Annotated in this window: 51 protein-coding genes and 3 pseudogenes (1 of these 54 running past the window's edge); 20 read left to right on the top strand and 34 right to left on the bottom strand. The window is 64.7% G+C overall.

Going from position 1 to position 57671, the window contains the following annotated elements; all coding sequences use genetic code 11:
* The 3 genes and pseudogenes from metE to D000_RS13525 all read left to right on the top strand — a co-directional run.
* Positions 1-917, top strand: partial view of a 5-methyltetrahydropteroyltriglutamate--homocysteine S-methyltransferase gene (metE, locus tag D000_RS0111945; RefSeq protein WP_018873761.1) — the 3' end only. Its footprint begins 1402 nt before the window's first position; 917 of the gene's 2319 nt are visible here — the last part of the coding sequence; its start codon lies beyond the left edge, outside the window; it ends in the stop codon at positions 915-917.
* A 603-nt stretch (positions 918-1520) separates the two neighbouring features.
* A pseudogene (locus D000_RS0111940) lies at positions 1521-1805 on the top strand (IS30 family transposase); the annotation flags it as partial.
* Between the two features lie 36 nt (positions 1806-1841).
* On the top strand, positions 1842-2723 hold the full coding sequence (locus D000_RS13525) for an IS3 family transposase (RefSeq protein WP_018873759.1): 882 nt from the start codon (positions 1842-1844) through the stop codon (positions 2721-2723).
* A gap of 123 nt (positions 2724-2846) precedes the next feature.
* Here the strand turns inward: D000_RS13525 and D000_RS0111930 are convergent, their stop codons facing one another.
* The 5 genes and pseudogenes from D000_RS0111930 to D000_RS0111905 form a co-directional block, all read right to left on the bottom strand.
* Positions 2847-3296 (bottom strand): DsrE family protein, encoded by a 450-nt coding sequence (locus D000_RS0111930; RefSeq protein WP_018873758.1) that lies wholly within the window; start codon positions 3294-3296, stop codon positions 2847-2849.
* A gap of 407 nt (positions 3297-3703) precedes the next feature.
* Positions 3704-4760: pseudogene (locus D000_RS13520) on the bottom strand (IS3 family transposase); the annotation flags it as partial.
* A 74-nt stretch (positions 4761-4834) separates the two neighbouring features.
* The gene (locus tag D000_RS0111915) at positions 4835-6148 is read right to left on the bottom strand and encodes a serine hydrolase (protein WP_018875090.1); all 1314 of its coding nucleotides are present in this window, start codon (positions 6146-6148) and stop codon (positions 4835-4837) included.
* A gap of 147 nt (positions 6149-6295) precedes the next feature.
* A complete protein-coding gene (gene hdhA, locus D000_RS0111910) occupies positions 6296-7063 on the bottom strand; it encodes a 7-alpha-hydroxysteroid dehydrogenase (RefSeq protein ID WP_018174400.1) in 768 nt (255 codons plus the stop codon).
* Between the two features lie 800 nt (positions 7064-7863).
* Entirely contained in the window at positions 7864-8763 is a 900-nt protein-coding gene (locus D000_RS0111905) for a cation diffusion facilitator family transporter (RefSeq protein ID WP_018873756.1), read from the bottom strand.
* A 91-nt stretch (positions 8764-8854) separates the two neighbouring features.
* On the opposite strand from D000_RS0111905, the gene D000_RS0111900 reads away from it, so the two are divergent.
* Positions 8855-9736, top strand: a complete 882-nt coding sequence (locus D000_RS0111900; RefSeq protein ID WP_018873755.1) for a LysR family transcriptional regulator — start codon at positions 8855-8857, stop codon at positions 9734-9736.
* A 766-nt stretch (positions 9737-10502) separates the two neighbouring features.
* Here D000_RS0111900 and D000_RS0111895 read toward each other — a convergent pair.
* From D000_RS0111895 to D000_RS0111870, 6 genes are all read right to left on the bottom strand, one after another.
* Positions 10503-11042 carry an META domain-containing protein gene (locus tag D000_RS0111895; RefSeq protein WP_018873754.1) on the bottom strand — a complete coding sequence of 180 codons (540 nt, stop codon included), beginning with the start codon at positions 11040-11042 and terminating at the stop codon, positions 10503-10505.
* A gap of 1220 nt (positions 11043-12262) precedes the next feature.
* Complete coding sequence (locus tag D000_RS0111890) at positions 12263-13627, bottom strand: hypothetical protein (protein WP_231371017.1); 1365 nt, start codon at positions 13625-13627, stop codon at positions 12263-12265.
* Positions 13628-13947: 320 nt separating this feature from the next.
* The gene (locus D000_RS0111885) at positions 13948-15399 is read right to left on the bottom strand and encodes an efflux transporter outer membrane subunit (RefSeq protein WP_018873752.1); all 1452 of its coding nucleotides are present in this window, start codon (positions 15397-15399) and stop codon (positions 13948-13950) included.
* On the bottom strand, positions 15392-18526 hold the full coding sequence (locus D000_RS0111880; RefSeq protein ID WP_018873751.1) for an efflux RND transporter permease subunit: 3135 nt from the start codon (positions 18524-18526) through the stop codon (positions 15392-15394). The genes D000_RS0111885 and D000_RS0111880 overlap by 8 nt, the downstream gene beginning before the upstream one ends.
* The gene (locus D000_RS0111875) at positions 18526-19551 is read right to left on the bottom strand and encodes an efflux RND transporter periplasmic adaptor subunit (RefSeq protein ID WP_231364676.1); all 1026 of its coding nucleotides are present in this window, start codon (positions 19549-19551) and stop codon (positions 18526-18528) included. The genes D000_RS0111880 and D000_RS0111875 overlap by 1 nt, the downstream gene beginning before the upstream one ends.
* A 194-nt stretch (positions 19552-19745) precedes the next feature.
* Positions 19746-20387, bottom strand: a complete 642-nt coding sequence (locus tag D000_RS0111870) for a TetR/AcrR family transcriptional regulator (RefSeq protein WP_018873749.1) — start codon at positions 20385-20387, stop codon at positions 19746-19748.
* 1593 nt (positions 20388-21980) lie between these two features.
* On the opposite strand from D000_RS0111870, the gene D000_RS0111865 reads away from it, so the two are divergent.
* From D000_RS0111865 to D000_RS0111840, 6 genes are all read left to right on the top strand, one after another.
* Positions 21981-23297, top strand: coding sequence for a sensor domain-containing diguanylate cyclase (locus D000_RS0111865; RefSeq protein WP_018873748.1), 1317 nt, complete (start codon positions 21981-21983; stop codon positions 23295-23297).
* A gap of 131 nt (positions 23298-23428) precedes the next feature.
* Positions 23429-23749, top strand: coding sequence for a rhodanese-like domain-containing protein (locus D000_RS0111860; protein ID WP_018873747.1), 321 nt, complete (start codon positions 23429-23431; stop codon positions 23747-23749).
* Positions 23750-23762: 13 nt separating this feature from the next.
* Complete coding sequence (locus D000_RS0111855; protein ID WP_018873746.1) at positions 23763-24503, top strand: glycosyltransferase; 741 nt, start codon at positions 23763-23765, stop codon at positions 24501-24503.
* A gap of 112 nt (positions 24504-24615) precedes the next feature.
* Positions 24616-25821 (top strand): succinyldiaminopimelate transaminase, encoded by a 1206-nt coding sequence (dapC, locus tag D000_RS0111850; RefSeq protein WP_018873745.1) that lies wholly within the window; start codon positions 24616-24618, stop codon positions 25819-25821.
* Positions 25822-25841: 20 nt separating this feature from the next.
* Positions 25842-26663 (top strand): 2,3,4,5-tetrahydropyridine-2,6-dicarboxylate N-succinyltransferase, encoded by an 822-nt coding sequence (dapD, locus tag D000_RS0111845; protein WP_018873744.1) that lies wholly within the window; start codon positions 25842-25844, stop codon positions 26661-26663.
* Positions 26656-27018 carry an arsenate reductase gene (locus D000_RS0111840; protein WP_018873743.1) on the top strand — a complete coding sequence of 121 codons (363 nt, stop codon included), beginning with the start codon at positions 26656-26658 and terminating at the stop codon, positions 27016-27018. Before dapD ends, D000_RS0111840 begins: the two co-directional genes overlap by 8 nt.
* 61 nt (positions 27019-27079) lie before the next feature.
* On the opposite strand, the gene D000_RS0111835 is transcribed toward D000_RS0111840, so the two are convergent.
* The 3 genes and pseudogenes from D000_RS0111835 to D000_RS0111825 form a co-directional block, all read right to left on the bottom strand.
* A complete protein-coding gene (locus tag D000_RS0111835) occupies positions 27080-27304 on the bottom strand; it encodes a hypothetical protein (RefSeq protein ID WP_018873742.1) in 225 nt (74 codons plus the stop codon).
* Positions 27271-28075 (bottom strand): annotated as a pseudogene (locus D000_RS0111830) (type III pantothenate kinase). Before D000_RS0111830 ends, D000_RS0111835 begins: the two are co-directional and overlap by 34 nt.
* A complete protein-coding gene (locus tag D000_RS0111825) occupies positions 28068-28874 on the bottom strand; it encodes a biotin--[acetyl-CoA-carboxylase] ligase (protein ID WP_018873740.1) in 807 nt (268 codons plus the stop codon). The pseudogene D000_RS0111830 and the gene D000_RS0111825 overlap by 8 nt, the downstream one beginning before the upstream one ends.
* 111 nt (positions 28875-28985) lie before the next feature.
* Here D000_RS0111825 and D000_RS0111820 point away from each other — a divergent pair, with 111 nt between their 5' ends.
* Positions 28986-29735: a lytic transglycosylase domain-containing protein gene (locus D000_RS0111820; protein ID WP_018873739.1), complete on the top strand. Its 750-nt coding sequence runs from the start codon at positions 28986-28988 to the stop codon at positions 29733-29735.
* 63 nt (positions 29736-29798) lie between these two features.
* On the opposite strand, the gene D000_RS0111815 is transcribed toward D000_RS0111820, so the two are convergent.
* Together D000_RS0111815 and D000_RS0111810 are read right to left on the bottom strand one after the other, a co-directional pair.
* Positions 29799-30122 (bottom strand): DUF2007 domain-containing protein, encoded by a 324-nt coding sequence (locus tag D000_RS0111815; RefSeq protein WP_018873738.1) that lies wholly within the window; start codon positions 30120-30122, stop codon positions 29799-29801.
* A 49-nt stretch (positions 30123-30171) separates the two neighbouring features.
* Entirely contained in the window at positions 30172-30789 is a 618-nt protein-coding gene (locus D000_RS0111810) for a hypothetical protein (RefSeq protein WP_018873737.1), read from the bottom strand.
* 190 nt (positions 30790-30979) lie between these two features.
* On the opposite strand from D000_RS0111810, the gene ppk1 reads away from it, so the two are divergent.
* Entirely contained in the window at positions 30980-33064 is a 2085-nt protein-coding gene (gene ppk1, locus D000_RS0111805) for a polyphosphate kinase 1 (RefSeq protein WP_018873736.1), read from the top strand.
* A gap of 113 nt (positions 33065-33177) precedes the next feature.
* Positions 33178-34386 (top strand): response regulator, encoded by a 1209-nt coding sequence (locus D000_RS0111800; RefSeq protein ID WP_018873735.1) that lies wholly within the window; start codon positions 33178-33180, stop codon positions 34384-34386.
* Positions 34387-34922: 536 nt separating this feature from the next.
* Here the strand turns inward: D000_RS0111800 and ppx are convergent.
* The 3 genes from ppx to egtD are packed head-to-tail and all read right to left on the bottom strand — an operon-like array spanning position 34923 to position 37964.
* On the bottom strand, positions 34923-36422 hold the full coding sequence (gene ppx, locus D000_RS0111795; RefSeq protein ID WP_018873734.1) for an exopolyphosphatase: 1500 nt from the start codon (positions 36420-36422) through the stop codon (positions 34923-34925).
* A gap of 2 nt (positions 36423-36424) precedes the next feature.
* Entirely contained in the window at positions 36425-36937 is a 513-nt protein-coding gene (locus D000_RS0111790; RefSeq protein WP_018873733.1) for a histidine phosphatase family protein, read from the bottom strand.
* 4 nt (positions 36938-36941) lie between these two features.
* Entirely contained in the window at positions 36942-37964 is a 1023-nt protein-coding gene (gene egtD / locus D000_RS0111785) for an L-histidine N(alpha)-methyltransferase (protein ID WP_018873732.1), read from the bottom strand.
* 83 nt (positions 37965-38047) lie between these two features.
* Between egtD and egtC the strand changes: the two genes are divergently transcribed.
* The 3 genes from egtC (at position 38048) to D000_RS0111770 (ending at position 40872) form a co-directional block, all read left to right on the top strand.
* The gene (egtC, locus tag D000_RS0111780; RefSeq protein ID WP_018873731.1) at positions 38048-38830 is read left to right on the top strand and encodes an ergothioneine biosynthesis protein EgtC; all 783 of its coding nucleotides are present in this window, start codon (positions 38048-38050) and stop codon (positions 38828-38830) included.
* 15 nt (positions 38831-38845) lie between these two features.
* The gene (locus D000_RS0111775) at positions 38846-40030 is read left to right on the top strand and encodes an SUMF1/EgtB/PvdO family nonheme iron enzyme (RefSeq protein WP_018873730.1); all 1185 of its coding nucleotides are present in this window, start codon (positions 38846-38848) and stop codon (positions 40028-40030) included.
* Positions 40031-40122: 92 nt separating this feature from the next.
* Positions 40123-40872: an SIMPL domain-containing protein gene (locus D000_RS0111770; protein ID WP_018873729.1), complete on the top strand. Its 750-nt coding sequence runs from the start codon at positions 40123-40125 to the stop codon at positions 40870-40872.
* Between the two features lie 76 nt (positions 40873-40948).
* Here D000_RS0111770 and D000_RS0111765 read toward each other — a convergent pair whose 3' ends face one another.
* The 14 genes from D000_RS0111765 to D000_RS0111700 form a co-directional block, all read right to left on the bottom strand.
* Positions 40949-41638: a hypothetical protein gene (locus D000_RS0111765; protein ID WP_018873728.1), complete on the bottom strand. Its 690-nt coding sequence runs from the start codon at positions 41636-41638 to the stop codon at positions 40949-40951.
* Between the two features lie 75 nt (positions 41639-41713).
* Complete coding sequence (gene flgL / locus D000_RS0111760; RefSeq protein WP_018873727.1) at positions 41714-42934, bottom strand: flagellar hook-associated protein FlgL; 1221 nt, start codon at positions 42932-42934, stop codon at positions 41714-41716.
* Positions 42935-42949: 15 nt separating this feature from the next.
* Positions 42950-44836, bottom strand: a complete 1887-nt coding sequence (gene flgK / locus D000_RS0111755) for a flagellar hook-associated protein FlgK (protein ID WP_018873726.1) — start codon at positions 44834-44836, stop codon at positions 42950-42952.
* A 62-nt stretch (positions 44837-44898) separates the two neighbouring features.
* On the bottom strand, positions 44899-45939 hold the full coding sequence (flgJ, locus tag D000_RS0111750) for a flagellar assembly peptidoglycan hydrolase FlgJ (protein ID WP_018873725.1): 1041 nt from the start codon (positions 45937-45939) through the stop codon (positions 44899-44901).
* Complete coding sequence (locus D000_RS0111745) at positions 45939-47144, bottom strand: flagellar basal body P-ring protein FlgI (protein ID WP_026279964.1); 1206 nt, start codon at positions 47142-47144, stop codon at positions 45939-45941. The genes flgJ and D000_RS0111745 overlap by 1 nt, the downstream gene beginning before the upstream one ends.
* A gap of 24 nt (positions 47145-47168) precedes the next feature.
* A complete protein-coding gene (gene flgH, locus D000_RS0111740) occupies positions 47169-47867 on the bottom strand; it encodes a flagellar basal body L-ring protein FlgH (protein WP_018873723.1) in 699 nt (232 codons plus the stop codon).
* Between the two features lie 4 nt (positions 47868-47871).
* A complete protein-coding gene (flgG, locus tag D000_RS0111735; protein WP_018873722.1) occupies positions 47872-48660 on the bottom strand; it encodes a flagellar basal-body rod protein FlgG in 789 nt (262 codons plus the stop codon).
* A gap of 45 nt (positions 48661-48705) precedes the next feature.
* Positions 48706-49446: a flagellar basal-body rod protein FlgF gene (gene flgF, locus D000_RS0111730; RefSeq protein ID WP_018873721.1), complete on the bottom strand. Its 741-nt coding sequence runs from the start codon at positions 49444-49446 to the stop codon at positions 48706-48708.
* 32 nt (positions 49447-49478) lie between these two features.
* Positions 49479-50711: a flagellar hook protein FlgE gene (gene flgE / locus D000_RS0111725; protein WP_018873720.1), complete on the bottom strand. Its 1233-nt coding sequence runs from the start codon at positions 50709-50711 to the stop codon at positions 49479-49481.
* 39 nt (positions 50712-50750) lie between these two features.
* Positions 50751-51425 (bottom strand): flagellar hook assembly protein FlgD, encoded by a 675-nt coding sequence (locus tag D000_RS0111720; protein WP_018873719.1) that lies wholly within the window; start codon positions 51423-51425, stop codon positions 50751-50753.
* 163 nt (positions 51426-51588) lie between these two features.
* A complete protein-coding gene (gene flgC / locus D000_RS0111715; protein WP_018873718.1) occupies positions 51589-52008 on the bottom strand; it encodes a flagellar basal body rod protein FlgC in 420 nt (139 codons plus the stop codon).
* A gap of 27 nt (positions 52009-52035) precedes the next feature.
* On the bottom strand, positions 52036-52443 hold the full coding sequence (gene flgB / locus D000_RS0111710; RefSeq protein WP_038047897.1) for a flagellar basal body rod protein FlgB: 408 nt from the start codon (positions 52441-52443) through the stop codon (positions 52036-52038).
* Positions 52444-52659: 216 nt separating this feature from the next.
* Positions 52660-53475: a protein-glutamate O-methyltransferase CheR gene (locus D000_RS0111705; protein WP_018873716.1), complete on the bottom strand. Its 816-nt coding sequence runs from the start codon at positions 53473-53475 to the stop codon at positions 52660-52662.
* A gap of 209 nt (positions 53476-53684) precedes the next feature.
* Positions 53685-54623, bottom strand: a complete 939-nt coding sequence (locus tag D000_RS0111700; protein WP_018873715.1) for a chemotaxis protein CheV — start codon at positions 54621-54623, stop codon at positions 53685-53687.
* 290 nt (positions 54624-54913) lie between these two features.
* Between D000_RS0111700 and flgA the strand changes: the two genes are divergently transcribed.
* The 4 genes from flgA to D000_RS0111680 all read left to right on the top strand — a co-directional run bounded on the left by flgA (position 54914) and on the right by D000_RS0111680 (position 57351).
* On the top strand, positions 54914-55642 hold the full coding sequence (flgA, locus tag D000_RS0111695) for a flagellar basal body P-ring formation chaperone FlgA (protein WP_018873714.1): 729 nt from the start codon (positions 54914-54916) through the stop codon (positions 55640-55642).
* A 107-nt stretch (positions 55643-55749) separates the two neighbouring features.
* Entirely contained in the window at positions 55750-56061 is a 312-nt protein-coding gene (gene flgM / locus D000_RS0111690) for a flagellar biosynthesis anti-sigma factor FlgM (RefSeq protein ID WP_018873713.1), read from the top strand.
* Between the two features lie 4 nt (positions 56062-56065).
* Positions 56066-56551 (top strand): flagella synthesis protein FlgN, encoded by a 486-nt coding sequence (locus D000_RS0111685; protein ID WP_018873712.1) that lies wholly within the window; start codon positions 56066-56068, stop codon positions 56549-56551.
* Between the two features lie 83 nt (positions 56552-56634).
* Positions 56635-57351 (top strand): flagellar brake protein, encoded by a 717-nt coding sequence (locus D000_RS0111680; protein WP_018873711.1) that lies wholly within the window; start codon positions 56635-56637, stop codon positions 57349-57351.
* A 44-nt stretch (positions 57352-57395) separates the two neighbouring features.
* Here D000_RS0111680 and D000_RS0111675 read toward each other — a convergent pair.
* On the bottom strand, positions 57396-57671 hold a 276-nt coding region (locus tag D000_RS0111675; RefSeq protein WP_018873710.1), incomplete at its 5' end, for a transposase.

The raw sequence follows: 57671 nt of genomic DNA, 5'->3' as shown, positions 1-57671 counted from the left end.
TGCGCCAGGAGATCGCTCGCGTAATCCGCTTCCAGGAAGACATCGGCATGGACGTGCTGGTGCACGGTGAGCCCGAACGCAACGACATGGTGGAGTATTTCGGCGAGCAACTCGACGGGTATGCCTTTACCCGGCACGGCTGGGTTCAGAGCTACGGATCGCGCTGCGTGAAACCCCCCATCATCTACGGCGATGTGCAGCGTCCCAGTCCGATGACCGTCGACTGGACACGTTACGCCCAGTCCCTCACAAGCAAACCGGTCAAGGCCATGCTCACGGGTCCGGTGACCATGCTGCAATGGGCCTTCGAGCGCGATGACCAGTCACGCGAGGCCACTGCCCTGCAGATCGCCCTGGCGCTGCGCGACGAGATCGCCGACCTCGAGGCCGCTGGCATTGGCGTGATCCAGGTCGACGAGCCGGCGCTTCGGGAAGGGCTTCCCCTTCGACGAGGCGAATGGAATCGCTACCTGGATTGGGCTGCGCGCGCCTTTCGCATTGCCACCTCCGGTGTGGCCGACGTGACCCAGATCCATACCCACATGTGCTACTCGGAGTTCAACGACATCATCGAGGCCATCGCATCCCTGGATGCCGATGTCATCACCATCGAGACTGCCCGCTCGGACATGGAACTGCTGGATGCCTTCGAGCGATCCACCTACCCCAACGAGATCGGGCCGGGTGTCTATGACATCCACTCTCCACGCCTCCCCAGGGTACAGGAGATGGTGACCCTTCTGGAAAAGGCGGCACGCGGGATCCCGGTCGAGCGGCTGTGGGTCAATCCCGACTGCGGACTCAAGACCCGCAGCTGGGACGAGGTCCGTCCAGCGCTGGAGGCAATGGTTGAGGCCGCGCGCGCCATGCGTGACCAGCACCCCGCAACCGAGAAGAAGTCACAGGCCAAAGCTTGACATGCAAATGCCCTTGCGTATGGTTCGCATTTAGCTACACAGCCCGGACAGCTGTGTGTCGCCAAGACGAAAGGTGGGCTTTCAGCCTTTGGTGTCTCCAACCTCCGTTAAGCATTACCGCCGGATGGGTCATCCGGCGGTTTTTTTATGCCACTCTGGCACGAATGCATCCCAAATTCGCTCGACGATCATCCCGACTATGCGCCGCACGGGGTGCATTCCCTAGTGGTGTTTTCTTAACAGGTTGTCGCGCACGGTGTTGGTCCACTGGAACTCGGGCATTTGCCGGGGCTTTCGGCCACCGACGACCGTGGCTACGTGGTGGCACCGAAGCAACCCAAGCCGTCGAATTGCACAGTGCTGCCTGGCGTCCGCTAGGTGCGGTCCCACTTGCCCATGACCTCCGCGCTGAAGGTGACTACCGGGGTAACAGCTTGACCCGTAGTGGATGCCCAGCGACCTTTAGCAATACCGCCGCTACGAGTGCACCTTCTTCTCAGAACCCGCGTGCCGCCCTGCCAGCGCTGCGTTCACCACACAGATAGCCATCATCCACCTGTGCGATCCGGTCGAACATATGGCGTCCCCCCTCGCGACATGTGACGCACCCTGACCTGGGATCGCAGCAGCGAGATGGCCAGCCATAAAGTCTTCATCGCCGAAACGGATGTGAAGGTGTACTTCTATGACCCGCAGAGTCCTTGGCAACGCGGTACCAACGAGAATTCCAACCGCCTGCAGCGCGAGTACTTCCCCAAGGAGACGGAACTGGCCGGCTTCTCACAGACCGGCCTGGATGAACTCGCCCTCCGTCTGAATCGGCGACCGCGGAAAACCTTGGTCTCCCCGGCGGATAAACTCACGGTCACTGTTGCGTCGGCCGGCTGAGCGCACCTCCGCCTTGTTGGCCCGGGAACTGAAGTGATGCATCGCTGCATCACGACCCTGACGGAGAAGGCTTCGGTGCAGCGGGTCTGCGATCTGCTGGAGGAAAACCGGGCCGGCTATTACGCGGCGCGGGCGCGGGCCGAACGCCCAAGCGTGCCCTGCGCCGCTGGCGCTCACCTCGAGCGGGTGTTCGCGGCTTCCGGGCGAACCTACGGCAGCCGGCGTCTGGCAAAAGCCTTACAGGCGGATGGCACAGCCGTGGGCCGTTACCGGGTGCGGACGCTGATGCGCGAGCGCGGCCTGCGGCCCGTCTGGCGGCGGCGCTTCGTGGCCACTACGCAACGCGACGACCGGGTCCCGGTCGCCGAGAACCATCTCAACCGCAAGTTCACCCCGGCCGGACCGAACCAGGCGTGGGCGTCCGACATTACCTATATCCCGACCGCCACCGGCTGGAGCTACCTGGCGGTCATCCTCGACCTGTACTCGCGCAAGGTCATCGGTTGGGCCCTCGATCGGCAGATGCCGGCGAGCCAGACCTGCGAGGCCCTGCGCATGGCGCTGGAGCAGCGCCAACCGGAGCCGGGACTGCTGCTGCACTCCGACCAGGGCTGCCAATACACCAGCGCCGCCTGGCGGCGGCTACTGGCCAGGCACCGGATCCAGGCGAGCATGAGCCGCCGGGGTAACTGCTGGGACAATGCCGTCGTCGAGTGCTTCTTCCTGAGCCTCAAGACGGAACGCGTCTGGCAGCGCCGATACGCGAACCACGGCGAGGCGCGGCGGGATTTCGCGGACTACATCGCGCGGTTCTACAACACCGTTCGCATCCACTCGACGCTTGGCTACCTGCCTTCCAGCGACTATGAGCATCCAACGGCAGCCAATCCACCTAACGCGGTATCCGGAATGACTTAACCACCAAATCCAACACCGGGGCTGCCCCTGATGCGACTGGCAACGCTCATCGAGATCCTACCTACGTCCCCCCGATTGTTTCCCAAGGTCGCCTCTTCTTCCATGATTTCTTCCGATACACGCCTATGGTTTCAAGAAAGTGTACCCTTGTCGTTGCAGATACGAAATATGAGCATTACCGCTGACTACGACGTCCTCTTCCGACGCGTCGTACAGGTCGTCATGCAGGCTAATTTGTCTACCTTCCAAGGTATTATTGCAAACCAAGAACCGGACATTCTGCATCTTTAGATTGTCGATGTTCGCTCGAAGATCATCGTCATCTTTCGCCTTGTTAAGGAGGCTTAGTCCGTCTCCACTCAAAACGACTTTTACCTGAATATTGTCGACACCTAATGCATTGACGTGGTTCTGTATGTTCCGCAGGACCATCGTATGCCGGTCACTGTCATCATAGTTCACGTCGTAGACCGCCTTATCTTCTCCATAGTCGTAAGTAACGGCAGACGCATTCCCCGAAAATATCAACGCCGTAGTAATCAACAGCAATGGAATAAAGAATATTGTTCTCATGCCTGTCTCCTAACTTATTTAGGTGTAAACGGAACTGGAGGTTCCCATTGTCGCCACTAAAGGGCCACTCCTCACTAGCTGGAGGACCGTTAGAAGAATAGACTGGAACTGAAGGATGTTTATTCCGGCTTATGAGTACCGACATCATTCGATAAGCGTAGGCTTTGTGGCCGCACCCCTGCTCCCGCATCAGGCGCCAGACCCGGTAGCGGCCCACGGTCACGCCTTCCGAGCGCAGCGAAAGACCCCATGCCAACGCCGGGGCAACCCTGATGCGATTCGCTGCGCTCACCCGCATCCTACGATGGGAGCTGGCGCTCGCTGGCGGGCGCGGCACGCCAGGGCCGAGGCCGCGCGCGCCAAGTGTAGTGGTCAAGTGATTTCTGACACCTCGATGGGTGTTTCGGCTGTCCCTTTTTTCGCTCGTAGGCGTTGGGCGACAGGTATCCCAAAGTCGAGTACCTTCGGCGCTCGTTGTACCGGTCTCCGGTCGGCGTTCGGAAGACGTAGAGGTCCAGCACGCCGCGGCGGTAGCCGCCGTTGAACCGTTCGATGAAGCCGTTCTGCATGGGCTGGCCTGGCTGGATGAAGCTCAGTTCCACGCTCCTCTGCTCGGCCCAGTCGGCGATCGCGGCCGAAACGAACTCGGGACCATTGTCGAGCCGGAGTTACTGCGGATAGCCCCACCAGGCCGCAATACGCTCCAGCACCCGGATCACACGGGGTGCGGGCAGATTCAGATCGGTCTCCACCGCCAGCGCTTCCCGGTTGAAGTCATCTACGACGTTGAAGGTGCGAAAGCGCTGTCCGTCCCACAGCGCATCCGACATAAAGTCCGCTGACCAGCACGCGTTCGGAGCTTCGGTCGATGCCAGAGGTCGTGGCTCCCGTGGTGGCAAGCGGCGCTTGCCCTTACGCCGCAGGTTCAGCTTCAGGGCGCAGTACACGCGCCAGACCCGCTTGTGGTTCCAGGGCATGCCCCGACGTCGGATCAGCTTGAACAGCTTGCCAAAGCCCCGCTCCGGATCGCGTTCCACCCGCTCCTGCAGTAGCGCGACCACCGCATCGTCCCGGTCCGGTTGCTTGCGATACCACACCACCGACCGCGCAACCCCGGCCACCTGACAGGCCCGGCGCTGACTCTGCCCATGCTCCCGCGTCAACGCAGTGACCACACAGCGCTTCTCGTCCGGGCTCGGAGCTTTTTTGGGCAATCACGTCCTTCAGGGCCGTGTTCTCCAGGGCCAGCTCGGCGTACATCCGCTTGAGCCGGTTGTTCTCGTCCTCCAGCTCCTTCAGCCGTCGAACGTCGGCCGCTTCCATGCCCCCGTATTTCGACTTCCACTGGTAGTAGCTCGCTTCCGAGACCCCGATCTCCCGACAGACGTCCTTCACCTTCCGGCCGCCTTCGACCTGCTTCAGCGTCTGGACAATATGGCTTTCCGTAAACCGACTCTCGTGCATCTCGGCCTCCTTGGGCTCTAGTGTGCCCGGAGATCCCCAGTTTTCAATGGGCCAAATTTACGGGAGGGCGACAATCAGCGGGCCGTGTCCTGCCCCATCAGATACTCGGCCAAGACCCGGTAGGCCGGCAGCGAGGTTGCATCGTTAGCCGCGTTGGTCGCCAACGGGTGGGAGGCCAAGCGCACAATTACCATCTCTGCGGACGGGTCGATCCAGATCGTCTGGCCGTGTACGCCGCGAGCGGCAAAGACGCCATGGTCGTCGTGACTTATCCACCACATGCTACGATAACTCCAACCATCAAGGCCTCCGAAGCCGGCCTTAGAGAAGGCTGCCTTGTCACCGCCCTCGCGGATGCGTTTTATGGCCTCCTCGGGCAGCACCTGCTCGTCTCCGAGGCGCCCCCCATCGAGAATCAGCTGGCCCAAACGGCCCAAGTCTCGCAGGGTGGCGTTGAAGCCACCGCCTGCGAACGGCGTACCGATCGAATCTACGGTGAAAAAGGCCTCTCGCTCCGCCCCTATCCGCGACCAAACCCGCTCAGCCAGCCAATCGGCGACACTCTTTCCGGTGGCCCGAGAGATGATCCATCCCAAAGCATCGGAGTTGATGGTGCGATAGCCGAAGGCCTCTCCGTGCTCACCAGCCTTCTCTACAGTCTCAAGGAACGCGAAGTAACCGCGAGGCCCATCGTAATCTGCTGGCGGCGGCAGCGGGCTGCCAGCTTGAGCATAAGCCCATACGTCGGCCTCGGGGTCAGAGTAATCCTCTGAAAAGTCGAGCGCGGTGGTCATATCAAGCACCTGGCGCAGAGTGGCGTCGCCAAAGGCGCTGTCAGCGAGCTCCGGCACCAGTTCACCAACGCGAGCCTGTTCATCCAGTGTGCCCTCAGCCACTAGCGTCTCGCCAATCAACCCTGTGAGCGACTTGGTAACCGACATCACCCCATGCAGGGTGTGTTCATCCAGACAGCCGGCGTAGCGCTCGTACACCACCCGACCTTGGTGAAGCACTAGCAGACCGTCGGCGTGATTCACGTCGAAGGCTTCACTCCACGTCATCAACTCTGAACCGTCGGAGGGCTGGAATGTCAGGTCATCAATCGCGGGGTCGGATGCATAGGGCAAGGCCCGAGCACCCTCGGGCCCAGACCGCACACCGACGGTGGGCATCAACTCACGGAAGTGGCAGACCGTCCACTTGAGCTTATCGCCGACGAAGTAATCGTCATCGGTGAAACGGATAGTGCGATCCTCCGGTGGCGGGAAGCCCTGCATCCAATCCATTGGTGCTACCGTTTCGACACCGGCGGCTGAAGTCGGTGGCGCCAAGGCTGCCCCGATCACGAGCAGGGTCGGGATAAGTGCTGCGTTCGTGGTTCTGATCATGATGTGCTCCGATTGGCGTTGGATGGCCACGGCGCACCGGCAATCGCCCGTCCGATCAGTTGCCAGGTAGGCGCGCGGAAGGGACACCGTGCAGTATGATGGCTTCGCAACGCAGATTGTGACGGATACCACGCCAATTTCATCGGGTTAATCCAGTTCCTGTACCCCTCCACCCGAAACGGTAAGGATCTGACCGCTGATCCAGCTGGAAGCCCGAGAGCACAGGAATAGTGCCGCATTGGCAATATCCTCAGGCTCGCCGAGTCGTTTTAGGGGAGTACGGGCAAGCATGCGCTGCTCAATCTCGTCGTTGAGCACCGACATCAGCGCCCTGGTGCGAGTGGCTCCCGGCGCGATGCCGTTGATGCGGATGTTTTTTGGGCCAAGATCAAAGGCGATGTTACGCACCAAGTGGCTGGCGGCGGCCTTCGAGGAGCCATACGCTGCCATGTGTTGGTTCCTATTCTCGGCCGACATCGAGGTAATGGCGAGAATCGCGCCACCGCCGACCCTCTCCATCTCAGGCGCGGCCAGCTGGGCAAGGCGAAACAGCGGAAACACGTTCAGGTCATAGGCGCGACGAAAGTCCTCCATAGGCATGTCGAAGGGCTTGGGTCCACCGCCGCCGGCGTTGCTGACCAAGAGCGTTAGCTTGCCGAAGGCCTCTACCGGTTTGGCCACCGCTGCGGCAAGATCCTCTTCTCTGGTAACGTCACATGCCATGCTGGTCGCACGACCACCTTCGGCCTCGATACCTTCGGCTACCGCAGCGGCCGCAGCGGCATCCAGATCGCTGACGACTACTGCAGCTCCGGCCCGGGCGAAACTTTCGGCTATGGCTCGGCCGATTCCGGCGCCGGCCCCTGTAACAAGGGCGGCTTGACCGCTCAACGCGAAAAGCTGGGGATCGTACATAAAAACCTCCGATATAGCGATGAGGGGGAAGTTACCAAGTCAAGCTTGCTTGGCTCTGGCTCATCATCTACCCCTCTCTACGAGTCGAATCTGAGAGCAGATTAACTTCTTGTAGTGGTCGGGTGATTTCCTGCTCTCAAGAATTGTTGGGGCTGCCCACTTACGCTCGCATGCGTTGAGCGACAGTTAGCTCAGGTTCGCGCGCCTTCGGCGCTCGTTGTAGTAGCCAACGATGTAAACCGTGATGCTTCGGTGAGGCTCTCCCTGGTTAGCCTGATACTTCCTTCAAGCCCGCGCGGGTCCGTATGTAGGTGATGTCCGCCACACAGGCCGCGTTCGGGCACGCGGCTGGAACTGCTTGTCCAGGTATTTCGCCACCACATCCTCCGGCTCGTCCCGCTGCGCCGTGACCCCGAACCCCCGCTTTCAGACCCGGCACAGCCCATCCTCCCCCATCAGATGGCGGACCCGATAGCAGCCGACCTCAACATCGTCCATCCGCAGCTCCGACTGCACACGGCTTCTGCCAACGGGCCACCCACACTGTTCGCACGTCTTTTTGCCCCAGTGCAAGGCCGGCGCGGTCGCCGGCCGCACGTCTGCAATGCCCAGTAGCCCGACCGGTTCATCTCCAGCAAACCGCAGAACCGCTGCTCCGAGGCCTTTTTTGGAATGACCTTGCCCTCACAGCCGGCGGTTCTCTTCCTCCAACTCCCAGATCCGGCGCTGCACCGGCGTCAGGGGCCGGCCATCGCCGGCCTCCGCGGGCCTTCCAAGTCCGATGGTAGGACTCAACTGCCCTAGGGCCCAGCCTCAACGACCCGTTCCGCCTTACGACCCTCCGTGTGGATGACGACCACCGGACGGACAGGCAAGTCGGCTAATAAACGGTAAAGCCGGATACGCAACCGCTCGGCTCTCCGCATGTCCCTTGCGGGCAACCGAATCTCCAGAAGGAGGTACGGCCCAACCTTCGTATAGCGTGCCTGCCGGGCCGGCACTGCCGCCTCATTCAGAGCCGTGATCACCCGGGCTCTCAGCTCAGCCGGCGGGGCAGCCAGAACCAGCTCGCGTACAGCTTCCAAGGTCATCTTCAGCGGTACACCAATGAAGTATCCAGCCACCAGGAGCACCATGACCGGATCCGCATAGACGGCATACTCCGAAAATGCGGTGCGCTCCAGCAACACCGCCAGGCCGAAGCCCGCAAGGACGGCCGCACTCAAAAGCGTATCCATCAGCCACTGGCGGCGCTCGGCAGAGACCAACCCGCCGGGGGTACGAACCTGCACCCAGCGCAGATAACCCCACACGACCACACAGGCCACTGCGCTAATGGCCGCGAATAACATGGCCATGCCCGTCTCCACTACGCGACCGCCGGTCAACAGCCCGTGCAAGGCCAATGCAATCGACAACAGGGAAACCAGCGCAATAGTCAGCCCCTTCACGGTAATAACCAGTGGTTCAATCGCGGCACGACCGAAGGGGAAACGCTGGTTTGCTGGCCGCCGCACAACCCGTGCGGCGTACACCGAGAGCAGCGACAGCACCAGACTTACAAGGGAGTACGCCCCGTCGAACAGGATCACCAGGGAGTTAACCCACAAGCCCCAAACGATACCCCCAAGGGCAAACATGCCGGCCATGGTGGCAGACAGATACAGCGCCGTTTTTTCCCGCGCCCAGAACGAACTCATGATGACCTCCCATTGAATTGCTGGCTATTCTAGGGAGCCCAATTCAATAATGTGAGTCGCTGAGCGACGGGTTTTCCGTCACCATGAGGCTATGAAAGACAGCCAGATCGAAACGTTTCTCGCCGTGGTAGAACAGGGCAGCGTCGCGGCCGCCGCACGCACCCTCGGCCGCAGCCGCACCACGGTGAGCACCGCCTTGAGCGCGTTAGAAGACGAACTGGGGGTGGTGCTGTTCGAGCGCAGCGGCAATCAACTCCACCTCACCCCGGTGGGCGGCAGCATCGTGACCGACTGCCAGCGCCTGCAGCAAGTGGCCGGGCAGATCCACGCCCGTTGCCGGCACCACATGAGCGGTGCCGAATCGGCGCTGCGCATCGCCCGCGACGACGCCATCCCTGAGGCTACGTGGCGGGACCTGCTGCGTCGCCTGAAGAACGCATTTCCGCATACCAGCGTATCCGTTTATCTGGCTCCACCCCGGGAGCTGCCGGAGCTTGTGGAACGCCAGGCCGTGGATGTGGCCTACGGCTTGATGCCCCAGTTGCTCACCGTGGGCTACCAGTGGTTTCGAGAGCTCGCAGACGTGCGCATGCTTACGGTCACCGCCACCGACCATCCACTGGCAGCCCTCCCCCGGGTCACGCAGGACGACCTCGTCGGACATACGGAGATTGTCATGGCCTATTTGGACAGGGACGGCCTGATCCCAGAGTCTCCCGACACTGACAACTACCTCGCCTTCACGCAGTACGAACTGATCCGCGACGCAGTGATCGAGGGTTCCGGCTGGGCCGATTTACCCTTTCCGCTCATCAGCAGCGCCCTGCGCCAGGAACAACTTCGCACAATCCCTCATCCGGCCGCTAAGTGGTGGAAGACCTTCTGCGTACTGGAATCCGAACAGGCCCACGGAGGTCCCGTGGTGACCTGGCTGGCCAATGAGCTGGAAACCTACCTGACCCGAATCAACTGAGAGCACGAATTCAACGGTGTCGTATTGCCCTGATCTTCTCCTGCGCCCCTGTGGCTCCGGTACCTGTTCGATCAACTCCGTTCTCACGTTGAAGAAGAGGCGGTCGGCCACCGCATAGCCCCAGCACTAAATTCGCCGGCTCGAAATGCAGCGGACGCCATACTGCGACAGAAGATGCCGCCAGACGTCGCTGGTACACTGACCGGGTCGGTCGGCTTGAACCAGAGCCCCGGCTCGTGTTCCTGACTGTGCAGCCCCATCCCACAACAGCGCCGCCTGGACGCGGCGGCTGCCGTACGACTACCCCCGACTGATCGAGCGCCACCATGACCCGCTGTGCTAGCACACAAGGCCGGCGCGGCCGCCAACCGCACGTCGGTGCCACGTCGCAGCCCGACCGGCTCACCTCCGGTAGATCGCAGACGCACTTCAGTTAAGTCTTCTCCCTCAGAGCACTGATGCAGCGCTGCATTACTTCAGTTCCCTGGAGTGGAAGGGGATTGCGCGTCTTCTAGGGTCTACCTGCCCCCCTAGCCGGCGGTTCTCTGACTCCAGCCCCGGGGCCACCGCTGATCCGGCGTCAGGGGCCGACCATCGACGGCGCCCCGGATGGATCTACCTTGGGTTGCTCGACCCAGCGACGAGCCGTCGTTTCGCCGACCCCGGGCCCCCTGACGTCTCCCCGATCAGTTCCACGTCATTCCACCGCTCGAGGTGCCCACGACAGTTGATCAACACACCCGGAAGCGTCAGAAGTCCCTTCCACTCACTGGAGGTGCACCGCCTCGAAGCGAGCACGTGCCTCACCATCACCGTCGATGAGCGTCAACATTTCGCCGTCGATTTGCCAGCTGGCGACGTCGCCAAGAGCATCGAGAAATTTTCTCTCGAACTCCATGATGGCGGCGGGGCAGGCCATCATGGTGGTGGCCACCTGGCCAAAGCTTAGCTGGTCACGGTCAAGTTCATACCCACCCATCATGCGGTTGCAACCGGTGGCGCCTGCCAGGCGAGCATCTTCAGCGTGCAGCACCAAGTGTGCCTCGCGTGCCTCTTCTGTAGCCACCGCCTCATCCTCTCCCAGGGTCACCAGCTTCCAGTAAGTATTCTCCAGGTGCTCCGTGTCGCCGCTCCCATCTGTCGGTGCATCAAGCCCAGCACACCCACCCAAGAGCAAGATGCCAGCCAAAAGACCTACGAGACTCCAGTTCTGTTTCACCGCAACCAGTCCATTACCATTCACGAGCTCTATGAGACCACACAGAGGCACAAGGTTCCACATGGGCGATGGCATCAGCGTAAGCATGCGCAGTGCCCCTCCCAGAATAAAAGCCGTGGCGCGCGCCCCTAACGTTCAGAGTCACACTATTGGCCGGGGACTCGTCATACGACTCGGGAAGGCCTGCCCTTGGCCCTGCGCGAACCATCTACCCGCGAGTGGCCAATAAACGGCAAGGATTCTAAGTGACCCACCCGGGGAACGTGACACTTACCAAATCCGCCGCACGTATTTAGTTCGGGCCGTTCTCGCAAGGACCTCGCTTATAGCATCGACCTCGAGAGGGCCCTGCAGAAAAGCGCCATTTGCTTTTTCGGAACCCCGGGCCTATGGTTGGCCTTAAGGTTCCACCTACCGCGAAATATGTCGCTCTACTAACCGATCATTCAGGCTTGGTAGCACCGATGGAAACGTACCTTATCGTCCAGTTCCGTCCTTCCCTGACCTTTCCGGTCTAAGCCGGACGCGGCATCGCGTCCGGCTATCCGATCTCCCAACCGAAGCTGTCGTCTGACTTTTCATATAAAAGTCGGGCCGGGCTCGTTATGTCTGCACAATCTTCGGAAATGGAGCACGAAGTGTATCAAGCATCTTCCCAATGGTATCCGCACAACCCGCTCGGATCCGGTCGCGCAACACAGGAACAGCGTTCACTGCGGGCGGAACTCAGAAATCTCGGAGAATCCCACGCCAATCTCGTCACGGCTTCGCACGGACAACGTGCGAATCGCGCCAGCGTAAGGATGCTCAATCTCACAGACATAAGGACGGCGCACCCTGGGCCTTTGCATCCTGCGCGTATCGCCCGAACGAGTAGCCGAATCTCTAAGTTCCAGCTTCTTTGGGGCACGCCCCAAACGCCCGAGGAGGCGGATCTCGATCCAGTCCGCCTCGTACAAGGCTACTTTACTAACCGCGTTTTCGGTCCTAGCTCCGGGCACACACCGGAACGATCAAGCGACCGAAACACTCTCGTCGTGCCGTCCTAGCAATGGCCCCGAGGCGCACCCGAACACTGACAATATCACTCTACAGGAAAGAATCATGAGCAAAGAAAAACCGAAGAAGAAGGCCCAAAAGAGTCTCAAGGAACGACGGCAGGAAAAACGGGAACGGAAAGATGAGCCATCCAAATCCTGACTGACCCGGACAATGGGAACCGCGCCGGGTCGCGCTTGCACTATGAACTCCACCGGTGAGGCGCAAGGACGCGCCATATCACCCGCCTGCAAGGGGCCATACCGGCCTCACCCACCTGCCGCAGGCCAGTCCGCTTCCCTAGATTCGCACTGTGTGATTCCAGACCCTGACAGGGTAACGCGCCACCGTTGCGCCCTTGTCTCAGGATCACCCGGACCCGCGCACACCACGAGCAAGGTGTAGATATGCTGCCGCTCGATGTCATGGGCCTGAACTCCGTCCTGCATCGCTTCACCAATCTTTCCGGAGTACAACCGCTTCTGTCCACCTTCGACTAGCTCGCACAGGGGTCCTAGGTCCAGCCCCACCACCTCCTGGACGTGGCCCTGGTCCAATGCCTTCGGTTCCAACATCAGACGTGCCCTGTAGAGGACCGTTTGCATCTCCTCACCAATCTGCCCCCTGCCCGCATTGCGCCTGACCTTGCTTGGTAGGCCCGCCTGAGGCAAGTAATCAAACCAAGTCAACTGTGCACCCATCCTCTCGTCGGTCAGCGGCTTCAGAATTTGCGTCCTCGCCAGAGGTCTTCCTTTGAGAAGCCACCCCGTGATCCTGTTGACCATTTCGTCATGAAGATAATCTCGAAGCGCGTGAATCAGCGCAATCATGATCAGCAGCGTAATTGTCAGCCTGTGCACTGCCCTTATCGTGTGGAATATAAGCACAGTAAATAAAGTCATTATCACCATCGTGTAGAGCGCCTTCACTGCCCTGTATGTGGCGCGCCACAAATCGGTGGTTCGGGTCTTCGTGACGACAGAGTGCTCCAGCAATTTGTGGTACAGCGCCATCCGGTGCCACACTTGCGTCGGTGAGCCCCGGAAATCCGCCAAATATCCCTGCCGCTCTCTGTATTGACGCTCCGCAGCCAGATAGGCTCGGACGCGTCCGCTGTATGGTTCTCCCAAATTGGAAAACTGGGGCTTGCTCGCGCATTCCAAGAAAAACTGTTCCGAGTACCATGAGAAATATATGTCCATTCGTCTGAAGTATGACAGCTGCGCTTTACTCTCAGGGGGAAACTGTCGCAATCTGCGCGCTAAGTTCTCGCTCAGCTTAAGTGCGCGTTTCACAATCTCCTCGGAATTATCGCTGTCTTCGAATCGCTGACGAAGGTGATCTATGGAAGCTTGGTAACGGGACAGCCAAGTGCCACATAAAACTTCGTAGTGCGGCGACAGCAGAGAAATTGATGTATCCGCTAGGCTTGCCTTATCTTCAGCAGGCAGGCCTAGCATCCGAAATCCATGACGCCAGCGGTCCGGTACCGCCTTCGTTCCGCCAAGAGCGCGTTCGAGAGTCCCGCGATCATGAGGCGTAAACAGGTAAAGGGTAACCTCGTGTGCGCCCCCCTTCTGCAGGACTCTCTCGAGCTGCAGCCCATGCTTTCCTTTTCGTCTCAGCGTGAACAACTAAAAACCCCTCGCGATGACGGTGCGCCTCCGCAGAAGCGCGGCATACACTCCTGAATAATCCGTACAGCTCCCCAATCTGGGGCTCGGGTGTCCGATTTGGCGAAGCGGCGCCCTCGCGCCGACCCGACATCTCGAAGCATGAGAAACCTCATCCTCCGTCCGATGCACCTAATCTTCACCTATTCCTAGGCTCCCATACCCGCAAGAAGGCCTCTTAAGCTCCCGGACGAATAGTCGAATGTCTATTGTGTCGACAGATTGAACTCACCATTCGCGTGTCCACGCGCAAGTTAAGGCCAAAATCTCGCGGTCAGCGGTCAGCGGGCATCGGCACCCTCAGCATCAAAGACGTGCGCTGTGTGTCCTTCCCAGCCAGCCCCTCCCATGGCCTTGAACAGAGTGGCCGTTGCGGTCAGGCGGTCCCGAGCGGCCTCAACTGCCGTCAGCTCCGCCTCAAGCAGAGCCCGTTCGGCGTCGAGCAGCTCGAACCGCCCGGTCAGCCCCTCGTCATACTGTAGCTGGGACATGTCACGGGTATCCTCGATGGCCTCGAGCTGGCGCCCCACGGCTTCTATGCGGTCACTGCTCATGTCGTAGGCGATCAGGGCGTCGCGGACCTCGCGAAACGCGGTGGTTACGGTAATGTTGTACTGGGTCTCCGCCTGCGCCCGTAGAGATTCCGCCGTCTCCACCTGCGCTCGACTGCGCCCAAAGTCGAACAACGGCCCACCGACCGATGCGCCCAGCCCCCAAGTCTCGGAGGGTCCGGTGAATAGGTCGCCGGTGGCCGTGGCGGCGGTGCCGAGAACGGCCGAGAGCCTGACCTGCGGAAGCCGGTTCGCCTCGGCGATGCCGATTTCGGCGGTGGATGCCATCAACCCCGCTTCGGCGGCGCGGATGTCCGGTCGACGGCGGAGGATGTCGGCGGGCGTGTCTTCGGGCATGGCATCCGGTAGGCCCAACTCGCGCAGACGGCCTTCGCCGAAGTCCAGCTCGCCGAGCAGCTCGCCCGGCTGCGCACCCACCAGCACGGCGAGCGCGCTCTCCAGGGTCATGACCTGTTCACGCATCGGCGGCAGGCTGGCGCGGGTGGCCTCCAGATCCGATCGGGCCTGGCGCACAGCCAGCGCATCGGCACTGCCCTCCTCGTAGCGCGCCTCCTCAATGTCCAGAGACCGCTGCCGTGAGCGGACCGTCTCCTGGGTCAGGACGAGCTGTTCCTCCGCGGCACGCAGGCTGATGTAGGTGGTCACTACGTCGGTAGCGACGTTCAGACGCACGGCATCGCGGCTGAAAGCGGACTCCAGCAGCATGGCCTCGGCGGCCTCCCGCTGGCTGGCGAGCCGGCCCCAGAGGTCCAACTCGTAACCGAGCATGCCCGAGACCGAAAACAGGTTGCCGGTGCCTGCAGTGCCCGGGAGCGGTGAGGTCGCCTCGGGCTGGCGTTCCCGCGCGGCTTCTGCCTGGGCATCCACCGTCGGCATGCGTTCGGCATCCGCCAAGCCAAGGCGGGCGTGGGCCTCCATCACCCGCTCGGCCTGCAACCGCACATCCAGGTTCTCTCCCAGGGCACGCTCCACCAGGTCGTCCAGTTCCGGATCGTCAAAGTGCGTCCACCACTCCTGCCAGTCGGCATCTTCGGCGGTGTCGAACAATTCGTGCTCCGGCCACTCATCGGGCAGGTCGGTTTCCGGCCGCTCGTACTCGGGTCCCACGGCGCAGCCCGTGATCAGGATCGTGGTGGCAGCCAGACTCAGTAGCTTACGCATGGGCTGCCTCCTTGCGTCGCCCGCGCCGCCCCTTCTGCCATGTGGCCAGGTCCTCCAGCAGTTTGTAGAACAGCGGCACGAACAGCAGCGCCAGGGTGCTGGCGGCGATCATGCCGCCCACCACCACGGTGCCAATCTCTTGGCGGCTGACTGCCCCGGCACCGGTGGCAAACACCAGCGGCAGGGTGCCGATGATGAACGTCAGCGCGGTCATCATGATGGCGCGGAAGCGCTGGCGGGCGGCCGCGAGTGCGGCGTCCAGAGACGACATGCCCTGGCTTCGGTTCTGGGCCGCGAACTCCACGATGAGAATGGCGTTCTTTGCCGCCAGACCGATTAGCACCAGCAGCCCGATCTGGAAGTAGATGTCGTTGGGGAACCCCCGCAGCGCCGAGGCAAGCGCCGCCCCGAACACAGCGAACGGAACTGCGGATGCGACGGCAATAGGCAGAGTCAGACGCTCATACTGGGCCACCAAAATGAGGAAGACCATGATCAGCCCCAAGGCGAAGGCAATGCCGCCGGCAGCCTCCGCCGCCTGGAGCTGGTAAGCCTCTCCGGTCCAACCGAGCAACTCATTGTCCGACAGCACCTCCGCTTCCACCGCCTGCATGGCGGCCAGGGCATCGCCGGTCGTATAACCCGGCGCCGGATCCGCCATGATCTTCGCCGCCGGATAGACGTTGAAGCGATCAATAATGTCGGGCCCGGTAGTGCGCTCCAGCGTCACCAGCGAGCTCACCGGCAGCATGTCACCATCGTCATTACGTACGAAGACCCGCCGGAGGTCGTCCGGGTGACTGCGGTAGGCGCTCTGGGCCTGCATGTTCACCTGCCAGTTACGCCCCTCAAAGGTGAAATCGTTGACGTAGTCGGCCCCAAACGTGCTCTGCAGGGCGCCGAACACCTGGTCGATGGGCACGCCCGCGGCGCGCGCCTTCTCCCGGTCAACCTCGGCGTGGTACCGCGGAATACTCGTATCCAAGGTAACGTTCACGTTGGCCAACTCCGGGCGTTCGTTGGCGGCGGCGACGAAGCGCTCGCCAATTGCTTGGATTTCTTCCGGTGACTCGTCACCACGCACTTGCAGAAATCCTTCTACGCCACCCGTCAGTGACAGACCCTGGATGGGAGGCGGTACAAAGGCGAGGATATTGCCCTCCTGCATCTGCGCCCCCATGCCCATGAACCGGTTTGCGAGGCCCTGAGCATCTTGTCCCTCGCCGGTGCGCTCGCTCCAATCCGCTAGCGTGAGAAATCCGACACCCGCATTGGGGCGCAAAGCGCCGGCGATCATGTCGAAGCCGGCAAAACTCACCACCTCGTCCACCTCATCCATGCCGACCAGCCGGTCGGTCACGGCGTCCCGGAAGGCCTCGGTACGCCCCAGTGACGCGCCGGCGGGCAGCATGGGAGCCACCAGCACGAAACCCTGATCCTCCTGTGGCACGAGGCCATCAGCCATGCGCGAGAGGGTGAAAAGAGCCACCCCGATCACGGCAACGAAAGCCAGTACGCCCACAACGGCATGACGCAGGAAGAAGTGCACGACACGGACGAACCCATTGGTTAAACGGTCGAACCCGGTATTGAACCAACGCAGCGGCGCCACCGGCTCCTTGAGCGGTTTGTCCAGCAAAATGGCGCACATGGCGGGGGTTAGGGTAAGGGCAACGACGGCAGAGATCACCACCGAGACCGCAATGGTGATAGCGAACTGCTGGTACAGCTCACCGGTCAAGCCACCGAGAAAAGCCACGGGAGCGAACACCGCCACCAGCACCAGGGTGGAAGCCACCACTGCCCCGGAGACCTGCTTCATGGTCTCCACGGACGCGTGGTAGGCCGACAAGGCCTTCTCCTTGATGAGCCGCTCGACGTTCTCCATGACGATTATGGCGTTATCCACCACCACGCCAATGGCCAGGATGAGCCCAAACAGCGTCAGCAGGTTGACCGAAAACCCAAGTGCCTGCATGCCTGCGAACGTGCCGATCAGGGAGACGGGTATCGCCGCCAGCGGGATAAGCGTGCTACGCAGGTGCTGCAGGAATAGAAACGTCACCGCCATCACTAGCAGCAGCGCGATGACCAGGGTTATCAACACCTCCTGGATGGAGGCCTCAATGAAATCGGTGGTGTCGTAGGGGACCTCGTACTCAAGGCCCTCGGGGAACCGCGGTTCCATCTCCTCCAGCACGTCACGGACCCGCGCCGCCGTATCCACCGCGTTGGCTCCCGGTTGCAGATACACGCCAATGGGAACAGTGGGCTGGCTGTTGTAGGTGGCGGAGAAATCGTAGCTCTGAGCGCCAAGCTGAACATTGGCCACCTGCCCCAAGCGCAGAGACTGCCCGTCGGCGTCGCTGCGAATGATGACGTCCTCGAAATCTTCAGGGTCGGTCAGCCTGCCTGGCGTGCTGACGCTGAAGGTAAAGGCTTGATCGCCCTCAGCGGGCTGAGCGCCAATGCGACCCGCAGCGAACTGCGCGTTTTGCTCCCGCAGGGCCGAGGCAATGTCCGACGAGGTAAGCTGGTACTGCGCCATGCGCTCCGGATCAAGCCACACGCGCATGGAGTAGTCTTGGGCACCGAACAGCGACGCGTTCCCCACACCCGGGAGACGGACCAGTTCGTCGATAACGTTGAGCAGCGCATAGTTGCTGATGTCCACGTCATCCATGCTGCCGTCCTTGGAGAATAGTGCTAGGACCTGCAGGATATCCGTGGAGCGGGCTTCAACTCGCACGCCCTGTTGCTGCACTTCTTCTGGCAGACGTGCCAGCGCGCGCTGGACCCGGTTGTTGACGTTGATCGCCGCCTGGTCTGGGTCGGTACCCATGTCAAAGGTCACTACCAGCTGGATCGTGCCGGCGTCGGTGCTACTCGATTCCATGTAGATCATGTCGTCGACGCCGTTGATCTCCTGCTCCAGAGGCGCAGCCACGGACTCGGCGATCACTTCGGCACTAGCGCCCGGGTAACTGGCCTCGACCACGATTTCCGGCGGCACCACGTCCGGGTACTGTTCCACGGGCAGCGTGGCCAATGCCGCGCCACCCATGATGAGTATGATGATGGAGACCACCGAGGCGAACAGCGGCCGGTCGATGAAGAAGCGGAACATCAGGTGCCCTCCTCATCGGTTATATCCACCGGTGCGCCGTCGCCGACAGAGGCGTGGCCGTTGATGATGACCCGGTCACCGTCGTCGAGACCGCTCAGCACGACCTGGTCACCGTCGACTACTCGCCCGAGCTCCACGGCGCGGGCACTGGCGTTGCCGTCGTCGTCCACCACATAGAGCAGGGGTCCGTCGGAACCTTCGCTGATGACCGTCTCCGGTACGCGGAACACGTCGTCCAGGGTCTCCAGAACCACGCGGATCCGCACGAACTGGCCGGGGATTATGGCGCCGTCCGGGTTGTCGAACACCGCTCGGGCGGTCACCGAACCGGTCCCGTGGTCGATGGTGCTGGCGGTGAAGTCCACTACTCCGTTCTGATCGTACTCACCCCCCTCGGGCAGCAGCAGCGCCACCTCACGGCGGTAGTCCTGGTCGTCACCGTCGGCGGCGCGGGCGCGCCGCGCGGTGCGCTGGATAGCGGCATCGTCCTCTGGGAGGGCAAAGCGCACATGCACCGGGTCGTGTTGCACAATTGTAGTAAGCTGCGTGCCTGGATCCAGCAAGCTGCCTTCCGGCACCGCTTCCAGGCTTGTGACACCGGAGACCGGTGCCTCCACCGTTGCGTAATCCAGTTGCAGGCGCGCTTGGGTGACATGCGCCTCCGCCAACGATACGCCAGCTCGTGCGAGTGTCACGGCGGATCGAGCTGAGTCGCGCTCCCGCTCGCTGATGGCATCACGTTCATACAGCCGCTCAATCCGGCGCCACTCACGCTCGGCTTCTTCCAGGTCGGCCCGGGCAGATTCCCGCTGAGCTGCTGCCTCCTCTAGCCGCGCTTCGAACGGCTCCGGGTCTATGCGGAATAGAGCGTCGCCCCGTTCAACCAACTGTCCCTCCTGGTACAGCCGCTGTTCGAGAATGCCCTCGACCCGGGCGCGAACCTCCACCTCTCGTGCCCCGTGGACGCGACCGGCGTAGTCCTGATGCACATCCACCGTCACTGGAGACACGGCGACGACGGTCACAGGCTGACGTGGCTGATCCGATTCGTCGGGACCCAGTTCGTCCCCAGAACAACCGCCCAGCAACAAAGCAGCAAACATTGGTACGCCAACGGCCACGATACGCCGGCCGTGGTTCTTTATTCGGAAGGTGGCCATCGCTGGCTTCTCCAGTTGTGTTCAGTCTTAGATGTGATGTGACCGCCGACCTGTCAGGGTCAGAGAGTGTCCGGCTCAGAATCGGGTATAAGCATGCCGTGGAGCATGATGTCGACGATTAAGTCCGTCCGCCCAACTAAGGAAGACGTTTCGCCCGTGAGCCTGTGGGCGATAACCGTTCCGTACATGGCGTACGAGAAGAATCGGCCAGCTTCGGCGGAGTCTATTTGTCGGAAGCGGCCTTGCTCCCTGAGCTGATCCATCAACACACTCCAGTCAGGCCGGTTACGCTCCCAGTGGACGAAGTACACCGGCTTTCCTCGATCCCTGAACTCGGCACGCTCCTGGATGAATAACTCGATGACTTCCGGGTGTTCATCGAAAAACTCCAGGTAAGACCGCACTGCAAGCCGCATCTTCACTACCGGATCCCGACCCCTCTGTGCCGCAACCGACGCACGGGTGTTGATCCTTTCAACCGCGCGTTCCACGCAAGCGACGAAAAGATCTTCCTTCGTCGGGAAGTAGCGGTAGATGGTCCCTTTGCCAACGCCGATGGCATCCGCGATATGCTGAATATCCGAGCATCGATACCCGTGCTCGGCAAAGTGCGGCCCGGCAGCGCCTAGGATCTGCTCCCGCCGCTCCTCCGCCGAGAGCCGCGTGCGCTTCGTCGTAACCTGCTGGTCATGCTGTGTCATTAACTAACGGCCTACCCTGTTTCTCCACTGTACGTAAGCGGAATACGATCACTGTGACTTCGCTTGGGGTCGAGCCGTGGAGGACCGATCCCAAGCGATGCTGACGGACTCGTCAGTCCGTACGATGGCAACAAACAGGACCCGAGTCAACTCCACGGGGCCGCCGATAAGCATATATTGCGGGACTGCGTCTCTCCAGGATCGGGGCTGCGGCGCCCCAGCTCCGACAAAACCCCAAGGGCACGGATGCAACCAGCTCAGAGGAACTTCGTGCCCAGTGCCGGTCCACCGGCCCACAGCGACTCGCCCAGCGGCTTTTAAAGATTCACGGGCAAAGCTACGCGTTGTGCCGAACATCCTTCGCACCTTAACGCAGAAACCCCGACGCAAAATGCATCCGACCATAGGAGCCCATGCCACACCAACAACGACTTCCGCTCCCGCTCCGAAGTCATCCACAACTTCGGCAACACCACAAGTTCTTTGCAACGTGCTCGAAACGTGTGCGACGCCCGCCTTGCTTCCATGCGCCATTTCGATAGCCCCAGAAAGGGTGGCGCTTCCTCTTGCAAGCTAGGCCTCCTCTTCTGCGTTACAGCCATGGAGACCTGGGAGGCATCGATATAGCAGGAATATGACTTCTGCGAGCCCGGCACAGCACCCAGCCATTGAAAGCGCCAGGAGGTCGAAAGGGCCCGTAAGGCCTGTGCCACACGCCGTGACAGGCGGCAGGCTTTAGAGGCCCTTTGTGACATCTCTAACCGGGCGCAATAGGGTTAATCCGTCAGATACGCACGGGCTTTTAGCGTTTAGTTTTCAGAGCGTTATGTTTTTTCCGTGTTCATTAATGCCGATCTATGCAGGCTTTGGCCTACCAGTGACGTGTAGGCTAATTCTGTCTACGAACCAGGTGGTCGGAGGTTCGAATCCTTCCGGGCGCGCCATATTCCTGAGAGAGGGCACCCACATTCGGGTGCCCTTTTTCGTTTCCAGTCCCCCAAAGGATTCGAACCTCCGTAGACAATCCGGTTCGATCCCGAGCGTAGCGAGGAACGTGTCGGCCCACGGCCGACACCCGGAAGGGCAAGACGCGCAGCGTCGTAGCCATCCTTCCGGGCGCGCCATATTCCTGAGAGAGGGCACCCACATTCGGGTGCCCTTTTTCGTTGATCCAAACCCCAGAAGATTCGAACCTCCATAGGCACTCCGATTCGAGCCCGAGCGCGGCCACGTAGGTTGCGGCTACCGGCCGCCATCCGAAAGGGCAAGACGCGCAGCGTCGCCGCCTTCCTTCCAGGGTCGCCATTATTCACCCGCTTGGACGGCCCGTTCACCGGATGCTGTCCCAAAGGTGGGCATCTGGCCCATTCAGACGGGACAACCGTACTCGCAAGCGCCCTCGGTCCTGACGGATCGGGGACGTTTTCGTTCGTAGGCAATCGGCCCGATTTCCGGCATGCGATCGTTGCACCTGCCCCCTCACGCCTGGTCCATATGGGAAACCGCATGTTTCCCTGCTACAGGGCCATAATTTAGACTCTTTCCAGGCCGGATCAGCCTCGCCCCTGATCCCGAATACAAGGATCCCTGCCGGTGCCAGACCAGAACCCGCCCCCCGCTGAAGACCGCCGTTTCTGGCTTCAGGCCATCATCGACAGCAGCAATCTCGGCACCTGGGAATGGAACGTGCAGACCGGCGAGGTCCGCGTGAACGAGCGCTGGGCCGGCATGCTGGGGTATCGGCTGGATGAGCTGCAGCCAGTCTCGATCGAGGCCTGGAGGGCGCTCGCGCACCCGGAGGATCTTCTCCACTGCGAGACCGCGCTCGAGGCGCACTTCCAGGGCGATACGGAGTTCTACCACTGCGATGCGCGCATGCGACACCGCGATGACTCCTGGATCTGGATCCGCGGACATGGCCGCGTGGTCACACGCAGCGACGACGGCCAGCCGGAATGGATGGCGGGCTCGCACGTCGAGATCACCGATATCCGCAAGACCAAAGCGGATCTCAGAGCGGCACTCGCCGAGTCGCAGGCACTCGCGCGGCAACTGGATCTGGTGCAGAGCATTGGCCGGCTCGGGTACTGGCGAGGGAGCCTGGTCACCGGCGAGCTGTACTGGTCGGATGTGGTCTACGAGATCTTCGGGGTCGACAAGGCCACCTTTACCCCTAGCGTGGAGGCCTTCAAGGCCGCGGTCCACCCGGATGATCTGCCGGCCGTGGAGGCCAGCGAACGCCGCGCCGACGAGACCGGCCTGCACGATGTCGTGCATCGCATTATCCGGCCGGGCGGCGAGATTCGCTGGGTGCACGAACTGGCGGACATGCACCCGCGGGGCGATCAGCGCATCCTGCTGGGGACGGTCCGCGATGTCACCGAGCAGAAGGAGCTGGAACAGCGCCTGCGCCGACTCTCCAACACCGATGCGCTGACCGGCCTGTACAGTCGCCGCTATTTCATCGAACAGCTGGAGGAGGCCTTTACCGACTTCCGCGCCACGGGAACGCCGGCCAGCGTGATCATGCTCGACTTCGACCACTTCAAGTCCATTAACGACCGCTACGGCCACGCCGCCGGAGACCTGGTGCTCCAGTTCGGTACGCGCTGTATCACCGAACACATCCGCACCAGTGACATACCGGCGAGGCTGGGCGGGGAGGAGTTCGCCGTACTCCTCCCCGAAGCCGATCAGGTCGTCACTGTCCGCCTGGCCCGGGACATCACCGCCGCCATCGCCGGCCTCGATCTGAGCGCAACCGGGACCGACCTGAGCACCAGCATCACCTGCGGGATCGCCACCTTTCGGCCGGATGACGAAGGCATCAACGACGTAATGAAACGGGCGGATCGCGCCCTGTATCAGGGGAAAGCCGCCGGCCGCAATCAGGTCATCAGCGCCGACTGAGCGCGCGGCGGCCATTCGTCGCCCGAGCCGCTTACCCCTGGGGCGCTCACCCCACGCCGGACAGCGGCTCTTGCCTGCACGTGAGTCGCGGCCTAGCGTCTTGTCTTCATCCTGTGATCCCGGAACCCCCTATGCGCCAGCTCTCCCCCGTCGAACTTCGCGACTACCTGCAGCAGACCGATACCCCGCCGCTGCTGCTGGATGTGCGTGAGCCATGGGAGTTCCAGCACTGCCACATCGAGGGCTCCCGGCTGCTCCCCATGGGACAGATCCCGAGCGCCAGCGGCGAACTCGACCCCGCGGCCGAGACCGTCGTGATCTGCCATCATGGTGTGCGCAGCCAGCAGGTCGCGTGGTTCCTGGAACGCAGCGGCTTTTCCAATGTGATCAACCTGACCGGCGGCATCGATGCCTGGGCGCGGGACGTCGACCCCGCCATGCCCACCTACTGATCACCGCCTTCCCGTGCGCCGTTCCGACCGCCCCCGGCTGTCGATCATCGTCCCCGCCTGGAACGAGGAGCGCCTGCTGCCGCGAACGCTGGACAACCTGCACGCGGTCGCCCAGGCCACCGCCAACGGGTACGAACTGATCGTCGTCGACAACGCCTCGACCGATGCCACCGCGCGCATTGCCGGCGAGCATGGCGCCCGCGTGGTAACGGAGCCGGAACGCCAGATCAGTCGCGCCCGCAATGCCGGCGCCCGTGCGGCAGGCGGCGAATGGCTGCTGTTCGTGGATGCCGATACCTGGCCGGACCGCGAGCTGCTGCAGGCCACCGTGGCGGCGCTGGCGGGCGGGCAGGTCTGTGGCGGTGGCACCGTGGTCGCCTTCGACGATCTGCCCCATCCGCTCTATCGCGCAGGGGCCAGGGCCTGGAACGCCCTGGCGCGGCGGTTACGGCTCGGCGCCGGCTGCTACCTGTTCTGCACCCGCCGGGCCTTCGCGGCGACCGGCGGCTTCAGCGAGCGCGTGTACGCCGGCGAGGAGGTCTGGCTGTCGCGCGCCCTGCGCCGCTGGGGGCGGCGCCACAACCAGCGCTTCGTGATCCTGGATGTGCCGGTAGCCACCTCCGGGCGCAAGGCCGAATGGTTCGGTCTGCTGCGCCAGGCGGGGCTGCTCGCCCAGGTTCTGCTGCTGCCCTGGACCCTGCGCTCGCGATGCGGTGCCTGGTTCTGGTACACCCGCCCCGACAAGTCGGAGTAGAGAGCACGGATCCCGCACACATACGCCGGCCGGACGGCGTGCCGCCGGCCGCCCGGCTTCGGTATACTGCGCGGTCTTTCGTTACGCGCCCCGTACAGGACCCGCCACCGCCATGAACCCCCGCCTCGACCGGCTGCAGCCTTATCCGTTCGAACGCCTGCGCGCACTGTTCGCGGATCTCGATCAGCCGCAGGGGCTGGAACCCATCGCCCTGTCGATCGGTGAGCCGCGCCACGCCCTTCCGGGGTTTGTGGAGCCGGTGCTGCGTGCATCCATCCAGGGCTACAACCACTACCCCAGCACCCGCGGGGAACCCGCGCTGCGCGAGGCCATCGCGACCTGGCTGCAGCGCCGCTTTCGCCTGGATGCGCTGGATGCGGGGCGTCAGGTTCTGCCCGTCAGCGGCACCCGCGAGGGCCTGTTTGCCATTGCCCAGGCGGTGGTCGCCGACACCCCCGGCGCGCGCGTGCTGATGCCCAATCCGTTCTACCAGATCTACGAGGGGGCGGCCCTGCTCGCCGGAGCCGAACCCGTGTTTTACGATCTCGCGCCGGAAAACGGCTACCTGCCGGATTTCTCGAACATCGACGCCACCACCTGGGATGCCGTGCAGCTGGTCTACATCTGCAACCCCGGCAATCCGGCGGGGGCCTGCATGTCCGAGACAGCCATGCAGGAACTGATTCGCCTCGCCGACCGGCACGACTTCGTGATCGCGGCCGACGAGTGCTACTCCGAGATCTATCACCCCAACGCCACGCCGCCGGCCGGGCTTCTGGGGGCCGCGGCGCGCATGGGCAACACCGCCTTCGAGCGCTGCATCGTGTTTCACAGCCTGTCCAAGCGCTCCAACCTGCCCGGCCTGCGCTCCGGGTTCGTCGCCGGCGATGGTGACCTGCTGGACCGCTTTGCACTCTATCGCACCTATCACGGCTGCACCCTGCCCCCGCCCACCCAGGCCGTCAGCCAGGCGGCCTGGGCCGACGAGAGCCACGTCGAGCACAACCGGGCACTGTACGCGGAAAAGTTCGCGGCGGTCGTGCCCCGGCTCGAAGGCGTGGTCGACGTCAGCATGCCCGCCGCCGGCTTCTACCTCTGGCCCCGGGTGCCGGACGGCGACGACGAGGCCTTCGCCCGCCGCCTGTATGCCGAGGCCGGCGTGACCGTGCTGCCCGGGCGCTATCTTTCGCGGACCGATCCGGCCACCGGGCACAATCCCGGCGCCGGCCACGTGCGCATGGCCCTGGTGGCCGAGCCCGCCGCCTGTATCGAGGCCGCCGAGCGCATCGCCGGCCTGTATGAATCCACAAACAATTAACGCCTTACAAGGAACTTCTCATGTCTGACATCCAAAGCACGATCGAAACCGCCTTTGAACGCCGCGCCGAGATCAACCCGCGCAATGTGGAAACCGGCGTGCGCGACGCCGTGAACCAGGCCATGGAGATGCTGGACAGCGGCCAGGCCCGCGTCGCCGAGAAAAAGGACGGCGACTGGGTCGTCAACGAGTGGCTGAAGAAGGCCGTGCTGCTGTCGTTCCGCATTGCCGAGAACGAGTTCATCAAGGGCGGTTTCACCAACTACTACGACAAGGTCCCGTCCAAGTACGCCGACACCTCCAGCCGCGACTTCCGCGAGGGCGGCGTGCGCGTGGTACCGCCGGCCACCGCCCGCCGCGGCAGCTACATCGCCCCCAACGTGGTGCTGATGCCCTCCTACGTGAACATCGGTGCCTACGTCGACGAGGGCACCATGGTCGACACCTGGGCCACCGTCGGCTCCTGCGCCCAGATCGGCAAGAACGTGCATCTGTCCGGCGGCGTCGGCATTGGCGGCGTTCTGGAGCCGCTGCAGGCCTCCCCGACCATCATCGAGGACAACTGCTTTATCGGCGCGCGCTCCGAGGTGGTCGAGGGCGTGATCGTCGAGGAAGGCGCGGTAATCTCCATGGGCGTGTACCTCGGCCAGTCCACCCGCATCTACGACCGCGAGAACGACGAGATCCTGTACGGCCGCGTACCGGCCGGCGCGGTGGTGGTGCCGGGCAACCTGCCGTCGAAGGACGGCAAGTACTCGCTGTACTGCGCGGTGATCGTGAAGCGCGTGGACGAAAAGACCAAGGCCAAGGTCGGCCTGAACGCCCTGCTGCGGGATGTCTGAGGTCACGCTCTACGGGATCGCCAACTGCGACACCGTGCGCAAGGCACGCCGGGCGCTGGATGCGGCCGGCGTGAGCGTGCGCTTCGTGGATCTGCGCAAGGACGGGCTGGAGCCGGCGCGCCTGCAGCGCTGGGTAGAGGTCGCTGGATGGGAGGCGCTGGTGAACCGTCGCGGCACCACCTGGCGTCAGCTCCCGGAAGACGAACGCTCGGACATGAACGCAGATCGCGCGCTCGCACTGATGCAGGCGCACCCGACACTGATCAAGCGCCCGGTCATCGAGCACGGCGCCAACGGAGAGGCCCTCGAGGTCGGCTGGAACACGGCGGTGGCAACCCGCCTCGGGGCGGCCTGAGCCCTCATCCTGCCGTCAGACGACGGCTGTACCCCGCTCCGCCCCAAACCGGGCGCGACTGTCAGGGATGCGCGCGCCCGGGGCCGGCCGACTCGCGGGATGCCCCATCCAGCGTGGTAGCCGCACCCGGGTCCTGCAACCAGGCCTCGCGCAGTTCGATCTCGCGCCCGCCCGGCTCCAGTGCCGGCACATCCGCATAGGGGTCCGGGTCCAGGCGTCCGTCATACCAGGCCCAGGTGAGATACCCGGCGTTCAGCAGCACCAGGGCCAGCACCACCCAGCGCATTCAGCCTCCCTCCCAGTGCGCCAGCTCCCACAGGCCGTCCAGCACCAGGTTCGGAAAGATCACCGACTCCGACCGCATCAGCGGCGCCAGCCAGTAGGCATCCCCCCCGGTCAGCCAGCATGCCGGGCTCGGCTGGATGCCGGCAGCCGCATGCGCAATCAGGCCGTCCAGCGCGGCGGCCAGCCCCAGCCCCCAGCCCCGTTCCAGGGCCTCGGTGCTGTTCAAGCCGGGCGCGGCGCCCAGGTCTTCCGGCCACTGGGTGGCGTCGCGCGGAGCAATACGGTCCGACAGGCGCCCCTGCAGGGCCTCCCAGCCCAGCTGCCGCCCGGGCAGCAGATAGCCCCCGGCATGACGTCCGTCCGCCTGCAGCATGTCGACGGTAACCGCCGTGCCCGCATCCACGACCACCACCGGCCCGGTGGCGTGGGCGCGGGCGGCCACCAGCGCACAGTAGCGATCCACCCCCAGCTGGTCCGCGGCATAACTACTGTGCAGGCCATGCGGCCCCTCCGCCGCGACGCGCACGACGTGAACCGATGCCGCCAACCCGCTGGCCGCAAGCTCCGAGCAGAATGCCCGCTCGCGCGACTCCGGCCCCACGCGCGATACCCATACCGCCCCGATCGTCACCTCCTGCGCCATGGAGCCGAGGGCCCGCGCGCAACCCTCCGGCTGCCGGTTCGCCCCGGAGCCCACGACTTCCCCGTCAGCGGCACGCACCTGCCACTTCACACGACTGCTGCCGATATCCACCAGCGCCACGTCAGGCATGTTCATCGCTCCGTACCGACACTTCTCCGGAATGCAGGTGGCGCACACCCTCACCCTCGAACTCGACCCGCAGGCAGCCACTGTCCGGGTCGATCCCGAGGGCGTGCCCCTGGCGACCGTCGTCCAGCACCTGGACGGCGCGGCCGCGGAGACTGTCCAGACGCTGCAGCTCGGATGCCAGCGGCCGGATCCCCCGCCGCAGCAGGCCCGGGTGGATCAGGCACTGGCGTGCGATGATCTGCGCGGCGATCGCCTCCTGCGCCGGGACCGGGTCCGCCATCTGTGCGGCAAGATCGGTGACCACCCGCCCAAGGCGCAGCGCCCCGGCCCCTTCATGGTTCAGACCGATCCCGACCACCAGCCACCCGGGGCGGCCGCTCTGTGCCTGCCGCTGTTCCACCAGGATACCCCCCAGCTTCGCAGGCCCGACGACCAGATCATTGGGCCACTTCAGCCGCACGCGGTCCACACCCAGTGCCTCCAGGGCCTGGATCACGCCCACCCCGACCCCCACCGGATAGCCTGACGAGACTGGCCCGGGCGGCAGCGGCCAGGCCAGCGACAGCGCAAGCCCCGCCCCGGGCAGTGACTGCCATACGCGGCCGCGCCGGCCACGCCCGGCGGTCTGCTCCAGTGCCATGCAGGCCCGAGCCGGGGCATCCAGGTCACCGCAGGTATCCAGCAGATAGCGATTGGTCGAGTCCACCGATGCCAGCACCTCGATGCTTGGCGCAATCACGCCGGTGCCGGCCAGCAGGCACCCCACGCGCTCTTCCAGCCGCGCGCTTTCCGGCGCCATAATGCACACTGTGGACGGGGTCTCGCTCATCGGGATCGGTACTCGGCTCGCGCACGAGCCTGGGAGACGGGGTTGAACGCAAGGCATCATGGTAAGCATTCCGCCGGCCGCATGCTGCGGCTAGCCGCCGCACTGGCAGGGCTGCTGCTCATCACCCCTGCCAGCGCAGAACTCTACACCTACCGGGATGCGTCGGGTGCACGGGTACTGACCGACGAACGCCCGCAGGGACATCCCTACGAAACCATCCGCTCCTCCGGTGCGGGTGCTGCTTCCCCAGGGTCCGGCCAGGCGGCGGGCGACTGGTCCCCCAGCCAGATCTTCGTGTTCCAGGGCCCCGGTGGCGAACGCCTGGTCACCAACCAGCGACGGCAGGATACGGGCATGGAGCTGATCGCGACCTTCGGCCGGCCCACCGCGCGCGCGCAGTGCGGCGAGCGCGCACGCCGGGCGCTGGCCAGCGGGGGCGGCGAATTTGCCGATCTCATCCATAACGCCGCCGCCCGGCAGGGCATGGACCCGACCCTGGTGCAGGCTGTCATCCATGTCGAATCCTGCTTTGATCCGCAGGCGGTTTCCCGCGTGGGCGCCCACGGGCTTATGCAGTTGATGCCGGCCACGGCCGCGGAGCTGGGGGTGTCCGACCGCTTTGATCCGGCGCAGAACATCGATGGCGGGACGCGCTATCTCGCGGCCATGCTGGAGCGCTTCGAAGGTGACCTGGATCTGGCCCTGGCAGCCTACAACGCGGGGCCAGGGGCAGTAGAACGCCACGGGGGCATCCCGCCATTTCGCGAGACACAGACCTATATCCAGCGGGTTCGTGCGCAATACGGCGGGGGCAACGGGCGCCCCGATTGAGCCTCCCCCGGCAGCGGGAGAGCCGAATGGCCCGGCCTGCGAAACGCCCGGGGACTCCCCTCGTCAGCGGCCCTGCGGCTTCTCGCGGCCACAGTTCCAGCACTGGGTAAACTGGGGTTCGATCACCTCGCCGCAGCGCGGGCACTTCCAGTCGCGGCCGTCATGTTCCGGCTCGCCCTCCAGGTACTCCAGTATGAGGGCCCGTGCCTCCTCGGCCTGCTCCTCGTGTACCACCATGATGCGCGCCCATATCTCGGTCGGCGGGACCTCCCCGGCGGCGCCCATGAGCCCGGCCTGGTTCACGTACGCCGGTATCCCGGCCTCTTTCAGCAGGTCCTCGATGAACCCGGCCATCACGGGGTCGGCGGCGGAATAGACGGTTCTCATGGCCGCGACCGTAGCACGGGGTCCGGATCCAGCGCAGGGAGAACGCGAGCTATTGCACAGTGCCCTGATTGGCCGCCTGGAAGTATTCCATCGCCTTCTGGATGGCGAAGAACGGGGCTTCGTCCAGGGCCTCCCGCGTGTGCGGCAGGTTGATGTCCGCGTGGTACTTGCGCATCGCCAGCACATGGATGGGCAGTTCGCGGGCGAACATCGGGTTCTCGAAATTGAAGTATTGCCCGAGCCCGAGCACCAGGGCCTTGCGCTCGCCGGCCTCCAGGTCGTCCGGCGCCACGCGCACGTCCGGGAGCTGCCCGGCCTGCCCGTCCACGCTCACCACTACCTGGCGGTCCGCGGCGCTGGCGGCGGGCACGGCATCACCCTTCACCAGCTCGAGGTCCTCGGACAGATCGAGGTAGCCCTTTGCGAGGATGTGGCCATGCGGCTGAAAGACCTTGCTGGACATGTTCACCGCCCACAGCTCCAGGGCCTCTTTCAGCTCCTGCGCCGCCTGGATCTCGCCAAGCGCGAACAACTGCTGGGCGTAGAGGATGTCCCACACCCAGACCTGCCCGTATTCAGGCAGCTCGCCTGCGGCCTCCACCGAGACCTTGCGCAGGTCCGGCTGCGAGGGGTCCGGGGCGTGCAGTGTCAGGGTAAACTCGGCCAAGCGACTTCTCCGAAAGGCAGCGAAAGGCGCTGCGTGAACAATACCTGCAAGTATAGCGTCAGGCTCCCCCGGCCCGCAGTTCAGCCACCCGGGCCGGGGCCTTCGGACGGCGGCGGCCTGCCAGCCACGTTCACGGAACTGACATAATGGCGCCATACACTCGCGGACCCACTTCTGCCGCGAGTCGTGCATGACGGATGCCGACGTGACCCAACCCGAGCTATTCCTGAATCGCGAACTGTCCCTGCTGGAATTCAACCGCCGGGTACTCGCCCTCGCCCAGGATCCCGCCTTTCCGCTGCTCGAGCGCCTGCGCTACCTCAGCATCTCCTCCACCAACCTGGACGAATTCTTCGAAGTCCGGGTGGGCTCCCTGCGCCAGCAGGTGGAGCTGAACGTCCAGGCCCCGGGCCCGGACGGCCTGTCGGCGACGGAACAGCTGCGCCAGATTGCCCCGCGCGCGCACGAGCTGGTGGCGGCGCAGTACCGCACGCTCAACGACGAACTGATCCCGGCGCTCGCCGCCGAGGGCATCCATTTCGTGCGCCGCTCGCACTGGGATGCCACCCAGCGCGACTGGGTGCGCCAGTACTTCCGCGAACAGCTGCAGCCAGTGCTCAGCCCGATCGGGCTCGACCCCGCGCATCCGTTCCCACGCATCCTGAACAAGAGCCTGAACTTCATCGTCACCCTGAAGGGCAAGGACGCCTTTGGGCGCGAATCGGGCCGCGCCGTGGTTCAGGCACCACGCTCCCTGCCGCGGCTGGTCCGCCTGCCGCGCGAGGTCGCCGGCGGCGATAACGACTTCGTGCTGCTGTCCTCGATCCTGCATGCGCATGTGGACGAACTGTTCAAGGGCATGAAGGTCACCGGCTGCTATCAGTTCCGGCTGACGCGCAACTCGGACCTGTTCGTACAGGAGGAGGAAATCGACGACCTCCTGAATGCCCTCGAGGGCGAGCTGCCGCAGCGCAACTATGGGGCCGGCGTACGCCTCGAGGTCGCAGACAACTGCCCGCAGGAGGCCGCCGAGTTCCTGCTGCGGCAGTTCAACCTGTCTCCCGAAGACCTGTATCAGGTCACCGGCCTGGTGAACCTGAACCGGCTGATGGCCGTGCACGAGCTGGTGGATCGGCCGGATCTCAAGTTCCCGCCGCTGCTGCCCGCACTCCCCCGGAGCGACGCCACCGGCTCCGGCATCTTCGCCTGCATTCGTGAGCAGGAACTGCTGCTTCACCACCCGTACCAGTCGTTCATGCCGGTGGTGGAGTTCCTGCGCCAGGCCGCGGCCGACCCGCGGGTGCTGGCCATCAAGCAGACGCTGTACCGCACCGGAACCCGGTCGCCATTGGTGGAAACCCTGATCGCGGCCGCCCAGGCCGGCAAGGAAGTCACCGTGGTGATCGAACTGCGCGCCCGCTTCGACGAGGCCGACAACATCGAACTGGCCAACCGCATGCAGGATGCCGGCGTCCACGTGACCTACGGCGTGGTGGGCTACAAAACGCATGCCAAGCTGGCCCTGGTCGTGCGCCGCGACGGCGACCGCATCACCCGCTATGCCCACCTGGGCACGGGCAATTACCATTCCGGCACCGCCAAGGCCTACACGGATTTCGGCCTGCTGACCGCGGATCCGGTACTCACCGAGGACGTCCACCGCGTGTTCCAGCAACTCACCGGCCTGGGCAAGGTCTCCCGGCTGCGCCAGCTGCTGCAGGCACCGTTCCACCTGCACGACGCGCTGCTGGAGAAGATCGACCGCGAGATCGAAAACGCCCGCGCCGGGCGACCCGCCCGCATCGTCGCACGCATGAATTCGCTTAACGAGACACGCGTCATTCAGGCCCTGTATCGCGCCTCCCAGGCCGGAGTGCCGATCCAGCTGATCGTACGCGGCATCTGCAGCCTGCGCCCCGGGGTCCCCGGCATATCGGAAACCATCGAAGTACGCTCGGTGCTGGGCCGCTTCCTCGAACACTCCCGGGTGTTCTACTTCGAGAACGCCGGCAACCCCGAGGTGTTCCTTTCCAGTGCCGACTGGATGCCGCGCAACTTCTTCCGCCGCGTCGAGGTGGCCTTCCCGGTGCGCGACCCGGAGCTGCGCGACCGCGTGGCCGAGGAATCCCTGTTCAACTACCTGCGCGACACCGCCACCGCATGGTCCCTGCAACCGGATGGCAGCTACACCCGCATTCGACCCGCCGATGACCAGGCGCCTTACTCCGCACAGGAGGCTCTGACAACCGGTCTGTCGGGGTCTAGCGCCGGCTGACGCGACACCCATGGCCGGGCGCGGGGACAGCCGGCCCCGCGCTTGACCCCATCCTTCGGACAACCGAATCTGAAAGTCACAAACTCCCTGCAGGCACGAGCATCCGGACCCCTATGAAGATCCTGATACTGGAAGACGAAGAACTCATGGCGGATCTTCTCGAGACACTCGTTCGTGGCCTTTATCCCGATTCTGACATTGTCCAGGCGAGTTCCATCACCGAGGCGCTGCAGCTCTGCAACGAGACGCACCACGATCTGGTGCTGTCGGACCTGTCACTGCCCGACGGCAATGGGCTGGACTTCCTGCGACGGGCGGCCATCGACGGCCGCGTCACACCCATTGTCATCATTACCGCGAACGCGGACCGTAACAGCGTCCAGCGTGCCGCTCGCTACGGCGTACGGGGTTTCATTTCCAAGCCCTTCGAAGCGGAACTGGTGCACGACCGCCTGCAACAGATACTGGCCGGGGGAACCACCACCGAGCCGCTATCCGAACAAAGCGGGGACGGCGCGGCGGTTCCCGCCCTGGAGGAAGCCCTGCATCTGGCCGAATCCGGGACCCTGAGGCTGCCTACACCGGTCGATCTCGACGCACTGCGGGAGCTGAGGGCGCGAGCCGACACACTCTCCCTGTCCGAACTGGAGAAGGCCTGGCAGGACATTCCGTCCCTGGTCACGCGCCTGATCGATGCATCCAACGGCAGTGCACTGCGGCGAACCGACACCCCCAACACCTCGCTACGCGACGCCCTGCAGGTTCTGGGCATCCCCACCGCCCTGAATCTGGCAATGGCCATGGCCCTCGATCTCACCACCACACTTCAGGACCCCACCCTCCAGACCCGCGCCCGGCATTACCAGGAACAGAGCGAACGCATGGCCCACCAGGCTGCGGCCCTGGGTCGCAGCCTGCGGGCGGACGCCAGCCTTTGCTTTACCGCCGGATTGATGCACCGCCTGGGCGAGCTAGCGGTCATCGCCACCGCACAGCGCTGCGTCCTTAAGGGCGGCACCCTCGACCCAGCCGCCCTGGATACCGCGCTCGCGGGGGCCTGGCCCGCTCGAATGGCCGTGGCGCTGAAGTCGCATCTGCGCCTTTCTCTACCGTTGAAGCAGATGATTGGGGCAGCCCACGGCTTCGGTCTGGGCAGCGGCCACATCCATCTGCCGATCATGCGCACTGCCTTTTTGCTGACCAATGGGGCAGCGGACTCCGCTGAATGCCAGAAACTTCTGAGGCGCCTTGGTTTGTCGGACTACGACACGACTGGCGAGACGCCCGGCCAACAGGTGTCGCCCCAGGGAAACGCCAATTAGTGAACAAGCTTAGGGAGACGCTGATTTAATCGCGCGTCCGCGTTGGTGCCCCCTGTTTTCCGAGACAAGGCGCGTCGTGCAGCGGGTAGTGGTTCTACCCGCAAGCGGCGCAACGCAGGATCGGGGAACCTGGGGTGCCAACCCCACAACCTATTGAGAGCAGGGGCTCGGCCGCTTTTGCGCGCGCACGGCGTTGCGGCTCCCTTGTGCAGAATGACTGCACGGCAGTCACCGCGCCTTGTTCGCACGCAAAAGCGACTCGAGCGCGGACGCGCGATTAAATCAGCGTCTCCTTAGGTCTGGCACCCCGGGGATCCGGGGCAGGACGCTCCCACAGCGAGTAGCGCCTCTACCCCTTACTCGCAGGACTCGGGGCGCAACGCCGGGTCAGTGAATCTGGAGTACCACTCCCGCACGTGACTGAAGACAGAGAGGCAGCCTCGTGATTAGATCATTAAGGAGACGCTGATTGAATCCCCACCCGGCCAGAAGTTCCCCGACAAGCGCTCAGACCAAGCGATAGTTCCTGTCGGCCCTTAGGCGAACTCGAGCTGCAGTGCATGGCGGGCCCATTCCTCGCGCTCGGCGTCGAGGTCGGCCCGCGTGAGGGGATGGGCATCCAGCCATCCCGTCGCGAAGCTCAGCGCGAGCCCGTCCGCGGTCGCCTCGATACGTTCCAGCGGCACCGGATCGGGTGCCCGCGAGCGGTGCAGCAGCACGGCCAGGCGCAACAGCACCGCCATATACCGAAACGCTCCCGCACGATCCTCCCGCACACCGCCCAGCAGTTTGGGTTTCAGGCTCCGCCGGTGCAGCCGCACCAGCAGCGCAAGCTCCGCCTGCTCCGGCTGCGAAAACCCGGGCAGGTCGGCCCACGTCAGGATGTATTCGCCGTGCTTGTGGTACTTGCTGTGGGCCAGGGCGAGGCCGATCTCGTGCAGCTCGGCAGCCCAGTCCAGGCGCTCGGCGTCGTCCTCGTCCAGCCCCCAGGCGGCGCGTACCGCGGTCACCAGGCGCGCTACCGTGGCCTGGACGCGTTCGGCCTGGGCCGCGTCCACCGCAAAGCGCCGGCGCAGATGATGAATGGTGCGCCCGCGCACGTCCTCGTGTCGGAAGCGCCCCAGCAGGTCATGCACCACGCCCTCGCGCAGCGCCCCGTCGGAGGGATGCAGGCGCTCGATGCCCAGCGCCTCGAACGCCCCCAGCAGCACCGCCAGGCCGCCGGCGATGACCGGCGCCCGCTCCGCCGCCAGGCCGGGGAACTCCAGCCCGTCGATCGAACCCTGCTCGATCAGTGCGTCCCGCAGACGCTCGAGGGCTTTCCGGTCCATACCCGGCGCCGGGTCCAGGCCCGACTCCTGCACCATGCGATCCAGCGCAAGGATCGTGCCCGAGGCCCCGAGCGCCTGGTCCCAGCCCGCCGCCCGGTAGGCGCTGGCAATCGGCTGCAGCTCCTGCTCCGCCCGCAGCCGGGCGGCATCGAAGGCCTTGCGATTCAGCTTGCCGTCGGCGAAGAAGCGCCGGGTAAAGGTCACGCACCCCATCTCCAGGCTCTCGGCCAGGACCGGCTCGAAGCGTTCCCCGATAATGAACTCGGTGCTCCCGCCGCCGATATCCATCACCAGGCGCCGGCCACTGTCATCCGCCAGCGTGTGGGCCACGCCAAGGTAGATCAGGCGTGCCTCCTCGCGCCCGGCGATGATCTCTACCGGATGCCCGAGCGCCTGTTCTGCCGACCGCAGAAAGGCCCGGCTGTCGTGCATCTGGCGCAGCGTGTTGGTTCCAACCACCCGCACATGGCCACGCGGCAGTTGGCGCAGCCGTTGGCCAAAACGATCCAGGCAGTCCAAAGCACGCTGGCCGACCTCCGGATCCAGCTGTCCCTGCTCGTCGAGGCCGCTGGCGAGCCGCACCATCTCCTTGAGCCGGTCGACCTTCAGGACCTCTCCGTCCTGACGCCGCGCCACGATCATGTGAAAGCTGTTGGACCCAAGGTCAACGGCGGCGACGGTCTCGCTCTGCTCTGCATCCTGCATCTCTAGCGCGCCTCCCGTTCACTCAGGCGTTCCAGTATCTTGCGGGGCAGATGCCACACAAGCGTCATTGGCCCGGGCAGCGAACCCGCCAGTCCGCAGGCATCGCCCTTGCCCATGCGTACCGGGCCCCGCCCGCCGGGCACCCCCAGCAGACAGCCGGCCAGCAGCGACAGGTCAGGCTCGTGGCCGACCAGCACCAGCCCGCCATTTTCCGGCAGTCTGCGTGTCAGGGCCTCGACCTCCAGCCCAGCAGGCTGTCCCGGCGCCAGCCATTTCTTGTGACGGACCGGGACATCCAGCGCCTGTGCCAGCGGGATCGCGGTCTGCCGGGCGCGCAGATACGGGCTGCTGAGCAGTTCCACGGATGCCGGCAGCAGGGCACCCAGCGCCTGCGCCATGCGCACCGCGCTGACCTGGCCCTTCGCGGTCAGGGGGCGATCGCGGTCCGGACCATCCCAGTCACCGGGGTTTCCCGCCTGCGCGTGCCGTACCAGCACCAGCCGCGGTTCCTGCATGTCATCAACCCGCCAGCGGTCGCAACAGGAACAGGGAATACCAGTCCTCCGCCGCGGACCACTCGGTCTCCTGTTCGAACCCCGCAAGCGCCAGCAGCCGGTCCACCGCCTCGCGGCTGAACTTGCGCGAGATCTCGGTACGGATGATCTCCCCCGCCGCAATCTCCAGACGCGCCTCCAGCTCGGTCACCTGGACCTGCTGATCACGGCGCGATACCAGATGCATCTCGATACGCGAGTGTTCCTCGACAAAGGGCGCGTGATGGTCGAAACCTTCGGGATCGAAGTCGGCCCCCAGCTCGCTGTTCAGTACCGATAGCAGGTTCAGATTGAACGCAGCCGTGACACCGGCCGCATCGTTGTAGGCCGCCTCCAGCACCGGGCGCGGCTTGACGCGATCAAGGCCCAGCAGCAGCCGGTCTTCCGGGTTCATGGCCGCGCGGATCCGGGTCAGCAGGGCGCCCGCCTCGTCATCCTCGAAGTTGCCCAGACTGCTGCCGAGAAAACAGAACAGTCGCGGACCGTCGGATGCAGCTGCCGGGCTCTCGTCCAGGTGCCCCAGGGCCGCGGCGTAGTCGCCACACAGGCTGTCCACCTGTAATGCGCCAAAGCGGCGCAGGAGGCGCGCCCCGGCCTCGTCCAGGATCTCGCCACACACATCGTTCGCGACATAACGAGGCGCAGGCACGCGGCGCTCGAGGGCCGCCAGCAGATATTCGGTCTTGCGCGAGGTGCCGCTGCCCAACTCAAACAGCGTGCGGGCACCGGAGGCCTCCAGGATCGCATCGGCATGGCGCTCCAGCAGCTCGGCCTCCAGGCGGGTGGGGTAGTATTCCGGCGTGTCGCAAATGGCATCGAACAGCTGCGAGCCGCGCGCATCGTAGAAATACTTGGGTGGCAGCGAGCGTGGCGGCTCGAGCATTCCGGCGCGGAAATCGGCCAGCAGTTCGGCGTGGGGATCGCGCTCTTCCACCACGCGGCGGCTGTAACGGGAGGCAACGGGTACAGCGCGAGCGTTGGCTGACATACGGGCTTCCGTATCTGGAGGGTTTGCGGCACGCTAGCACGAAACTTCTGACGCCCCAACTGCCCCCAGGGAAGCCCGGATCAATGTGCCGACACCTCGCTTATCTGGGTCCTCCGATCGCGCTGCGCAGCCTGATCCTGGACCCGCCCCACAACCTGATTGAACAGGCCATCGCGCCCAGGGAACTGGTGTACGCACGCGTCAATGCCGACGGCTTTGGCTTCGGCTGGTTCGGCGCGACGGGAACGGCGCGCCACTATCGCCGCGCCGACCCGCTCTGGCAGGACCCGAACCTGGAGGACCTGGCCAGCGACATGACCCAGCCGCTGTGGATTGCGGCCATCCGCAGCGCGACTCCCGGCTTCGGCGGTGACACGGTCAATGCCCAGCCCTTCGCCCGGGACGGTCTGCTGTACAGCCACAACGGCCTGATCAGTCGGTTCCGGCCCGACGTCCGGCGCCAGATCCAGAACATCCTCAGCCACGAGATGGAGTCGACGATCGAGGGCACCACCGACTCGGAACACCTTTTTGCCCTGATCCGGCAATACCTGGCGGATGACGAGAACGCCACGCTGGAGGGCGCCCTGGGCGAGGCCTTTTCGACCCTCGAGACCTGGCTTCGAGAGGACACCGCACTGCTGAACGTGCTCCTGTCCGACGGGCGTCGCATCATCGCCAGTCGCCACGCGATCAATGCGCCCTGCCCCAGCCTCTACTACACCACCGATGACGAGACGTTCCCCGAGGGCAGCGCGGTCGTGGCATCGGAACCGCTGACCGACCGCGAACAGTGGCGCCCGATCCCGCCGGGGCACCTGCTGATCCTTGATCCGGATGAACCGCCGGAACTCCTGGCCTTGTAACGCGCTCCACCGGATATGAACGCCATCCATCCGCTGTCAAACGCGTCTGAACCAGACCTCATGGAGTGCCTTTCCGTCCAGCACGACCGCCTGAACGCGGCCATGGAGGACACCCCGAAACATCAGTGGCGCAATCAGTACCACCCGGACCTGAGTCCCATGGCATGGCATTACGCCCACTGCCACTTCATCGAGGCCGTGTGGCTGCACGAACGCGTCCTGGGGCGCAGCCCCCTTGCGCGGCGGGACTGGCACGACCTTTACATTCCCGAGTTGAGCCCCAAGTGGCGCCGCGGCGGTCGGCTCCCGCCACCGGAAGAGCTGCTCGACTGGGGCCGGGCGTGCCAGACCCGCCACCTGGACTTGCTGCGCGACGCCCCGGGTGTGCGCAGCCACCCACTGCTTGCGCAGGACTACCTGACCGGCTTCCTCGCCCAGCATCATGCGATGCACCTGGAAAGTCTCGAACAGGTGCGCTGGTTCGCGCGTCTGCGGCGGCCTGCGACGCTGGATACACATACGCCGGATCCATGCACGTACAGCCCGGAAGAGTGGATCGAACACCCCGGAGGCGAGGCCGTGGTTGGCAGCGAGGCCATCACGGCCTTCGACAACGAACGCGCAGCACACCGTGTCCGTCTCGAACCCCATGCCGTTTGCGCCCGGCCGGTCACCAACGCCGAGATGCTGGCGTTCATCGAGGCCGGGGGTTACCGGCCCGGCCCCCACTGGGATACGGGAGGGGCGACCTGGCTGCAGAAAACCGGCGTCGCGGCTCCTCTTGGATGGCACTCGCTGCCGGACGGGACCCGCGTACAGACCCTGCCTGACGGCACCCGTCCCCTGGATCCACACGCCCCCGTGGTCGGGATTTCCTGGTTCGAGGCCAGCGCCTACGCCCGCTGGCGCGGGGCGCGCCTGCCGCACGAACACGAATGGGAACAGGCCCGCCGGGGCGGCCATCTGCGCGGCGCCGGGCAGGCATGGGAATGGTGCGGGAACACCTTTCATCCCTATCCGGGGTTCCGTCCCTACCCCTACGAGGAATATTCCAAGCCGTGGTTTGATAACCAGCACTATGTCCTGCGCGGCGGCAGCACCTGGAGCGACCCGCTCCTCAAGCGGCCCGCCATGCGCAACTTTTTCACCCCGGAAAAACGCCACGTCTTCGCCGGCGTACGCCTGGCGCGCAAGCTGTAGCGGGCCACTATATTCTTGTTGATGCAACGGTCCGCAGACCTCGACCACAACACCGCCAAGGCCTGTCACCCGACCCCTGGAGATTTTCGATCATGCGCCGCCAGACCCTGTCCTCCACCCCCGCCCGCTCCCGCTGGATTGCAGTACTGGGGTTCCTGTTCCTGGTGCTACCCGCAGCTGCGATGGCAAGCGACGGCAGCACCACCCTGACCCTGACCGGCAACAGCGAACGCCAGGTCGACAACGACCGCATGACCGTGCTGATGCAGACTGAAGCCCGTGCCCCGGAGGCCGCGGCGGCGGCCGCAAGCGTCAACCGCAGCATGGAGGCCGCGCTGGAACGCGTCACCAAGCTGGAGACCATCGAGGCGCGCACCATCGGGTACTCCACACGCGCGATCCACGCCAGCGATGACCGCAGCCGTATCAGCGCATGGCAGGTACAACAGAGCCTCGAGCTGACCAGTGGCGACTTCGACCGCCTCGGCGAACTTGTTGGCACCCTGCAGCAACAGGACCTGACCGTCAGCCAGATCCGTTTTTCCCTTAGTACCGAGGCGCGCCGGGAACACCGCGCCGCCATGATCGAGGAGGCCATGGCGGACCTGAAGGATCAGGCACGCGTGCTCGCGCACTCCCTGGGTGCCACGCATCTGCAGACGCTGGAAGTAGAGCTTCCGGATGACCGCTACAGCGGACCGCAGCCCATCATGGCCATGCGCGCAATGGACGAGTCCGCAAGCCAGCCCGCGCTGGAGGCCGGACACTCCACCCTGAGCCTCAGCCTGCGCGGTCGCCTGCGCGCACTCGGCGCCGAGACCCTGCGGGTCGATTCAGAGTAGGGCCAGACGGGTCAATGCACGCGTCGCGGCCAGGTCAGCCCCGAGCGGCCGCAACACACACACCCGGGCACAGCGTTCAGCGTGCGAGCTGCAGCGCCAGTTCGCCGTCGCGGACCTCGATCGACTCGATGCCGGCCCGCAGCTGCTGAAAGGGCTCCAGCGCCAGCAGGTCCTCGTCCTTCAGCCCGCCCAGCCAGGCATCCGGCAGGGGGATCCCGGCGACGCTGACGCCCACCAGACGCGCATGTACCCGATCGTCTTCGGTCTCGAAGCGCACGCCGGAACGTACATTCAGCACGCGCCCGCCCAGCAGCGGGATGTCCGCGGGCACGTCGATGCGAACCCGGGTACTGACCTGCCCCGGGGTCAGGCGGATCGCCACCCGCCCGGCGAGGTCCGGGTCCTGCGCGATCAGGGCATTCAGCTCGCGTTCGCTGAACCGCACCATGCGCGCCTCGGCGCGCTCCTCGTACAGCTCGGGGACCAGCGGCTCGGCCTCGGCATCGAGATCAATGATCGGATCGATTGCATCGGCATCCGGGCGCGGGGCCGCGTCGCGCGGGCCCAGCGCCCGCAGCTTGGCCTCCAGCTCGGCCTGCTCCTGCACATCCAGCGTGACCGCCTCGGGCTCACCCGACTGCAGGTGCACCACGCCCCAAAACCCGGCCCATAACGCCGCCAGGATCAGCAGGACAATCAGGTACCGCGGGGGACGCCCGGTGGAACGGTACTGGATGGGCGCGGAGGGTTCGTTGTTCTTTGCCATGCCGGACTCTCGCAGATCACAAAGGCGTCATGGTCGCACAAAGGCCGTACCCGTGAGCGCCCAGCCGGACCCGGCTCAGAGGAAGTCGAACAGGGACAGGCGGTTGACCTGGGTATAGGTCTGCTGGGCGGCCTGCAGGGCCACCTGCTGCTGATTGAAGCGGCTGATCGCCTCGGCATAGTCGAGATCACGGATCTCGGACACGGCGCTGTTCAGATCCACCAGGCGGTCCTCGTTCACATCCTTCTGCTGGTCGAAGGCCTTCAGGCGCGCGCCGACCTCGGCACGGATGTCGTTGAAGTTGCCCAGCACGGCATCCAGATCGGCGAAGGCGGTATTGCTGGCCGTGGCCAGGTTGGCCCGGCTTGAACCGGTCGCACCGCCCTCTTCCAGGGCTGCGATGATCGCATCCAGCGTCTCGAACACACTCTTGTTCTGCGCCGGGCGCGACTGTACCTCGTCGCCGATCTCGGGCGTGCCACTGAGCGTGATCGCACGCCCGTCGAAGGTGATCGCCTCACCCGGTACGTAGGGTCCCGAGGCGACCGTGGCACCCCCTTCGTCCTCGATCACATAGCCGAGCTCGCCGCCGCCCAGGTCCTCGAAGGAGATGGTATAGGTCTGGTCGGTCAGCGCCGCCGAGTCGTTGACCCCGGTCTGCTCGATCACCAGACGGCTGCCCGGCGCACGGTTGGTCACCTCGGCCCCGACGCGGCCATCGTTCTCCGGGATATCCATGAACACCCGGGCCCCGGTATCACCCACCGGCAGCTTGCGATTGGCCGAGATGGCCACCTCGCGCACACTGCCCGTCCCGGAGGCCCCCTCGTAGCGCACCGAACCCGCGCCATCCTGCTGGAAGGGCTGCTGCAGGGAACGGGTGCCGGCGAACAGGTATTCGCCGTTCGGATCCTTGGTATTGGCAATATCGAACAGTCCGTCGCGCAGCTGGCGCAGCTCGCCGGCGATATAGCGCCGGGTCTCGTTGGTCTGGCTGTCGTTGTTGCCGGCCACGACCAGTTCGCGCGCCCGCTGCAGCAGATCCGTCCCGCCTTGCAGGGCCGACTCCTCCTGCTGCAGACGCGGCTGGGTATTGTCGATATTGCGCTGGTACTGCTTGGTGGCCTGGATGATCCGCTCGAACTGGTTGACCTGGGTGGCCCCGCTGGGGTCATCCGAGGGCGACAGGATGCGCTCGCCGCGACCCATCTGCAGCGAGGTCCGGTTGAGATCCATCTGGCCGCGCTGAATCTGGTCGATTCCGGTCTGGAAGATCTGGGTGGTCGAGATGCGCATGGCCGTGTCTCCGGGCTAGCGGCGGAAGGCGCCGAGCAGTGAATCGAACAGCGAATTGCTGACCGAGATGACCTGGGCCGCGGCCTGGTAGGCCTGCTGGTAACGGATCAGATCCGCCGCCTCTTCGTCCAGGTTGACGCCGGATACCGCCTCGCGCTGGGCCCGAGCCTGTTCCAGTTGGGCATCGGCGGACTGCTGCGCGACCTGGGCCTGCCGCGTCCGCGTACCGACCTGCGCCAGCAGGCTGTTGTAGCCGTCGCCGAAGGTTCGATCCCCCCCCACCAGACGCTCGTCCGCAAGGTCGTTCATGGCCAGCATGTTGCGGTTATCCCCCGGGAAGCCCTCATTGCTGCTCACCTCGAAGGTATCGCCACCCGCGGGCGTGCCGCGGATCTCCATCTCCCAGCCGTTGAAACTGACCGTGGTCACCCCGTCCGCGCCCAGCGCGAACGATTCCCCGCCGACCTGGAATTCCTGCGTCGCGCCATCGAAGGTCACCACCGCATCGGCGAGCAAATCAGGAGCATCGGCATCGACCGCCCGTACCGATGCAATCGATGCGGTACCCGTGTTGTCCTCACCCCGATCGGCGCGGACGGCCGCGGCCGCCGCGATACCGGCAGGATCGGTCATCTCCACCGAGAGATCGCGCGCGCCATTACGGGTCGGCTGGATCAGCCACTGATCGCCATCCACGGCCCCGGCCAGCCCGTCCACATCGATGATCAGGCCGTCGACCGGTTCCGCGATGCCATCGCCATCGACGGTCAGGGTCGTCGTCTCGCCATCCGACAGTCGCGTCAGCTGATAATCGGTACCGTCGAAGCTCAGGCGGTAATCCGACGTGGTCAGGTCACGGGTATCGCCGAAGCTGACCGCGGGGTTGGCACTGAGGGAATTGCCCGGGAATGCACGCACCGCCGGCGCACCGATATCGAAGATGTCCGCACCCAGCGCGTCGTTCTGGTCCAGGCCCAGGTTGTTCTGCTGATTGAACTCCGCGCCGATACTGATGGCGAGCCGGCCGAGCGTGTTCTGGGCCTCGTCGATGATCCCCGTTCGTGTCTCCAGCAGCGCGCCCAGTTCGCCACCCTGGATGAAGCGGGAGATGTTCACCGGGTTCCCACTCGTGGCCAGCCCGATATCCGGGGCGCGCGGATCCCCGGTCAGCGACTGCGCCACCAGTTCGCGATTGTTGCCACCCAGCACCAGCGACTGGCCGTTACCCACAAACACGTTGACCGCACCATCATCCTGTTCGGTGATGCGCACATTGACCTTCTCGGCCAGCTGGTTGAGCACGCGGTCGCGCTGGTCCAGGAGGTCGTTCGGGGCCCCCTGTGTGGATTTCGCGACGATTTCGCGATTGAGCCCCGCGATCGCGCTGGTCAGCGAGTTGATCTCCTCGACGTTGGTGCGAATCTGGCCGTTGATGATGTCGCGCTGCTCCTCGATCCGCTTGTCGATGGAACTGAAGCGCTCGGCCAGGGATTCGGCCTCGGTCAGGAACACGGTGCGTGCGGCGCTGGAGGTGGGATCGTTCGCCAGGTCCTGGCCGGCATCGAAGAAGTCCTGCAGCACCGGGGTAAGGCCGGAGCTGGAGCTGCCCAGCAGATCGTCGATGCGGCCGGCCAGTGAGGCCCGCAGCTCCGCGTTCGACTGGTCCGAGATCGAGTTCCGCAACTGCGTGTTCACGAAGTCGTCGGAGATGCGGCGAATCGTGTCCACCTGCACGCCCTGCCCCTGGAAGCTGCCTCCGAGGAACTGCGGTGTCAGATTGGACAGCTCGGTGCGCTGGCGACTGTAGCCTTCGGTCGCGGAGTTCGCGATGTTGTTGCTGGTAGTGCCGATCGCGCGCTGAAACGCCAGCAGCGCGGAGGTGCCGATCCCGGACGCACTCATGCGCAAACCTCCCGGTGGCAGGCCTTTTCAGGAATTCGTTTGTGCCGCGTCTGGTTCATGCCCTACCCCTCGCTACGGGTAACGGCCGCATCGGCCGCAACTTGAGTCGATCCACTGCCCTGATGCGCGGCGAGCTGGTCGCGCACCCGCAGGACCTTGTCGGCATAGGCCGGGTCCGTCGCGTAGCCCGCCGCCTGCAGCTCGCGGATGTACTGGCTGTCGTCGCCCGCCTGCAGCGCCCGGTGGTAGCGCGGGTTGCTGCGAATGAAATCGACGTAGTCGGCGAACGACTCGGACGGATCGGCGTAGGCACGAAAACGTGCCTGTTCACGCTGCGCGACGCCGTCGCGAAACTCCAGCGTGCCCACGGAGACATGATCCCCGTCCCAGCGACTGTCCGCCTTGATCCCGAACAGATTGAAGCTCGGCTGGCCGTCGACACGCGAGGGCACGTGGCGCCCCCAGCCCGTCTCCAGCGCACTTTGCGCCAGCAGAATGCCCGGCTCGACACCAAGCTCCGCGGCGGCATCGCGCGCCAGGGGCTCCAGGGTCCGCACGAACTCGGCAGGGCCCTGCGGCGGCCAGGCGATCGGGGCCTGCTGCACCGCACCCGAACGACTGGACGGTTCAGTGATGGGCTCGGGTCGCTGCGGCCCGACCGGCTGCAGCTGCGGTTCGGCATCGCCCTGCAGAGCACGCAGGGTGTCCAGCTCCGAACGCCGCCGCGGAAGCTCGAGTGCGGCCTGCCGGTCGGGGTCGTTCAGTGCCTCGGGATCGGCCGGCTGCTGCGCGGAAAGCTGGCGCATCAGAGCATCCCGCAGGCCGATCCCCTCGCCCTGGCTCATCACCCGCGCGACCTCCTGATCCTGCATTTCGAGGTACATATTGGTCTGCTCGTTGTCGAACAGGCCGTCACCCAGCGAAGCGTCGCGCATCTGCTTGAGCATCTGCCCGATCAGCATCGCCTCGAATTCGCGCGCCACGGCCTCCAGGGCCTTTTGATCCCCCGAACGCGCCCCGCGGGCGAGATCCTGCAGTCCCGCAGGATCGGAGGCCATGGCCGCGCGCGCCTGCATCTGGGTATCGATGGCCGGGCCGATCATCAGATCACCACCAGCTCCGCCCGCAGGGCACCCGCCTCGCGCAGGGCCTCGAGGATCGCCACCAGGTCACCCGGGGCGGCACCGACGTTGTTCACGGCGCGGACAATCTCGTCCAGGGAGGTGCCCGGGTCGAACAGGAACATGGTGTTGTCACCCTCCTCGATGGCGATATCGGTATCCGGCTGGACCATCGTCTCGCCTTCGCCGAAGGGCGCGGGCTGCACCACCCGGGGGGCCTCGCTGATGGTCACCGTTAGGCTGCCGTGCGACACCGCCGCAGGGGTGACCTGCACGCTGGACCCGATCACCACGGTACCGGTGCGCGAATTCACGATGACCCGCGCCGGCGGCGCCCCGCGTTCGATCGGAAGGTTTTCGAGTTCGGCGACAAAGCCGACGCGGTGATCCGGATTGGACGGCGCGCGCACCCGGACCGAAGATCCGTCCAGCGCATGCGCCACGCCCTGCCCGAAGGTGTCGTTGACCGTCTGCACCAGGCGGTTGGCCGTAGTGAAGTCGGGGCGGTTCAGGTTCAGGGTCACGTGGTCGCCCTGGGCGAATGCCGTGGGGACTTCGCGCTCCACGGTCGCGCCGTTGGGGATGCGTCCGACGCTCGGTACGTTCACGGTGATCCGCGAGCCGTCGGTCCCTTCGGCACCAAAGCCCCCCACAACGAGGTTGCCCTGGGCGATGCTGTAGGTCTGGCCGTCGGCCCCCTTCAGCGGCGTCATCAGCAGCGTGCCGCCCCGCAGGCTGGTGGCGTTGCCCATGGAGGACACGGTGACATCGATCCGCTGCCCGGCCTTGGCGAAGGGCGGCAGTTCGGCCGTCACCATGACCGCCGCGACATTGCGCAGCTGCGGGTTCCCCGCATCCGGGGTCAGTCCCAGCTGTCCGAGCATGTTGTTCAGGCTCTGCACCGTGAACGGCGTCTGGGTGGTCTGGTCGCCGGTTCCATCCAGCCCGACCACCAGGCCATACCCGATCAGCTGGTTATCGCGCACCCCGGAGACACTGGCCACGTCCTTGACCCGCTCCATGTAGCTGCGCTCCTGCAGCGCGGCCTGCTGCTGGATGGCGGTCTGCGCGGATACCCCCGCACTGCCGAACCCGGCCACGAGCAGGACGGGCAGCAGGAGCCACAACAGCCAGCGCCCGTCGTGGGTCGATGCCTTTCCGTCTTGCTTCTTTCGTGCGTTATTCATGGGATACCTCGCCTCGGGGCGCGCTCAGAACGGCCAGATCGGGCTGTTGAAGAAGCGGGTGATCCAGCCGGGGGTGTTGCTGTCCGCCAGCACGCCGGAACCGCCGTAGTACACCCGTGCGTTCGCGACCTGAGTCGAGAGCACGGTGTTGTTGGTGGTCACGTCCACCGGGCGCACGATGCCGCGAAAGCGCACGTACTCCTCGCCCTGGTTGATGCCGAGCCACTTCTCGCCCTGGATCACCAGGTTCCCGTTCGGCAGCACCTCGGCCACGGTCACGGTGATCTCGCCGTCCAGCTGGTTGCTCTGGGAGGAATCCCCGGAGCCCCCGAAACTGCGCGAGCTGGAATTGCTGGCCCCGAACATCGGGCGCCCGTTGAAAGTGGCATCGCGCCCGAAGGCGGTGAGATTGCCCAGCTCCAGATCGGAATCCTTTGAGGTGGAGGTGGAAGCCGACTTCTGCGCCTGAGTGCTCTCGGCCAGGATCACGGTCAGGATGTCGCCGACGTTGCGCGCCTTGTAGTCCTCGAACAGGCCCTGCGAATGGGCCGCCTGGTAGATGCCGCCGTTGTTCTGGGACTGCGGGACCGGCTGCGCCGGCATCACCGGGTGGTAGTCGGGGTTGTCGCCCGGCTGGGTGGGCTGGGTGGCCGCGCAGGCCGACAGCAGCAGAGCCGCGGCAGCGGCGAGCGCGGGGCGGAGCAGGAGTCCGGGGCGGTTCATCGCGTCACCCGATGGTCTGGTTGACGAACTGCAGCGACTGGTCGGCCGCGGAGATCGCCTTGGAGTTGACCTCGTAGGCGCGCTGGGTCTCGATCATGTTCACCAGCTCCTCGGCGATGTTCACGTTCGAGGTCTCCAGCGAGCCCTGCACCACGGTGCCGGTGCCATTCAGCCCCGGCAGCGACTGCTGCGCGACACCCGAGGCCGCAGTCTCGCGGAACAGGTTCTCGCCCACCGCCTGCAGGCCCGCCGGGTTCACGAAGTCCGCCAGCTGGATGTTGCCCAGCTCCACCGGCGCCGCCTGGCCCGGGATCTGCGCCGTCACCGTGCCATCCTTGCCGATGGCGAGGGACTGGGTGTCCTCCGGGACGAACAGACCCGGCTGCAGCGGATAGCCGTTGGACATCACCACCTGGCCGTCCGAGTTCAGCTGGAAGCTGCCGTCGCGGGTGTAGCCGACGTTGCCGTCGGGCAGCAGGATCTGGAAGAACCCGCGACCCTCGATGGCAATATCCAGCGAGTTGTCCGTCTGCTGCAGGTTGCCCTGCTGGAACATCTTCTCGGTGGAGACGGCGCGCACGCCGGTACCGATCTGCAGGCCCGACGGCAGCTGCTGATCCTGGGTGGCCTGGGCGCCGGGCTGGCGCACGGTCTGATAGATCAGATCCTCGAATACCGCCCGGTCCTTCTTGAAGCCCGTGGTATTCACGTTGGCCAGGTTGTTCGAGACCGTCGACATGCGCGTGTGCTGCGCGTCGAGGCCGGTCTTGGCGATCCACAGTGCCTGGTTCATGGTGTTCTCCTGTTTGCTCTCAAGTGCCGCCCGAGCCCCGGGGAATTACCCGAGACCCAGCAAGCGGTTACTGCTCTGTTCCAGCGTGTTGGCGCTGTCCATCATCTTCACCTGCATCTCGAAGTGGCGGGACAGCTCGATCATCCGTGTCAGCGCCTCGATGGTGTTCACGTTGCTGCCCTCCAGCATCCCGGAGACCACCCGCACCTCGGCATCCGCCGGGGCCTCGCCGCCATCGGCAAGCCGGAACAGGCCGTCATCACCGCGCTGCAGGTCGTCCGTATCGGGATTGACCAGACGGATCCGTTCCACGGCTGCCAGGGCCTCGGGGCCCACACCCAGCGGCCGCACGCTGATCGTCCCGTCGGTGCCGATCTCGATCTGCTCCGCCGGCGGGATCGCAATCGGCCCGCCATCGCCCAGGACCTGGTGCCCCTGCGCCGTACGCAACAGGCCAAAGGCATCCACATGCAGCGAGCCGGCCCGGGTATAGCCCTCCTCCCCTTCCGGCCCCTGCACCGCGATGAACCCCTCGCCCTCGATGGCGATGTCCAGGTCGCGGCCGGTGCTCTGCATCTTGCCCTTGCTGAAATCCACCGCCTCGTTGCCCACCTGGGTGTAGTCCCGCGAGGCATAGCCCGGGCCACGTACTGGCACCGTATCCGCGGTGGCCAGGGCCTGACGGAAGCCGTCGGTATTGGCATTGGCCAGATTGTGGTTGTTGATGGCCTGTGCGTGCATCGTCTCCTTCGCACCGGACATCGCGATGTACAGAAATCGATCCATGCTCAGGCCCTCCTGCGTGCCCTGTCCCGCGCCTAGCGGATGTTGATGATGGTCTGGGTGACCTGATCAGCAGTGGAGATCGTCTGCGCATTCGCCTGGAAGTTGCGCTGCGCGGTGATCAGGTTCACCAGCTCCTGAGCGATATCCACATTCGAGGCCTCCAGCGCACCGGCCTGGATGGTGCCGAGGTTCCCGGTGCCGGGCGCGGCAAAGACCGGCTCGCCCGCGGCAAAGGTCTCGGCCCAGTTGTTGTTGCCCAGCTGCTCCAGCCCCTGCGGGTTGGTGAAGTTGGCCATCGCGACCTGACCGAGCACGGTCGACTGCCCATTGGTGAACCGGGCGAAGACCACACCCGAGTCGTCAATGTCCACGCCCGTCAGGCGCCCGGATGCGAAACCGTCCTGATTCAGATCGTTGACCGCAAAGTCACCGCCATACTGGGTGGTGCCGCCAAAATCCATCTCGAAGACTAGATCCAGCGCCCCGTTACCCAGATCCGCACTGGGCACCGTCACTTCTGCCGGGTCCGGGGCGACCGTGACCAGCGAACCACTGCCGTCGAAGGTCAGGTCAAAGGACTCGTATGCCTGCCCATCCACGCCCACGTGGGCCGTCCATTCCAGGTCATCCGCCCCCTTGACGAAGTAGATGCTTGCATCACGCGAGGTACCCAGCGAGTCGTACACCGTCAGCGATGTGGAAAAGTTGTAGGTATCGGGGTCGGTGAGATCGAAGGGCGCAACCGGCGGTTCTTCGGCATCGGAACGCAGGTTCAGCAATGCCTCCACCGAGGTCGTCGCATTGGGCGGTGCCGCACCCGTCTGCAGACGGATATCCTCCAGCTGCCCGGTATTGAAATTCGGGTCCGCCGTGTTCGGGTCCTGCGGCGGGTAGCCCTGCAGCTGCTGGCCCTGGTTGTTCACCAGAAAACCGTCGCGATTGACCTGAAATTCGCCAGCACGCGTGTACACCGTGCTTCCCTGATCGTTGAGGACAAAGAAGCCCTGGCCGTTGATCGCGAGGTCGAGACCGTTTTCGGTGAACTCGGTACGGCCCTGCGAGAACTGCTGGGTCACGGCCTGCAGCCGGGTCCCGGAACCAATCGCGGTCTGGCTGATGCCGCCGAAGCTCTGCGCGAACACGTCGCCGAATTCCGCACGCGAGCGCTTGAAACCGGTGGTCCCCGAGTTGGAGACGTTGTTGCCGGTCGTCTGCAGGTCGGCCTGGGCCGCGTTGAGTCCGCTCAATCCGATATTGAAGGGCATGGGGTGTTTCCTCCGTTAGGGTTCGTTCGCCGCCGGCCGTCAGCCGCCGATGCGCCGTACATCCGAAAAGCTGATCTCGCCAAGGCCCTGCACGGTCAGTGCCAGCCCGGCGTCACTGCCAACCGCGACGCTCTCCACGCGGGCATCCAGGAAGGTGTCCACGGCCTCGGACTGGGTCCCGGAGCGGGCCGTGGCCTTGAATTCGTAGACGCCCGGGGGGGCGAAGGTCCCGTCGTCGCGCAGACCGTTCCAGGTGAACTCCTGAAGACCGCGACCGGCGGCGCCCAGATTCATGCGGCGGATGCGTTCGCCATTGGGGCTGTACACATCGATCTGCAGCTCCTCCGTGGAGCGCTGGAGGTCGACGGCGCCGTTCACGAGTCCGTCCGGACGCAGTTCACCGAACTCCACCGGCACCAGGACATCCTTGCCGACCAGCGAAGCCGCCTGCAGCGTCTGGTTCTGACCCAGCGACTGCGCCAGCTTTTCGAACGATTTCGACAGCTGTTCGATGCCGGTCACGGTCGAGAACTGCGCCATCTGGCCCAGGAAATCCCCGTTGTCCATCGGCTCCATCGGGTCCTGGTTCTGCAACTGCGTCGTCATCAGCTTCAGGAAATCGGACTGCCCAAGGCGGTCCATCGCGCCCTCGGGCTTCTTGTCCGGCCGCGACAGGCCCAGGCGGTCCAGCAGTTCGGGGGAGATCTGTGTCATGGCTGGCTCCTGTGGAAAATGAAGGCGCTAGGCACCCGTTCGAATGCGTTGTGGCACTCCCGTGACCGCTGTGGCTTGCTCTGGCATACGGGCGCCCCGGCGCCAGCGGTCTGATAGCGCGCGTGCCGTCCGGCCCGTGGGTGCGTCGTCATCGACCCGCCCCCTAGCCCTGTCCGATCTGCAGGGTGCGCTGGAGCAGCTGACGCGAGGTTTCCATCACCTCCACGTTGGCCTCGTAGTTGCGCGAGGCGGACATCATGTTGGCCATTTCCTCCACCACACTGATCGCGGGCCGGAAGATATAGCCCTCCTCGTTGGCCTGCGGGTGATGCGGCTCATAGTGGGCATGCGGCGCGGCCTGCGACTCGGTCACCCCGGCCACGCGAACCGAGGTAGCCGAACCGTTGGGACGCGCCTGATCCATCACGCTCTGAAACAGCACCTGCTTCGCGCGGTAGGCCTCGTCGGGGCTGCTCGCAGCGGTGTTCGCGTTGGCCAGGTTCGAGGCGACGGTATTCAGGCGCACCGACTGCGCCGATAGTGCGGAGGCAGAGGTGTTGAACAGACTGAAAAGGTTACTCACGACATCAATCTCCTGATCCGTTCCGCGTTAGCGATCGCCCCGCAGGGCCTCGCGGATGCCGGACACCCGGCGATTGAGGAACTCAAGGCTGCTCTGGTACTGCACCGCGTTCTCGGCAAACGCGGCCCGTTCCATTTGAGGATCGACTGTGTTGCCATCCAGGGATGCCTGTGACGGCACCCGGTACAGCGCCTCGACCTGTCCACTCATGGCCCCGGCGCCGGGGTCGATGTGCGCCGCCTGGCTGCGGGCCATGGGCAAGGTGTTGCCGCCCCCGGCCGCGGTTTCGAGCACCGAGCGGAAATCGATGTCGCGCGCCTTGTAGTTCGGGGTATCGGCATTGGCGATATTGGACGCCAGCAGTTCCATGCGCTGGGCGCGCACGTTGATCGACTGCGGAAGAATCCCCATCGCCTTGTCCAGAGAAAGACTCATCGCTACCGTCCCGGCCGCCCCTGGCGGTCCCCTGCTGCAAACACGGGGCGCAACCACTGCGCTCCCTTGCGGGGGAACTCAAGCAAGGGTTATGCCATTCGACCAGAGGGAGGGAACGTTCCGGGCTGCGAGGGGCCCGGCCGGGTGCATGCCGGGCTCCGCGGGAGCCCGCTTGTACTGCCCGTTACGGTGTCATTGCGACACCGCTTGGCACGTTCAGGTTTTGACGCGCAGGACCGACCCGTATTCGGTACGGACCGTCTCGAAGGACTTGGTGTAGGGCCCCGCCGTCTCTGAAGCGCCAAGAAACAGATAACCACCAGGGTTCATCTGTCGCGCGATACCGTCAAGAACCTGGCGCTTGGTCTCGCCGGAGAAATAGATCAGCACATTGCGACAGAACACCAGGTCGAATTTACCCAACGCGGCGTAGCTGTCGATCAGGTTGAGTTTCTGAAAACGACAGCGCCGCTGCACTTCGGGGACGACCCGGTGCCCGTCCGCCACCGTCTCGAAGAAGCGCGCCCGGCGCGCCTCGCTCAGGCCGCGCACGATACTCAGCCCGTCATAGACGCCGCGACGCGCCTCCTCCAGCACCTTCTCGGACAGATCGGTACCGAGGATGGACACCGGCACCTTTCGCGGCGGGCGCGACTCCTCCCACTCGGAAACCACCATGGAGATACTGTAGGCCTCCTGGCCGCTGGAGCAGGCCGCCGACCAGACCTTGAGACTGCCGCCGCGGGCGGAGAGCTCGGGCAGCAGTACCTGACGCAGGATCTCGAACGGAAAGCCATCGCGAAACCACGAGGTCTCATTGGTGGTCATCGCATCAATCACGCGCGTGCGCAGCCGCGGATCGGGCGACTGGCGCATCGCCCGCAGCAGTTCCGGAACACTCTTGAAGTCGAACTCGTCCAGCAAGCGCGACAGTCGGCTGGACACCAGATACTGCCGACTGTCGCCCAGCACCAAGCCGCAGCAGTCCTGCAGGAAGCGGGAGAACTCCTCGTAGTCGCGGGAATCAATCACCAGTTCATCCCTGAGCGAAGTCCAACGTGGTTAGCATCCTGATGACGAATCCTTGACAGGCCTGGGCGAGGTGGCGATGCCGCCAGTATACGAGGTCCGGCGAGGTGCGACACGGCCTGGCCCACCGACCCTCCGGCGATGGAGCAAAACGGCCATTGGCCGCCGTCCGACCGGCACCCGGTGGCAATCCACTGCCGCTGGCCGCGCCCTCATTCGGGCTTCTGATTCTCGCGCCCGGTCTGGTCGAGCACCGCCGCGGCCAGTTCGTCGGGATTGAATTTCGACAGGAATGCATCGGCACCGGCGCGCCGGACCATGTCCGTGTTGAACTCCCCGCTCAGCGAGGAATGCAGCAGTATCTTCAGGTCTTTCAGTGCCGGATTGTCCCGGATGCGCGCAGTCAGGGTGTAACCATCCATGCGCGGCATCTCGATATCGGAGATCACCAGCTCAATGACATCCCGAACCGGCCCTTCAGCCGCTGTCTGCTCGAGAAACTCGAGGGCCTCCTGACCATCCTTGAAGACCAGATACTCGAAACCCAGCCCCTTGATGGCGCTCTCGATCTGCTTGCGGGCCACCATCGAATCATCGACGATGACCACCTTGCGTGCATTATCCGTCACCGCATCCTCGCGGAGCGACGCCGACACCTCCGTGGGCAGCGGGTTGACGATCGAGAGCACGCGCTCGACGTCGATGATCTCCACCAGCTTGTTGTCGATTTCCGTAACTGCGACCAGGAACGACTCCCTCCCGGTACCCCGCGGGGGCGACTTCACGTCCTGCCAGTTCACGTTGACGATACGGTCCACCGCAGACACCCAGAAACCCTGTACCGAACGATTGAATTCGGTCACCACCACCTTCTGGGCATCGCTGTCACCCGCGCCCGCCCCACCACGCAGCCCCATCGCCCGCGCCAGATCGATGATCGGTACCGTACCGCCGCGCAAGGTCGCCACCCCGCGCACTACGCTCATGGAGCCCGGGATCTGCCGCAGTGGCGGAGACGGGATCACCTCGCGAACCTTGAATACATTAATCCCGAAGGTCTGCGACCCGCCGAGGTGGAACAGCAGCAGCTCCATCCGGTTCTGGCCTACCAGCTGCGTGCGCTGATTCACATCGTCAATGAATTGACTCATCCTGCCGCTCTCCTTGTCCCGCGGTACCAACGGCGCAGGCCAACCTCAAAGGTCCAGTGTGCACCGCGCACGCCCTGCCTGTCATTGCGAAGCCCGTACCGGGCGGCTCACCGCCGCCTCATCCGGATAACGGCCATCCTCCCGTGGTCTTGAATCCGTGTCATCCGCACTTTATGGCATGACATCTGCATGTAATTGAGCAGACGGGTGGACGATGGGCTGGGCCAAATCCCCTCATCTCCACCGACACCAGGCCGCAGCACCTCCGCTACGGGCGGACAGGACCGGACATGAACGCAGCAAGTCTCGACCAACTGGCGACTGCGCCCCTGGCGGCCCTCGGGCTTTGCGCACTGCTGTTGCTGGCCGCGCCAGCCCACGCCCAGATTCACCCGGTGGCCGATATCCGTCAGGCCGCCGAACGTTTCCTGATCGAGGAACTGGACTCCGACACCGCCGAGGACATCAATATCGAGATCGGCCAGCTCGACAACCGCCTGCGCCTGGCCTACTGCAGTGACGGCCTTAACGCCCGCTTCCCGCCCGGCGGGCGCCGCGAAGGCAATACGGCCGTTCACCTCCAGTGCGCCGGCCCGGTGACTTGGCAGCTGTACGTACCGGCCACGGTGGAGCGCTACGCCCATGTCCTGGTCGCCAACCGCAGCCTGCCGCGCCAGCACATCCTGACCGCGGGCGATCTGCGCTTTCAGCGCATCGAGACATCACGCCACGCCGGCAGCTATCATGAAGACAAATCCGCGCTGGTGGGCCAGCAGACCCGCCGCAACATCCGTTCCGGCCAGATCATCGGCACCCAGCATGTGACCCAGCGCGAGGTCGTCAGTCGCGGCCAGCGCGTCACGATTCTGGCGGAAAACGGCTCCATCGCGATTCGCATGCAGGGCGAGGCACTGGAGAACGGCACCCTCGGCGACCGAATCCGGGTGAAGAACACTTCGTCCGGGCGCGTGGTCGAAGGCGAAATCCAGGCCTCGGGACACATCCGCGTGGCGCTCTGAACATTCACAGTGTGACGCCGGTTCCATCGCGGACTTCATCGGGGCTACAGTTTCAGTTCCCGTGGCCGTTAACACTTGCAGCACAGTTACAACGACAGGACGGCACAATGGATATCAAGGGCCTCAATTCGAACAACCTGCGCCCGGACAGCCAGAGCTCCGCGGTCAAGGGCCGCGAGCAGACGGAGCGGGCCTCCAGCCAGCCACAGGGCACGGGCAATGCCCCGGTCGCGGGCGACGACTCCGTCACCCTCACCGGCGCCGCCCAGGCCATGAACGCCGCCGGCAACAACGCCAGCGCACCGTTTGATGCCGCGCGCGTGGCCGAGCTGCGCGAGGCCATCGCGAACGGCAACTACCCGATCGACAACAAACAGCTGGCCGATCGCATGATCGACCTGGAACGGATGCTGCGCTAAACCGATGAATGCCGATACGCGCCAACGCCTGCAACACTCCCTGGAGGCCTCCATCCGCCTGGCCCACCAGCTTGAGGATGCCCTGCTCCAGGAGACCCGCGCGGTCGAGGCGCGCGAGCCCGAGGCCCTGCAGGCCGTCGTCAACAGCAAGCAGGCCCTTTTGCAGGCGCTCGAGGGCGAGACCCGCCAGCAGCAGCAGATCGCCGAGTCCGAGAACGAGGCGTTCACGCCCGCTGGCATGGCACGTCTGCTCTCGCGTCTCGACGACAGTGCCGTCCTCGACGACCACTGGCAGGCCCTGCGCCAGTCCATCGAACGCTGCAACACCCTGAATCAGGGCAATGCGCGCCTGATCGAGCGTGACCGCCGCCGTGTGGAACTGTCGATGCAGATCCTTCGGGGCGAGGACGTCGGCCCTGCCGCCACCTACGATCCCTACGGCCGCACGCGCCCCAACAGCCGGGGCGGGCGTCCGATCACCCATGCCTGATGCATTTTGTGCCGCGGGCGGCTGGCTTTCCGGGCCCCGCCCCAGTACCTTGCGTCCTCACACTCGACTAACGCCACGGACGCATGGACGAAACCGAATACACGGTCGACAACCCCGACCGCATTGCCGGCATCCTCAAGGACCTGGACCACAAGCTCACCCTGATCAGCGTGCGCCTGGATGAAGACGGCCCCCTGTTCGGATCCGCACTCGTCCGCCTGGATCCCACGGCCAGGGAAGTATTCCTCGACGAACTGACGCCGCCCCGGGCCCACGGCCTTGTGCACACCGGGAGCGGCCTGCGCGTGTTCGCGGCCCTGCGGGGGGTCGCCGTGCGCTTCTCAACCACCGTCACGCGAATCGAGCAGGAACAGCAGGGCGCACTCTACGTCTGTCCCTATCCGGAATCGTTGTACTACCTGCAAAGGCGCGAAACCTTTCGCGTGCATATCCCGATGGCCCAGCGCCCCAAGGTCGAACTGAACACCAAGGGCTGGTCGGAGCCCGTCATCGGCGAACTCACAGACCTGTCCGTCCGCGGCATGTGTATCGAGCTGCCCACCTCGACCCTGGACAGCCTCGAGATCGGGACCTTCCTGGCCTTTTCCAATCTGCTGCTGCCGGAAGTGCGTGAACGGCTGTCCGGCGACCTGCGTCTGGCCAACCGGCGCCGCAGCGCCCGCGACGGCTACGAGTACGCGGGATTCGAGGTCGCAGGGTCGGACCAGTGGCTGGAGCGTCAGACCAATATCGCTCTGCTGCACTATCAGCGCGAGGCGCGGCGCCGCTCCATGGAGTGAACCGGGACGGGTGCCGACGATCAGACGTCACGCATAAAAAAGGTTCATCGAGCATTACCGGGGAAGGCGGCGCGGATTTTGAGGAAGAAGTAGTCCTGGTCGCGGTAGCCGTAGGCGCGACGCTTGATGACTTTGATGGTGTTGTTGATGCCTTCGACAACGCTGGTATTCAGCCGATGCCGGCAGCGCGAGACGATGCCGGGCAGATAGGGCTCCAGCAACCGCGCGAAGCGCTGCAGGGCCTGGATGCCACTCTCCTGTGCCTGCTGTACCCAGTGTCGCCAGGCCTGCCAGGTCTGTTCCGGACGGCGCTGGAACCA

This window comes from Thioalkalivibrio sp. ALJ16 (genome assembly GCF_000377345.1).
GTDB lineage: Bacteria > Pseudomonadota > Gammaproteobacteria > Ectothiorhodospirales > Ectothiorhodospiraceae > Thioalkalivibrio.
Note: the sequence above shows the minus strand (reverse complement) of the source record. Positions and strands in the feature narration are given on the sequence as shown.

What these genes read in the sequence shown, in the direction of transcription:
- D000_RS13525 (WP_018873759.1), top strand. Translation starts at nt 1,842, where the DNA reads ATGCATCGCTGCATCACGACCCTGACGGAGAAGGCTTCGGTGCAGCGG.
- D000_RS0111930 (WP_018873758.1), bottom strand. Translation starts at nt 3,296, where the DNA reads ATGAGAACAATATTCTTTATTCCATTGCTGTTGATTACTACGGCGTTG.
- D000_RS0111915 (WP_018875090.1), bottom strand. Translation starts at nt 6,148, where the DNA reads ATGATCAGAACCACGAACGCAGCACTTATCCCGACCCTGCTCGTGATC.
- hdhA (WP_018174400.1), bottom strand. Translation starts at nt 7,063, where the DNA reads ATGTACGATCCCCAGCTTTTCGCGTTGAGCGGTCAAGCCGCCCTTGTT.
- D000_RS0111905 (WP_018873756.1), bottom strand. Translation starts at nt 8,763, where the DNA reads ATGAGTTCGTTCTGGGCGCGGGAAAAAACGGCGCTGTATCTGTCTGCC.
- D000_RS0111900 (WP_018873755.1), top strand. Translation starts at nt 8,855, where the DNA reads ATGAAAGACAGCCAGATCGAAACGTTTCTCGCCGTGGTAGAACAGGGC.
- D000_RS0111895 (WP_018873754.1), bottom strand. Translation starts at nt 11,042, where the DNA reads ATGCTTACGCTGATGCCATCGCCCATGTGGAACCTTGTGCCTCTGTGT.
- D000_RS0111885 (WP_018873752.1), bottom strand. Translation starts at nt 15,399, where the DNA reads ATGCGTAAGCTACTGAGTCTGGCTGCCACCACGATCCTGATCACGGGC.
- D000_RS0111880 (WP_018873751.1), bottom strand. Translation starts at nt 18,526, where the DNA reads ATGTTCCGCTTCTTCATCGACCGGCCGCTGTTCGCCTCGGTGGTCTCC.
- D000_RS0111870 (WP_018873749.1), bottom strand. Translation starts at nt 20,387, where the DNA reads ATGACACAGCATGACCAGCAGGTTACGACGAAGCGCACGCGGCTCTCG.
- D000_RS0111860 (WP_018873747.1), top strand. Translation starts at nt 23,429, where the DNA reads ATGCGCCAGCTCTCCCCCGTCGAACTTCGCGACTACCTGCAGCAGACC.
- dapC (WP_018873745.1), top strand. Translation starts at nt 24,616, where the DNA reads ATGAACCCCCGCCTCGACCGGCTGCAGCCTTATCCGTTCGAACGCCTG.
- dapD (WP_018873744.1), top strand. Translation starts at nt 25,842, where the DNA reads ATGTCTGACATCCAAAGCACGATCGAAACCGCCTTTGAACGCCGCGCC.
- D000_RS0111840 (WP_018873743.1), top strand. Translation starts at nt 26,656, where the DNA reads ATGTCTGAGGTCACGCTCTACGGGATCGCCAACTGCGACACCGTGCGC.
- D000_RS0111835 (WP_018873742.1), bottom strand. Translation starts at nt 27,304, where the DNA reads ATGCGCTGGGTGGTGCTGGCCCTGGTGCTGCTGAACGCCGGGTATCTC.
- D000_RS0111825 (WP_018873740.1), bottom strand. Translation starts at nt 28,874, where the DNA reads ATGGCGCCGGAAAGCGCGCGGCTGGAAGAGCGCGTGGGGTGCCTGCTG.
- D000_RS0111820 (WP_018873739.1), top strand. Translation starts at nt 28,986, where the DNA reads ATGCTGCGGCTAGCCGCCGCACTGGCAGGGCTGCTGCTCATCACCCCT.
- D000_RS0111815 (WP_018873738.1), bottom strand. Translation starts at nt 30,122, where the DNA reads ATGAGAACCGTCTATTCCGCCGCCGACCCCGTGATGGCCGGGTTCATC.
- ppk1 (WP_018873736.1), top strand. Translation starts at nt 30,980, where the DNA reads ATGACGGATGCCGACGTGACCCAACCCGAGCTATTCCTGAATCGCGAA.
- D000_RS0111800 (WP_018873735.1), top strand. Translation starts at nt 33,178, where the DNA reads ATGAAGATCCTGATACTGGAAGACGAAGAACTCATGGCGGATCTTCTC.
- ppx (WP_018873734.1), bottom strand. Translation starts at nt 36,422, where the DNA reads ATGCAGGATGCAGAGCAGAGCGAGACCGTCGCCGCCGTTGACCTTGGG.
- D000_RS0111790 (WP_018873733.1), bottom strand. Translation starts at nt 36,937, where the DNA reads ATGCAGGAACCGCGGCTGGTGCTGGTACGGCACGCGCAGGCGGGAAAC.
- egtD (WP_018873732.1), bottom strand. Translation starts at nt 37,964, where the DNA reads ATGTCAGCCAACGCTCGCGCTGTACCCGTTGCCTCCCGTTACAGCCGC.
- egtC (WP_018873731.1), top strand. Translation starts at nt 38,048, where the DNA reads ATGTGCCGACACCTCGCTTATCTGGGTCCTCCGATCGCGCTGCGCAGC.
- D000_RS0111775 (WP_018873730.1), top strand. Translation starts at nt 38,846, where the DNA reads ATGAACGCCATCCATCCGCTGTCAAACGCGTCTGAACCAGACCTCATG.
- D000_RS0111770 (WP_018873729.1), top strand. Translation starts at nt 40,123, where the DNA reads ATGCGCCGCCAGACCCTGTCCTCCACCCCCGCCCGCTCCCGCTGGATT.
- D000_RS0111765 (WP_018873728.1), bottom strand. Translation starts at nt 41,638, where the DNA reads ATGGCAAAGAACAACGAACCCTCCGCGCCCATCCAGTACCGTTCCACC.
- flgL (WP_018873727.1), bottom strand. Translation starts at nt 42,934, where the DNA reads ATGCGCATCTCGACCACCCAGATCTTCCAGACCGGAATCGACCAGATT.
- flgK (WP_018873726.1), bottom strand. Translation starts at nt 44,836, where the DNA reads ATGAGTGCGTCCGGGATCGGCACCTCCGCGCTGCTGGCGTTTCAGCGC.
- flgJ (WP_018873725.1), bottom strand. Translation starts at nt 45,939, where the DNA reads ATGATCGGCCCGGCCATCGATACCCAGATGCAGGCGCGCGCGGCCATG.
- D000_RS0111745 (WP_026279964.1), bottom strand. Translation starts at nt 47,144, where the DNA reads ATGAATAACGCACGAAAGAAGCAAGACGGAAAGGCATCGACCCACGAC.
- flgH (WP_018873723.1), bottom strand. Translation starts at nt 47,867, where the DNA reads ATGAACCGCCCCGGACTCCTGCTCCGCCCCGCGCTCGCCGCTGCCGCG.
- flgG (WP_018873722.1), bottom strand. Translation starts at nt 48,660, where the DNA reads ATGAACCAGGCACTGTGGATCGCCAAGACCGGCCTCGACGCGCAGCAC.
- flgF (WP_018873721.1), bottom strand. Translation starts at nt 49,446, where the DNA reads ATGGATCGATTTCTGTACATCGCGATGTCCGGTGCGAAGGAGACGATG.
- flgE (WP_018873720.1), bottom strand. Translation starts at nt 50,711, where the DNA reads ATGCCCTTCAATATCGGATTGAGCGGACTCAACGCGGCCCAGGCCGAC.
- D000_RS0111720 (WP_018873719.1), bottom strand. Translation starts at nt 51,425, where the DNA reads ATGACACAGATCTCCCCCGAACTGCTGGACCGCCTGGGCCTGTCGCGG.
- flgB (WP_038047897.1), bottom strand. Translation starts at nt 52,443, where the DNA reads ATGAGTCTTTCTCTGGACAAGGCGATGGGGATTCTTCCGCAGTCGATC.
- D000_RS0111700 (WP_018873715.1), bottom strand. Translation starts at nt 54,623, where the DNA reads ATGAGTCAATTCATTGACGATGTGAATCAGCGCACGCAGCTGGTAGGC.
- flgA (WP_018873714.1), top strand. Translation starts at nt 54,914, where the DNA reads ATGAACGCAGCAAGTCTCGACCAACTGGCGACTGCGCCCCTGGCGGCC.
- flgM (WP_018873713.1), top strand. Translation starts at nt 55,750, where the DNA reads ATGGATATCAAGGGCCTCAATTCGAACAACCTGCGCCCGGACAGCCAG.
- D000_RS0111685 (WP_018873712.1), top strand. Translation starts at nt 56,066, where the DNA reads ATGAATGCCGATACGCGCCAACGCCTGCAACACTCCCTGGAGGCCTCC.
- D000_RS0111680 (WP_018873711.1), top strand. Translation starts at nt 56,635, where the DNA reads ATGGACGAAACCGAATACACGGTCGACAACCCCGACCGCATTGCCGGC.